This is a genomic window from Kitasatospora sp. NPDC057692, from assembly GCF_042799475.1.
In the GTDB taxonomy this organism is placed as follows: Bacteria; Actinomycetota; Actinomycetes; order Streptomycetales; family Streptomycetaceae; genus Kitasatospora.
In genome coordinates this window covers 1-57,127 of the sequence record NZ_JBHVIV010000030.1, presented here as the reverse complement: position 1 = coordinate 57,127, position 57,127 = coordinate 1, and the positions used below count along the sequence as shown (strand labels likewise).

49 protein-coding genes, 3 pseudogenes and 1 riboswitch (1 of these 53 cut by a window edge) are annotated in these 57,127 nt (G+C 71.6%); of the genes and pseudogenes, 33 read left to right on the top strand and 19 right to left on the bottom strand.

All coding sequences use genetic code 11. The annotated features are described in order from the left end of the window. The 4 genes from ACFVFS_RS18955 to ACFVFS_RS18940 all read left to right on the top strand — a co-directional run. Positions 1-344, top strand: partial view of an ABC transporter transmembrane domain-containing protein gene (locus ACFVFS_RS18955; protein WP_380625508.1) — the end only. Its footprint begins 1,441 nt before the window's first position; the window shows 344 of its 1,785 coding nt (coding positions 1,442-1,785); its start codon lies beyond the left edge, outside the window; the stop codon is at positions 342-344. Beyond that, positions 341-2,101, top strand: a complete 1,761-nt coding sequence (locus ACFVFS_RS18950; protein WP_380625506.1) for an ABC transporter ATP-binding protein — start codon at positions 341-343, stop codon at positions 2,099-2,101. The genes ACFVFS_RS18955 and ACFVFS_RS18950 overlap by 4 nt, the downstream gene beginning before the upstream one ends. 296 nt (positions 2,102-2,397) lie before the next feature. Continuing rightward, on the top strand, positions 2,398-2,967 hold the full coding sequence (locus ACFVFS_RS18945) for an SMI1/KNR4 family protein (protein WP_380625504.1): 570 nt from the start codon (positions 2,398-2,400) through the stop codon (positions 2,965-2,967). Positions 2,968-4,247: 1,280 nt separating this feature from the next. Next, positions 4,248-6,053, top strand: a complete 1,806-nt coding sequence (locus ACFVFS_RS18940; protein WP_380625502.1) for an alpha/beta fold hydrolase — start codon at positions 4,248-4,250, stop codon at positions 6,051-6,053. Between the two features lie 604 nt (positions 6,054-6,657). On the opposite strand, the pseudogene ACFVFS_RS18935 reads toward ACFVFS_RS18940, so the two are convergent. Together ACFVFS_RS18935 and ACFVFS_RS18930 are read right to left on the bottom strand one after the other, a co-directional pair. Next, positions 6,658-6,765 (bottom strand): annotated as a pseudogene (locus tag ACFVFS_RS18935) (GNAT family N-acetyltransferase); the annotation flags it as partial. An 81-nt stretch (positions 6,766-6,846) separates the two neighbouring features. After that, complete coding sequence (locus tag ACFVFS_RS18930) at positions 6,847-9,006, bottom strand: IPT/TIG domain-containing protein (RefSeq protein WP_380625500.1); 2,160 nt, start codon at positions 9,004-9,006, stop codon at positions 6,847-6,849. Between the two features lie 694 nt (positions 9,007-9,700). Between ACFVFS_RS18930 and ACFVFS_RS18925 the strand changes: the two genes are divergently transcribed. After that, a complete protein-coding gene (locus ACFVFS_RS18925) occupies positions 9,701-10,378 on the top strand; it encodes an FkbM family methyltransferase (protein WP_380625498.1) in 678 nt (225 codons plus the stop codon). A 25-nt stretch (positions 10,379-10,403) separates the two neighbouring features. Here ACFVFS_RS18925 and ACFVFS_RS18920 read toward each other — a convergent pair whose 3' ends face one another. Beyond that, on the bottom strand, positions 10,404-11,150 hold the full coding sequence (locus ACFVFS_RS18920) for a hypothetical protein (RefSeq protein WP_380625496.1): 747 nt from the start codon (positions 11,148-11,150) through the stop codon (positions 10,404-10,406). A 155-nt stretch (positions 11,151-11,305) separates the two neighbouring features. Here ACFVFS_RS18920 and ACFVFS_RS18915 point away from each other — a divergent pair, with 155 nt between their 5' ends. Then, positions 11,306-12,127, top strand: coding sequence for an SDR family NAD(P)-dependent oxidoreductase (locus ACFVFS_RS18915; protein WP_380625494.1), 822 nt, complete (start codon positions 11,306-11,308; stop codon positions 12,125-12,127). A gap of 129 nt (positions 12,128-12,256) precedes the next feature. Here the strand turns inward: ACFVFS_RS18915 and ACFVFS_RS18910 are convergent, their stop codons facing one another. After that, positions 12,257-13,306 carry a Rieske 2Fe-2S domain-containing protein gene (locus ACFVFS_RS18910; RefSeq protein WP_380625492.1) on the bottom strand — a complete coding sequence of 350 codons (1,050 nt, stop codon included), beginning with the start codon at positions 13,304-13,306 and terminating at the stop codon, positions 12,257-12,259. A gap of 556 nt (positions 13,307-13,862) precedes the next feature. Then, positions 13,863-14,068: riboswitch (cobalamin riboswitch) on the top strand. Between the two features lie 196 nt (positions 14,069-14,264). Here ACFVFS_RS18910 and ACFVFS_RS18905 point away from each other — a divergent pair. Genes ACFVFS_RS18905 through ACFVFS_RS18890 form a run of 4 tightly spaced genes read left to right on the top strand, consistent with a single transcriptional unit; the run spans position 14,265 to position 17,762 of the window. Then, positions 14,265-15,134 (top strand): ABC transporter substrate-binding protein, encoded by an 870-nt coding sequence (locus tag ACFVFS_RS18905; protein ID WP_380625490.1) that lies wholly within the window; start codon positions 14,265-14,267, stop codon positions 15,132-15,134. Continuing rightward, entirely contained in the window at positions 15,131-16,210 is a 1,080-nt protein-coding gene (locus ACFVFS_RS18900; RefSeq protein ID WP_380625488.1) for a FecCD family ABC transporter permease, read from the top strand. Before ACFVFS_RS18905 ends, ACFVFS_RS18900 begins: the two co-directional genes overlap by 4 nt. 41 nt (positions 16,211-16,251) lie before the next feature. Continuing rightward, positions 16,252-17,025 carry an ABC transporter ATP-binding protein gene (locus tag ACFVFS_RS18895; RefSeq protein ID WP_380625486.1) on the top strand — a complete coding sequence of 258 codons (774 nt, stop codon included), beginning with the start codon at positions 16,252-16,254 and terminating at the stop codon, positions 17,023-17,025. Beyond that, positions 17,022-17,762 carry a ferredoxin gene (locus ACFVFS_RS18890; protein ID WP_380625484.1) on the top strand — a complete coding sequence of 247 codons (741 nt, stop codon included), beginning with the start codon at positions 17,022-17,024 and terminating at the stop codon, positions 17,760-17,762. Before ACFVFS_RS18895 ends, ACFVFS_RS18890 begins: the two co-directional genes overlap by 4 nt. 637 nt (positions 17,763-18,399) lie before the next feature. Here the strand turns inward: ACFVFS_RS18890 and ACFVFS_RS18885 are convergent. Beyond that, the gene (locus ACFVFS_RS18885; protein WP_380625482.1) at positions 18,400-19,383 is read right to left on the bottom strand and encodes a GNAT family N-acetyltransferase; all 984 of its coding nucleotides are present in this window, start codon (positions 19,381-19,383) and stop codon (positions 18,400-18,402) included. 6 nt (positions 19,384-19,389) lie between these two features. Between ACFVFS_RS18885 and ACFVFS_RS18880 the strand changes: the two genes are divergently transcribed. The 8 genes from ACFVFS_RS18880 to ACFVFS_RS18845 all read left to right on the top strand — a co-directional run bounded on the left by ACFVFS_RS18880 (position 19,390) and on the right by ACFVFS_RS18845 (position 27,976). Further along, entirely contained in the window at positions 19,390-19,605 is a 216-nt protein-coding gene (locus ACFVFS_RS18880) for a hypothetical protein (protein ID WP_380625480.1), read from the top strand. A 367-nt stretch (positions 19,606-19,972) separates the two neighbouring features. Continuing rightward, entirely contained in the window at positions 19,973-20,401 is a 429-nt protein-coding gene (locus tag ACFVFS_RS18875) for a hypothetical protein (protein ID WP_380625478.1), read from the top strand. 368 nt (positions 20,402-20,769) lie between these two features. After that, positions 20,770-22,755 (top strand): LodA/GoxA family CTQ-dependent oxidase, encoded by a 1,986-nt coding sequence (locus ACFVFS_RS18870; protein WP_380625477.1) that lies wholly within the window; start codon positions 20,770-20,772, stop codon positions 22,753-22,755. Beyond that, on the top strand, positions 22,752-23,900 hold the full coding sequence (locus ACFVFS_RS18865) for an NAD(P)/FAD-dependent oxidoreductase (protein WP_380625475.1): 1,149 nt from the start codon (positions 22,752-22,754) through the stop codon (positions 23,898-23,900). The genes ACFVFS_RS18870 and ACFVFS_RS18865 overlap by 4 nt, the downstream gene beginning before the upstream one ends. Before the next feature lie 13 nt (positions 23,901-23,913). Continuing rightward, complete coding sequence (locus ACFVFS_RS18860) at positions 23,914-24,666, top strand: hypothetical protein (RefSeq protein ID WP_380625473.1); 753 nt, start codon at positions 23,914-23,916, stop codon at positions 24,664-24,666. Between the two features lie 872 nt (positions 24,667-25,538). Further along, positions 25,539-26,915, top strand: coding sequence for an NUDIX domain-containing protein (locus tag ACFVFS_RS18855; protein ID WP_380625472.1), 1,377 nt, complete (start codon positions 25,539-25,541; stop codon positions 26,913-26,915). Between the two features lie 126 nt (positions 26,916-27,041). Further along, a complete protein-coding gene (locus tag ACFVFS_RS18850) occupies positions 27,042-27,626 on the top strand; it encodes a class I SAM-dependent methyltransferase (RefSeq protein ID WP_380625470.1) in 585 nt (194 codons plus the stop codon). Beyond that, positions 27,623-27,976, top strand: coding sequence for a hypothetical protein (locus tag ACFVFS_RS18845; RefSeq protein WP_380625468.1), 354 nt, complete (start codon positions 27,623-27,625; stop codon positions 27,974-27,976). The genes ACFVFS_RS18850 and ACFVFS_RS18845 overlap by 4 nt, the downstream gene beginning before the upstream one ends. A gap of 204 nt (positions 27,977-28,180) precedes the next feature. Here the strand turns inward: ACFVFS_RS18845 and ACFVFS_RS18840 are convergent, their stop codons facing one another. Both ACFVFS_RS18840 and ACFVFS_RS18835 read right to left on the bottom strand, forming a co-directional pair. Further along, positions 28,181-29,503, bottom strand: coding sequence for a glycoside hydrolase family 18 protein (locus ACFVFS_RS18840; protein ID WP_380625467.1), 1,323 nt, complete (start codon positions 29,501-29,503; stop codon positions 28,181-28,183). A 133-nt stretch (positions 29,504-29,636) separates the two neighbouring features. Continuing rightward, on the bottom strand, positions 29,637-29,972 hold the full coding sequence (locus ACFVFS_RS18835; RefSeq protein ID WP_380625549.1) for a hypothetical protein: 336 nt from the start codon (positions 29,970-29,972) through the stop codon (positions 29,637-29,639). Between the two features lie 559 nt (positions 29,973-30,531). Between ACFVFS_RS18835 and ACFVFS_RS18830 the strand changes: the two are divergent. Both ACFVFS_RS18830 and ACFVFS_RS18825 read left to right on the top strand, forming a co-directional pair. Then, positions 30,532-30,939 (top strand): annotated as a pseudogene (locus ACFVFS_RS18830) (FAD-dependent monooxygenase); the annotation flags it as partial. A 201-nt stretch (positions 30,940-31,140) separates the two neighbouring features. Then, positions 31,141-31,428: a DAPG hydrolase family protein gene (locus ACFVFS_RS18825; RefSeq protein ID WP_380625465.1), complete on the top strand. Its 288-nt coding sequence runs from the start codon at positions 31,141-31,143 to the stop codon at positions 31,426-31,428. Positions 31,429-32,388: 960 nt separating this feature from the next. Here the strand turns inward: ACFVFS_RS18825 and ACFVFS_RS18820 are convergent. Then, a complete protein-coding gene (locus tag ACFVFS_RS18820) occupies positions 32,389-33,474 on the bottom strand; it encodes an alpha/beta fold hydrolase (RefSeq protein ID WP_380625463.1) in 1,086 nt (361 codons plus the stop codon). A gap of 489 nt (positions 33,475-33,963) precedes the next feature. On the opposite strand from ACFVFS_RS18820, the gene ACFVFS_RS18815 reads away from it, so the two are divergent. Further along, entirely contained in the window at positions 33,964-34,413 is a 450-nt protein-coding gene (locus ACFVFS_RS18815; protein ID WP_380625461.1) for a winged helix-turn-helix transcriptional regulator, read from the top strand. A 488-nt stretch (positions 34,414-34,901) separates the two neighbouring features. Here ACFVFS_RS18815 and ACFVFS_RS18810 read toward each other — a convergent pair whose 3' ends face one another. After that, positions 34,902-35,987, bottom strand: coding sequence for an NAD(P)H-dependent flavin oxidoreductase (locus tag ACFVFS_RS18810; RefSeq protein ID WP_380625460.1), 1,086 nt, complete (start codon positions 35,985-35,987; stop codon positions 34,902-34,904). A gap of 463 nt (positions 35,988-36,450) precedes the next feature. Beyond that, complete coding sequence (locus ACFVFS_RS18805) at positions 36,451-37,182, bottom strand: M4 family metallopeptidase (RefSeq protein ID WP_380625458.1); 732 nt, start codon at positions 37,180-37,182, stop codon at positions 36,451-36,453. 152 nt (positions 37,183-37,334) lie between these two features. On the opposite strand from ACFVFS_RS18805, the gene ACFVFS_RS18800 reads away from it, so the two are divergent. After that, positions 37,335-37,508, top strand: a complete 174-nt coding sequence (locus ACFVFS_RS18800; RefSeq protein ID WP_380625456.1) for a hypothetical protein — start codon at positions 37,335-37,337, stop codon at positions 37,506-37,508. Beyond that, positions 37,509-38,021 (top strand): hypothetical protein, encoded by a 513-nt coding sequence (locus ACFVFS_RS18795; RefSeq protein WP_380625454.1) that lies wholly within the window; start codon positions 37,509-37,511, stop codon positions 38,019-38,021. It begins immediately after the preceding gene. A 332-nt stretch (positions 38,022-38,353) separates the two neighbouring features. On the opposite strand, the gene ACFVFS_RS18790 is transcribed toward ACFVFS_RS18795, so the two are convergent. After that, a complete protein-coding gene (locus ACFVFS_RS18790) occupies positions 38,354-39,001 on the bottom strand; it encodes a hypothetical protein (RefSeq protein ID WP_380625452.1) in 648 nt (215 codons plus the stop codon). After that, positions 38,998-39,348, bottom strand: a complete 351-nt coding sequence (locus ACFVFS_RS18785; RefSeq protein WP_380625450.1) for a hypothetical protein — start codon at positions 39,346-39,348, stop codon at positions 38,998-39,000. The genes ACFVFS_RS18790 and ACFVFS_RS18785 overlap by 4 nt, the downstream gene beginning before the upstream one ends. A gap of 75 nt (positions 39,349-39,423) precedes the next feature. Between ACFVFS_RS18785 and ACFVFS_RS18780 the strand changes: the two genes are divergently transcribed. Further along, positions 39,424-42,735 carry a CHAT domain-containing protein gene (locus ACFVFS_RS18780; RefSeq protein WP_380625448.1) on the top strand — a complete coding sequence of 1,104 codons (3,312 nt, stop codon included), beginning with the start codon at positions 39,424-39,426 and terminating at the stop codon, positions 42,733-42,735. A 74-nt stretch (positions 42,736-42,809) separates the two neighbouring features. On the opposite strand, the pseudogene ACFVFS_RS18775 reads toward ACFVFS_RS18780, so the two are convergent. Further along, positions 42,810-43,412, bottom strand: a pseudogene (locus tag ACFVFS_RS18775) (IS3 family transposase); the annotation flags it as partial. After that, on the bottom strand, positions 43,409-43,720 hold the full coding sequence (locus ACFVFS_RS18770) for a transposase (protein WP_380625446.1): 312 nt from the start codon (positions 43,718-43,720) through the stop codon (positions 43,409-43,411). The gene ACFVFS_RS18770 and the pseudogene ACFVFS_RS18775, both read right to left, overlap by 4 nt. A gap of 97 nt (positions 43,721-43,817) precedes the next feature. Between ACFVFS_RS18770 and ACFVFS_RS18765 the strand changes: the two genes are divergently transcribed. Then, positions 43,818-44,366: a glycosyltransferase family 2 protein gene (locus ACFVFS_RS18765; protein ID WP_380625444.1), complete on the top strand. Its 549-nt coding sequence runs from the start codon at positions 43,818-43,820 to the stop codon at positions 44,364-44,366. A 155-nt stretch (positions 44,367-44,521) separates the two neighbouring features. On the opposite strand, the gene ACFVFS_RS18760 is transcribed toward ACFVFS_RS18765, so the two are convergent. Beyond that, positions 44,522-44,713: a hypothetical protein gene (locus ACFVFS_RS18760; protein ID WP_380625442.1), complete on the bottom strand. Its 192-nt coding sequence runs from the start codon at positions 44,711-44,713 to the stop codon at positions 44,522-44,524. 151 nt (positions 44,714-44,864) lie between these two features. Next, positions 44,865-45,047, bottom strand: coding sequence for a hypothetical protein (locus tag ACFVFS_RS18755; protein WP_380625440.1), 183 nt, complete (start codon positions 45,045-45,047; stop codon positions 44,865-44,867). 498 nt (positions 45,048-45,545) lie between these two features. Between ACFVFS_RS18755 and ACFVFS_RS18750 the strand changes: the two genes are divergently transcribed. From ACFVFS_RS18750 to ACFVFS_RS18730, 5 genes are read left to right on the top strand one after another with little or no spacing between them, the layout of a single operon-like run. After that, entirely contained in the window at positions 45,546-46,523 is a 978-nt protein-coding gene (locus ACFVFS_RS18750) for an aKG-HExxH-type peptide beta-hydroxylase (protein ID WP_380625438.1), read from the top strand. Then, positions 46,520-47,689, top strand: a complete 1,170-nt coding sequence (locus tag ACFVFS_RS18745; RefSeq protein WP_380625436.1) for a YcaO-like family protein — start codon at positions 46,520-46,522, stop codon at positions 47,687-47,689. Before ACFVFS_RS18750 ends, ACFVFS_RS18745 begins: the two co-directional genes overlap by 4 nt. Positions 47,690-47,709: 20 nt before the next feature. Continuing rightward, positions 47,710-48,471 (top strand): class I SAM-dependent DNA methyltransferase, encoded by a 762-nt coding sequence (locus tag ACFVFS_RS18740; RefSeq protein ID WP_380625434.1) that lies wholly within the window; start codon positions 47,710-47,712, stop codon positions 48,469-48,471. A 15-nt stretch (positions 48,472-48,486) separates the two neighbouring features. Next, positions 48,487-48,888, top strand: coding sequence for a hypothetical protein (locus ACFVFS_RS18735; protein ID WP_380625432.1), 402 nt, complete (start codon positions 48,487-48,489; stop codon positions 48,886-48,888). Continuing rightward, positions 48,885-49,718 (top strand): hypothetical protein, encoded by an 834-nt coding sequence (locus tag ACFVFS_RS18730; protein ID WP_380625430.1) that lies wholly within the window; start codon positions 48,885-48,887, stop codon positions 49,716-49,718. Before ACFVFS_RS18735 ends, ACFVFS_RS18730 begins: the two co-directional genes overlap by 4 nt. Here the strand turns inward: ACFVFS_RS18730 and ACFVFS_RS18725 are convergent. Beyond that, positions 49,604-49,993 carry an alpha/beta hydrolase fold domain-containing protein gene (locus ACFVFS_RS18725; RefSeq protein ID WP_380625544.1) on the bottom strand — a complete coding sequence of 130 codons (390 nt, stop codon included), beginning with the start codon at positions 49,991-49,993 and terminating at the stop codon, positions 49,604-49,606. The two genes, ACFVFS_RS18730 and ACFVFS_RS18725, sit on opposite strands and share 115 nt — an antisense overlap. Before the next feature lie 523 nt (positions 49,994-50,516). Here ACFVFS_RS18725 and ACFVFS_RS18720 point away from each other — a divergent pair. The 3 genes from ACFVFS_RS18720 to ACFVFS_RS18710 all read left to right on the top strand — a co-directional run bounded on the left by ACFVFS_RS18720 (position 50,517) and on the right by ACFVFS_RS18710 (position 55,183). Further along, positions 50,517-52,364: a histidine decarboxylase gene (locus ACFVFS_RS18720; protein WP_380625428.1), complete on the top strand. Its 1,848-nt coding sequence runs from the start codon at positions 50,517-50,519 to the stop codon at positions 52,362-52,364. A gap of 122 nt (positions 52,365-52,486) precedes the next feature. Then, positions 52,487-54,562 carry an alpha/beta fold hydrolase gene (locus tag ACFVFS_RS18715; RefSeq protein WP_380625541.1) on the top strand — a complete coding sequence of 692 codons (2,076 nt, stop codon included), beginning with the start codon at positions 52,487-52,489 and terminating at the stop codon, positions 54,560-54,562. A 153-nt stretch (positions 54,563-54,715) separates the two neighbouring features. Continuing rightward, positions 54,716-55,183, top strand: a complete 468-nt coding sequence (locus ACFVFS_RS18710) for a hypothetical protein (RefSeq protein WP_380625427.1) — start codon at positions 54,716-54,718, stop codon at positions 55,181-55,183. Between the two features lie 55 nt (positions 55,184-55,238). Here ACFVFS_RS18710 and ACFVFS_RS18705 read toward each other — a convergent pair whose 3' ends face one another. Both ACFVFS_RS18705 and ACFVFS_RS18700 read right to left on the bottom strand, forming a co-directional pair. Next, positions 55,239-56,192, bottom strand: a complete 954-nt coding sequence (locus ACFVFS_RS18705; RefSeq protein WP_380625425.1) for a hypothetical protein — start codon at positions 56,190-56,192, stop codon at positions 55,239-55,241. Positions 56,193-56,890: 698 nt separating this feature from the next. Next, positions 56,891-57,127, bottom strand: a 237-nt coding sequence (locus ACFVFS_RS18700; protein WP_380625423.1) for a pirin-like C-terminal cupin domain-containing protein, incomplete at its 5' end; no start/stop codon positions are given.

Genomic DNA, 57,127 nt, shown 5'->3' with positions numbered 1-57,127 from the left:
AGCGCCAGCGGCTGCAGCTGTCCCGGGCCCTGCTCGCGGACCCGGCGGTGCTCCTGCTCGTGGAGCCGACGTCCGCGCTGGACGCGCACACCGAGGCGACGGTTGCCGCCCGGGTGGCAGCGCACCGGCACGGGCGGACCACCCTCGTCGTCAGCACGTCGCCGCTCGTGCTCGGCCAGGCCGACGAGGTCGCCTACCTCGTGAACGGGAAGGTGCGGGCGACCGGCACGCACCGCGAGCTCCTCGCCGACCAGCCGGGATACGCGGCACTGGTGTTCCGCGGCGGCACCGAGACCCCTGCCGAAGCCGCCGTGGCGCAGCCCCTGGAAGGACAGTCCCGATGAGCCGCTCCGACGAGACGCCCCGCCTGCCGATCGCCGATGCCAGGACGGTCCGCCGGGCCGGCCTTCAGCTGTTGAAGGACGACTCGGGCGCCGTCTTCTGGATGCTGCTGCTGACCTGCCTCGCCGCGCTCGCCGGCGCGGCCGGCCCCTGGCTCCTCGGCCGCATCGTGACCAGGGTCGAGTCCGGTGACCTGTCCGTCTCCGGGGTCGACGGACTGGCCGCGGCGGTCCTGGGCTTCGCGGCGGCCCGGCTGGTGCTGACGCGCTATGCGCGGGGCCTCTCCCACCGCTTCGGCGAGCGCGCGCTCGCCCGGCTCCGCGAGGAGGTCGTCGACCGCACCCTCTCACTGCCGGGGCGCATCGCGGACGAGGTGGGCACCGGCGACCTGGTCACCCGCGCCACCCTGGACGTCTCGACCGTCGCGGCCACGCTGCGGAACGCGGCTCCGGACATGTTCATCGCCGGCGTCCAGGTCGTGGTCGTCTTCGCCGCGGTCTTCCTCCTCGACCCGTTGCTCGGGCTCTGCTCGCTGGTGGGACTGCCGCTCGTGTGGGGCGTGAGCCGCTGGTACCTCGCGCGCTCCCGCGAGGCCTACCTCGCCGAGGGAGCGGCGGCCGGCGACGTCTCCGAGATCCTCAACTCCACCGCACACGGCGCCCGGACCGTCGAGGCCTACGGACTGCGCACCCGGCGGAACAGCGCCCTCGACGAAGCCATCGACACCACCTACCACGCCGCCATGCGCACCCTCTCCCTGCGGACGGTGCTGTTCCCGGTCACCGAGTTCGCGCACATCCTGCCCATGGCGCTCATCCTGCTTGTGGGCGGGCTCGGCTACCTCGACGGGGCGATCCCGCTGGGCGTCGTGGTGACGGGCAGCCTCTACATGTGGCAGCTGGTCGACCCGCTCAACCAGATGCTCTTCTGGGTGGAACAACTGCAGCGCAGCGGCGCCTCGTTCGCCCGCATCAAGGGGGTCGGACTGGTGTCGCACACGGCTGACGCTCCGGTGCCGGCCCCGGCGGACGACCTCATCGAGGTCAAGGGCACGGGGTACTCCTACGTCCCCGGGCACGAGGTCCTCAAGGACGTGGACCTGCTGGTCCGTCCCGGTGAACGACTGGCGGTGGTCGGCCGGTCGGGAGCCGGCAAGTCCACCCTCGGCAAGTTGCTGTCGGGCGTGGACGCCCCGGACACCGGCCACGTCCTGGTCGGCGGCGTTCCCGTCACCGACCTGGCCGCGGCGGGCGAACTGGGCAACCGCATCGTCCTCATCACACAGCAGCACCACGTGTTCATGGGCACCCTCCGCGACAACATGACCATGGCCGCGCCCGAAGCCGACGACGAGGCCGTCCTGGCGGCGCTGAGGTCGGTGGAGGCGGACTGGGTGGCCGAACTGCCGCAGGGCCTGGACACCCCGCTGGGCTCGGGCGGGCTCGAACTGGCGGCGGCCCAGGCACAGCAGCTCACCCTGGCCAGGGTGCACCTGGCGGACCCGCACACCCTGATCCTGGACGAGGCCACGTCGCTGCTCGACCCCACGACCGCCCGGCAGGCGGAGCGGGCCGTGGCCGCCGTCCGGTCGGACCGCACCGTCATCGCCATCGCCCACCGGCTGCAGACCGCTCACGACGCCGACCGCGTCGCCGTCATGGAGTCCGGCCGCATCGTCGAACTGGGCACCCACGAGGAGTTGATCGGCGCGGGCGGGCCGTACGCGGACCTGTGGCGGTCGTGGAACGGCGACAGCTGAGCATTGGGCAGGCCGTACGCCCCCGGGGAGTCCGCTCCCCGGGGGCGTACTCGTTTGGTCCGCCAGTGGCGTCTGCGGCACATGACGGAGCAGGACGACCGTGGCTTGTCCGTGAAAGTCGCGGGCGGGCACTTCGCTGAGGGGCCGACCCTGCGCTTCGGGGCGGAAGACGATCATGGGGGTGAGTGGAACACGCGCTCGAAGTACCATCCCTGCATGGTTCTCCGGCCGATACTTCTCAACCTCCGCAGTGGCGTAGTCGGACGGAGACATCCCTGCAGAGAGGGCAGAGGGCGATGAGTGTGGCTGAGAGTTGGTCGCGTGTGATGAGTCTTCTTCGGGAGCACGCGCCGGCCGATCACGCGGATCTGCCGGGGCCCGCTACGGAGCAGATGCTCGCGGCAGCCGAAGAGCGGATGGGGATCTCCCTGCATGTGGACCTGCGGACGTGGCTGTTGCAGAACAATCCGGATCTGCCGGAGGAGGACGTCGACGACGACGTGATGTGCTGCGGCTTCGACGGGTTCCCCGACGAGGGAAGCTTCTTTCTGGGCATCCGGGCGATGGAGAGGCTTTACGCGAACCGCTCGACGCCCTGTGGATTCGACCCTCCGGACCAGCCGGACTACCCGTTCTGGCGTAACGAGTGGATCCCGTTCCTGTCCGACCAGGACGGCTGGAGAGGAAAGTTCATCGATGTGCGGGACGGGCGTGTCGGCAACTGGTTCGTGGGTGGGATCACGGTCACGGGCGAGTACGAGTCGATGGCCCAGTACTTCGACTCCGTGGCAGAGACGCTGACGAGGATCGCTGATGGAAGCTCCCCGGTCTGCCGGTTCACCGAAGGACGACTTGCCTGGTCGTGAGACGGTCCTCGACTGGATGACGGCCATTGCCAAGCCGCCCTCACCTTGGAACGACAATCAGCCTCGTCAGCCTTGACGTTCCGAACCTCGTCTGCGGCATAGGCAGCTTGTTCAAGGAGTGCGAGCACCCCGAGAGCCGGTGGCCGAGGTGCCCGCACGAGTACAAGATCCGCTACCGCCACGCGGCCGGACGGCAGACCGAGGAGTCCGGATTCGCCACCCAGGACAAGGCGAAGTCCCGGCTCGCCGAGGTCTACCCTTCAACTCCGCGAGGGCCGGGGCGGCCGCGCTCAGGTGACGAGGGGAACGCCATGCCCTCGCTCCAGCCCGCGCCTGTCGTGTACACCGGCCGCCACGGGTTCTGGTCGTCTTCCTTCTGCTCGGTGGCATCGCTCACGCCTACCTCTCATGGTGAGCCTGCCCGCCGGTCGCCCGGCGGGCAGGCAGAGATCTCCGCAAGGCGCGTGCCGCAACCGAACTGGTGGGGTACATGATGATCGCTTCCGGCCTCCGGCCGTCGTCGAGCCTCTTCTCGCCTTGCCCCGGGCGCTCCGCCCGGCACCAGCCGTTGACATCGAAGGCACCAAATCCGACACCACCTCCTACCTCCGCGCCGCTGCTGGCGACCCCACCAACCCCGCCGCGAGGCTCCTCTCCGCCCAGGCCACAGTCCTCAAGTCGGATCTGGAAGTCGGGGATCTCATTGTCAACGGCGTCTTCCAGGCCCACCCGGCCGCGCCCACCGCTCCGGTCCGCACCACCTGGCGGGCGTCGGCCTACCCGGCCTCGGCCCGGCCGTGACCGCCAGCCCGACCACCGGGCCGGTCCGGGCACAGCTGTGCGCGGTGCTGGTCCAGGAAGGCCGAGTGTGTCTGATCCGCCGTCGACAAACCTCCACAGGCGGCGCCCAGTTCCTCCGGCTTCCGACCCCGCGGCCTTCGGGCGTCGGACGTCGGGCACCGGCGGGCCGTCACGGATGGCGTCGGCGACCTCGGCAGACACGTCGTTCCGGTGGACGAGCGTGCTGTGCGCGGCGACGCAGTAGGCAGAGCGGACTATGCGGACGCCATTCGTGGAGGGTGCGCTCCAGGAGCACGCGGTCGGTGCACGAGGGCGCCGAGCTCCGGAGTGCGTAGCGCGGGCCAGGCGAGTACGAGTGCAATTCGCATCAAAATCACTAGTTCTGATGAAGATTGATGACCCATCAGCTCATCAGCTATTCCCCATCTGATCTGATCATGACGCCGTTCGGCATCCGTTCACAGAGAAGGTGGTTCCACATGACCAGTGACCCGACTGCGTCGGTCACCGAAGCGACGCTCACCGACATCGCCACCAACGGCATCTGGGGCCCGGGCCACAGCGTCAGCCAGGCTGTCGTCGACGTATCCCAGGCGTTGCTCGCCTCTCTTCAGGGCCAGGAGGGCGTCGAACTCCCGCCGGAGCTCTCGGAGCTGGTGGCCGAGGTGCGGCGGATCGCCACCATCGCACTGCCCCGGATCACCACCAACGACGGTGTCCGGCTGTCGGCGTTCAGCATCAAACTGAAGGACGGCGCCCCGCACCCCGTGGTGATCGTGCCCGCCGGGTGGAACCCGTACGGCTGGCTGCCCTTCCTCCACGCCTACCTCAAGCTGGCGCAGCGCGGCTACCACGTGCTGGCCTACTCCCCGCGCGGCATCGGCATCAAGGGCTGGCTGTCGACCTCCGAGGGCTTCGTCGACGTGGCCGGGCCCAACGACTGGGCCGACGGCTCGTCGGTGATCGACTACGCGCAGGAGGCCCTCGATCCCAGCCGGATCGGCTTCCTCGGCGAGTCCTACGGTTCCGGGATCAGCCAGCTGGTCGCCGCGAACGACCCGGCCAATCGCGTCTCCGCCGTGGTCGCGCTGAGCACCTGGGGGAACCTCGCCACCAGCCTGTACAACAACGGCACCCGGCACCTGGCGGCCGTGCAGGCGCTGATCGACTTCACCGGCGGCCCGCTGGAGGAGAAGTTCGACGAAGACACCCAGCGGCTCCTCAAGAACTTCCTCAACGGCCGGGACCTCGACGAGGTCGTCGAGTGGGGCACCGAGCGCTCCCCGGCGACCCACGTCGACCGGACGAACGCGCGGGGCATCCCGACCTTCGTCTCGAACACCTGGCACGAGACGCTGTTCCCGGTCAACCCGGTGCTCGACCTCTTCGAGCGGCTCACCGTCCCGAAGCGGCTGAACCTGTGGATCGGCGACCACGGCGCCCCCGAGGGCCCCGGTCTGGCCGGGCTGGTGACCGGCCTGCCGTTCCCCGGGCTGGCGGTGCCGACCCGGGAGGCCTACGAGTGGCTGGACCACTTCCTGCTCGGCGCGGACAACGACGTGCCGAACTGGCCGGCCGTGAACAGCCAGAGCATGTTCACCTACCAGACGGTCGCCATCCCCGGCGGCACCAAGCTGATCACCGTCCCCGCGCGCCGCGAGACGTACGCGTCCTGGGAGGAGGTCACCACCGGCAGCGAGGCCTGGTACCTCACCGGCGCCGACGGCACCGGTGACGGCAGGCTCACCGACAAGCCGGCCGTCGGGTGGTCGCGGGACTTCGAGGCCGGGGCCCTTACTTCCTCGGTCGCGGGCGAGCTGCTCAAGACCGGGCAGCAGGAGTGGTTCGGCAACCCCAAGTCCTACGAGCCGGCGAAGTTCGAGCGCGGTCAGCTGCTGGTCTGGTCGACCGAGCCGCTGACCGGATCCGGCGAGGTGGCCCGCCGGATCCGGGGCGCCGCCACCGTGCGGCTCACCGTGCGCAGCAGCGTGGACGCCGCCACCGTGATCGCCTACCTGTACGACGTCGCCCCGGACGGCACCGCCCGGATCATCACCCACGAGCCGTTGACGCTCACCGGCCTGACCCCGAACGTCAACACCACCGCCGGCTGGACCCTCCAGGCCGCCTCCTACGACCTGCCGACCGGCCACCGGCTCGCCCTGGTGGTCAACAGCCGTGACCCGCTGTACTCCTACGCGGGCTCCGACCTCCCCGCCCTCACCACCACCACGGTCAGCTCCGTGAGCGGGAGCGAGGCCAGGCTGGAGCTGCCGCTGGGCTGATATTCCCAGGGCCCGAGGGCTGCGTGGTCTTCCACGGGGACGGTCGAGCAGGGCGTGATGACGACGGCGACGGACGTCACCGTCACCCGCAGCGGGGCCTCGGTGCTGGTCACCGAGGCCCCGGCCGTCACAACCAGGAACGGGGGACTGCCCGCCGGTGGGAAACCCGGCGACTTCATTGGCCTGCGGCTCGAGGCGCCGCAGGCCGACGACGGCGACAGCGTCGACCTGTCCACCACGGTCAGGATCGGGGACACCATCGGTCCCCGCGCAGACCGAGCCGTCACTCGGACCCCGCCCCGGAGTGCCGCCCCCACAGTTTCAGGGACTGGTGCCCGCTGCTGGGCCCCGAGTGGCACATGAAGCTCTGGCAGTACTGCGACGGCGTCTTCGGCAAGCAGGAGTACTGCGTGCAGACCCCTTCTCCCGCCCCCGCGGCCGCCGCTCCGGCCCCCGGCGGGTGACCGCCGTCGCCCCGCCGCACTCGTGCGGCGGGGCGGTCGCACGGGCGTGCCGATGCGGGGAGGTCAGAGGACGCCGACGGTCTTCCAGGCCTTGGTGACGGCGTCCAGCTCGGTTCCGGTGGCGCGCGGCGGCGCTGCTGCTCGCGGCTGAAGGCCCGGTAGCCCAGGCGCTCGTAGGGGGCGCGGGCGCGCCGGTTGCTCTCCTCGACGCCGAGTTCGGCGCGGGTCAGGCCCCGGGCGCCGATCCGCTCTCGGCGGCGCGGGCGGCCGGAAGGGCCGGCCCGCGCCACTGCGCGGGCCGGCCCCCGGGTGGTCCGGGTGGTGCGGGGTCAGCAGCCGATGGTGGTGTCGCCGGTGTCGGCGGCGCAGGTGTCGAAGCCCAGGCCGCCGTTGGCGGTGTCGCCTCCGATGCCGTCCTGGACGTCGATGCTGTCGTTGCCGAGGCCGCCGCTCATCGCGTCGGTGCCGTCGTGGTCGACCAGGACGTCGTTGCCGTTCTGGCCGTCGAGGTCGTCGTCGCCGGGGCCGCCGTAGATGTGGTCGTTGCCGTTGTCGAAGAGGGACAGCACCACGTCGAGGAGGGTCTCGCCCTTGTTGGTGTCGTTGCCGGCCTCGCCGTAGAGGTAGTCGTCGCCGTTGCCGCCGCCCAGGGCGTCGTCGCCGGCACCGCCCCACAGGATGTCGTTGCCGTTGCCGCCGTCGATGGTGTCGTCGCCGCCACCGGCGTAGACGGTGTCGTTGCCGCTGCCCGCGTTGATGGTGTCGTTGCCGCCCAGGCCGCAGATGACGTCGGCGCCGCTGGTGCCGTTGAGCGTGTCGTCGCCGTTGGTGCCGATGATCGTGCACCCCAGCGCGTTGTCGACGGTCGTGCTCTGCGCGGCGCTGTCGTTGCCCGGCACGAGGTCGGGTTCGGTGGCGTCGACCGCGGCGGTGGCGGTGACCGTACCGGTGGTGCTCGGCGACAGGGTCAGGGTGACCGTCGCGCTCGCGCCGGACGCCAGGCTGCCCAGGGTGCAGGAGACGGTGGGGGCGGCGATGCTGCACGAGCCCTGGGACGGGACGGCGGAGGCGATCCCGGCCGGGGCCCCGGACAGGGTGATGGCGGCCGTGGTGCCCGTGGCGTCGTGGGGTCCGTTGTTGCTCACGGTCACGATGTCGGTGAAGGTGCCGCCGAGCGGGGTCGGATCGGCCGAATCGGCCACCGTGACCGCCAGATCGGCACCGGGATCGACGTAGGTGTACCGGTCGGCGGCGGACACGGGGCTGGTGCCGGCCGGGGTGGTGACGGTGACGTCGACGGTGCCGGGCGCGTGGGCGGGGACGGTCGCGGTGACGGTGCGGTCGTTGACGACGGTGACGGCCGTGGCCGGGGTGCCGCCGAACTTCACAGCGCCGGCACCGGCCAGTCCGGTGCCGGTGATCGTGACGGTTCCGCCGCCGGAGGGCGGACCCTGGTCCGGGCTGACCGCGGTCACGGCGACCGGCACGGGGGTCACGGCGATCCCGAACGGGGCACTGCCGACCGGGATGGTGCCGGTGACGGTGTTGGTGGACGCGTCGACCACCGAGACGGTGTTGGAACCGTCGTTGACGACGTAGACGTTGCTGTTGGCCCCGTCGGCCGCCACACCGACCGGCGCGCTTCCGACGGGGATGGTGCCGGTGACGGTGTTGGTGGCGGTGTCGATCACCGAGACGGTGCCGGCGTTGGCGTTCGTCACGTAGACGTGGGCGCCGTCGGGGTTGATCGCGATCCCCTCCGGCCCGCCGACACCGCTGATGATGGTGCTGATGCTGTTGGTGGCGGTGTCGATGACCGAGACGCTGTTGCTGTTGAAGTTGCCCGCGTAGGCGTGGGCGCCGTCCGGGGTGACGGCCACCGCGGCGGGCGTGGCGGCGCCGGGGTTCTGGACGGTCGCGATGACGGTGCTGGTGGCGGTGTCGACGACCGAGACCGAGCTGCCGACGAAGTTGGCCACGAAGGCCTTGGCGCCGTCGGGGGCGAAGGCGATGCTGAAGGGCTGGCTGCCGGTGGCGAAGCCGGCGACGACGGTGCTGGTGGCGGCGTCGATCACGGTGATCCCGCCGACGCCCGTGGCGATGTTGTTGCCCACGTAGACCAGGGAGCCGTCCGGCGAGACCGCCACCGGACCCGGGATCACGCCGACCGGGATGGTCGCGACGACCGTGTTGGTGGCGGTGTCGATCACCGAGACGTTGTTGCTCCCGTTGTTGGCGACGTAGACCCGGGAGGCGTCGGGGGACTCGGCCACCCCTTCCGGGAATCGGCCCACGGGAATGGTGGCGGTCACCGTGTTGGTGGCGGTGTCGATGACCGAGACCGAATTGCCGCGCAGGTTGGTGACGTAGGCCATCCGGCCCCCGGCACTCGCCTGGGCGGGCGCGGCGGCCAGCGTGACCACGCCGAAGAGCACCAGGACGGCGGAGCACAGCACGGCGATCAGCGAACGGCGCCGGGAGCGGCGCATCGGAAGCGGAGACCGGGTTCTGCGACGAACGCGGGAAGACGACATTGCCCTCTCCTTCCGGTCCGCGCCACATCGGCGGGAACCGGCAGGCCCCGGAGAACCGACAGCGGCGCGGTCGCACAGAGGCGGGGCCGTCACCAGCGGCAGCACCGCCGCCGGGCCGTGCCCGCCCCGCCCGCCGCCGCGGCCCGGACCACGGCAGCGGGCCCCGGACCACGGCGGCAGGCGACTTGCACGCTCCCGGTACCGGGAGCGGCCAAGTCCCTGAAATGCTCTCAGGCGGTCTGCCATCACCACAGCCAATGTTCAATTCGGACCGAATGTGGCGATTGGCGACTTCTTCCTACCGGATACTGATCCCCGACAGGGAACGCTGTTCACCTGTCCCGGCTGCGCCGCGTCCCGACACCTGCCCGGACCCACGCATCGCCCGTGCGCACGGCGTCCGCGCGCCCGGGCGACCCGCCTCGGGCCCGTCGTCGACGTCCTCGATCCCGAAGAGGACGGATCGCCGAACACCGGAACCTCATCCGGCCCGTCCAGGAGCGATCCGAAGGCCCGGACGACATGTTCCGACTTGCCTCTCCAGGGCATAAGTTGATCCAACTTAGCGCTCTGGCAAGGGAGTCGGGGCGGTGACATAATCCCCCGCACAGGGATGCGACCGCGACCGCGGAGGGACTCGACCGAATCCATGACGACGGAATCCGTCAGCGACCGCACCTCACCCGCCGTCAACTCCGACGGACTCCATCTGCGGCCCCGGAGCTACGACCAGCGCATCTGGGTGGAGAGCCGGCAGTACCTGGCGATGGACCCCCGGCCGTCCGACGTCCTCCTCGATGTGGGCGCCAACATCGGAACCGTCACCCACCGCTTCCTGACCGCCGGGATCTCCCGCGCGATCGCCTTCGAACCCGAGGCGCAGAACCACCGGCTGCTCCGTCTCAACACCGACCGGTTCGGCGACCGCGCCGTGCTGCGGCCCGAGGCGATCGCCGCCACCGCCGGACCGCGACGGCTCTGGACGCACAACGGGCGCAACCACGGCCTGCATTCACTGGTCGCCCACCCGCGCCGCCGGTCCGTGGTGGTGCCGGCCGTGCCGCTCGGCGAGGTCCTCGACGAGTACCGGCCGACCCTGCTGAAGATCGACATCGAGGGAGGCGAGTACGAGCTGCTCCCCGATCTCCGCCGGCTCCCGCCACAGGTACGGTCGGTGGCCATCGAACTGCACCTCTGGCAGGACGGCTGGCGCCGGGAGCACGGCCCGGACCTCGTCGCCGCGATCCGCGCCCAGGGCTTCCGGGACGTCCGGCCGCCCCGCATCGGCCCCGGGAACCCGTGCTCCTCGGCGATCTGGACCCGATGACCGGACCCAGCCGCGCATCGCCGCTTCAGGAAGTCGACAGATTGCGGCAGACCTCGACCCTGACGTCCCTCATGTCGAGCCCGGTCACCCTCCCCTCCACCGCGACGAATCCCTTGTCCCCGGACCTGATCAGACCGGCCAGATGCGATTTCGGCCTGGCCTCGCTCAGGGCGTCGACGGCCATCGCCGTCCCGAATGCGAGAATTCCGCAGAGCACGAAACAGGGTGCCTGCTGTGACGTCCTGGTGACGAAGAGAAAGCCGTGGTCCTGGATCAGTTCACCGGCTGCGGAGAGCCTCGTCTCGAAGGTCATGCCGGCCCAGCGGGCCCGCCTGGCCTCCGGGTACTCGATGCCGAATTCCGGGAATCCCGCGCCGAGCACACCGGCGGAATACCGATTGACGCTCGGCCCGCCGATCGAGAACGTCGGCACCCGGGGGTCCTGGGACCCCGGGGCCACCAGTTCAATGACCACCTTGTGGTTCGCCTTCCGGAGCAGGTCGATCAGTTGTCCGATGGCCCGCCCCTCGGCCAACGGCAGGAACAGGACGTTCTTCGGGTTGGTGTGGGTGTGCTGCTGACCGTCGTTGTCGAAGCTGAACTCGGCCACCTCCACGCTGGAGGTGACGATCTGGACCCGGTTGTACGGTGCGAGCAGCCTCCGCAGGAAGCCGTAGCGCAGCAGCAGCTGCGCGCGGGGCATGAATCTCGCCGCAAGAAAACCAATCACAGCAGGAACGGAACCGATCAGAACCTGCAGAAGAATCTCCATGCCACCCCCGGGAAAGACTCAAACACGCACTGCGCGCCGCAGGATAACTCCCCCACCGCAGGGATGGCGATACCCTCGGTGCCGTATCCCGGACAACTTCACCGAAGTGAATCCCGACAGGAAGATCGCAGCAGATCTCGGCAGAAGGAGGAGATGTGACCATTCCACGACAAGGCCGGAAGGTCGCTCTGGTCACCGGGGCGAACACGGGAATCGGCCGCACGGTCGCCCTCGGCGTCGCAGCCGCCGGGTGGCAGGTCGTCGGCCACTGGTTCGAAGCACCCGCGGAGGCCACGAGCCTCCAGCAGAAGATCGGCGACGACTGCCGGCTCGTCCACGCGGACCTGCGCGAGGAATCCGGCCTGCAGGCCGTCTACGCCGCCGTCGACGAACTCGACGGGCCGCTCGACCTGGTCGTCAACAACGCCGGCTTCACCGGCTGGACCCCCGACGTGCTCGCCGTCGGAACCGCCGAGTGGGACTCCGTCTTCGCCGTCAACGTCCGTGCCACCTTCTTCAGTTGCATCGAGGCCTACCGGCGGATGAAGGACCACCGGCGCGGCAGCATCGTCAACGTCTCCAGCAACACCGCCGCCCTCGCCATCCCCCAACTCGCCGCCTACGGCACCAGCAAGGCCGCCGTCAACGCGCTCACCCGCCAGCTCGCCGTGGAATTCGCCCCGCACGGCGTCCGGGTCAACGCCGTCGCCCCCGGTCCCACCGTCGTCGAACGCACCCTGCGGGACGACCCGGACTACGCGACGACCTGGGGCCGCATGGTCCCGCTCGGCCGCGCCGCCGACCCCGACGACGTCCTCGGCCCCCTGCTCTTCCTCGCCTCCGACGCCGCCCGCTACGTCACCGGCCACGTCCTCTACGCCGACGGCGGCTGGAGCCAGGCCGGCACCACCCCGCCTCCCGAACACCTCCGCCCCGGCACCGCCCCCGACCGGTCCGCCCACCCGGCCGAGCCCTGACCACCCGGCCGGGGGCGATCGGTCCCACCCCTGGCCCGCCCCAGAGGCGCCGCCGCGGACCGGGATGCCTGCGAACGCGCTGGTCCTGCGGCACCGCACGGCTGCAGGCCAATGTGCCTGCTGGGCCGGTCAGTTCGCGCCGGGCGGGTAGAACTGGCGGGCCCAGTGCCGGTAGATGCCGACGGACTGGTCGCCGGCGGCGAGCCGGGGCCGGGGCTCGTAGCGCTTGTGGTTCCAGATCGGGACGTCCTGGAGGATGACCCTGGCCGTCATCCGCAGCGTGGAGCGGGCGACGGCCCTGGTCAGTGCCGCGCGGGCGGCCGGGAGATCCAGACCCGGTACCCGGCCCGGGTCGGTGACCTCGCAGGCCGCCGCGACCCGCAGCACCGTGCGCCAGGGGCCGGTCGGGGTGGGCAGGCCCCAGAGGTGGACGGCCAGGCCGAAGCGCGGCAGTTCGAGCTGGGTGAGCGTCCACCCGAGCCCCGCCATCAGCGTCGACTTCTCCCAGGAGAGCCCGCCGAAGACCGGGATCCGGCCCGCGGTGGAGCGCAGGTTCGTCCGCAGGTACGGCCCTTCCGGGGCCGGCGGTGTCACCTGGCGCACCATCAGCCGGTGGAGCGTGCCGAGGTGCCGGTAGTCGGCGACGTTCTCCATCACCTCCTGCGGGTGGGTGTCCACCTCGACCGCCCAGTGCGCCGTGGGCCGCACCTCCGGGCCGGGCAGGGCGGGCAGCTCCCAGCTCGGCGGGGCGTCGTCGTGGCCGTGCCAGACGTGGAGGAAGCCGTTGCGTTCGAGGACCGGGAGGTGTTCCAGCCGGGTGCGCAGCGGCACGCCGTCAGGGTCGCTGACGCAGGCGCCGTCGGCCCCGAACGCGAAGCGGTGGAACGGGCAGACCAGCGTGTCGCCCTCGACCGTGCCGCCGAAGCCGAGGTGAGCACCCATGTGAGGGCAGTAGGGGCGGGTGGCGCGGACCTCGCCGCGGCGGGTGCGGTAGAGGACGACGTCCTCGGTCGCGAATCGCCGGGTCAGCACGGCGCCCGGGCGCAGTTCGCGGGAAAGGGCGAGGCAGAACCAGCCGCTGGGCGTCGGAAGCGCGGGCCCGTCACCGACGGGCGCTGCGCGCGGTGGGCGGGCGGGCCGTGGGGCGATGGCCTGGGGAACGTCGTCCGAGGTTGTCATAGGGCACACGGTAGGTAGACAAACGTTCACCGCCGAGCCATGTCGAACGCGACACCTGCCACGATCACCCGCGCCGCCGACGGTCCGGCCTCGACGGAACCTCGGCTCCAGCGCCCCTTCACGCGGGCACCGGGCCGGGAGGACCGGGCTGATCGCCACGGTGATCAGGCCCGGTTCGCAGGTGACGCGGCGGCGCCGCACCTTCTCCGGGTGGTGTCAGCCCGGTAGCCGGCCTCCATCGGGTTCCGGACCGGCTTCAGACCCCTGGCCTCGCCGGTTCCGATCTGGGCGACGGACTGGAAGGACGCCCAGGTCCTCTGTCCGCAGTCGGCCGGACTGCCGCCCCAGCGCACGGTCCGACCGGACCTGCCGGGCGGTGTGGGCACGCCGCGGCGGCCGGTGGCGGCCGGTCGTCTGCACCGGATGGCGCCTGCTCGGCCCGGGCCGGTGGGCCGCCCGCTTGCAGGGGCCGGACGGTGCGAAGAGGTGGGCCCTGTACTCGCCCGGTACCAACGATCCGCCCAGGTGCCGACCAACACCGACCTGAACACGCCTGATACCTTGCAATCGCCATGGTGTTCGGGAAACCGGTCTGAGTCCGGTGCGGCCCTCGCCACTGTTGCCGCGGAGTGCCGCGGCCCTCGCTGACCGGCTTCCCCAGCGGTCAGGGCCACTGGGCCGGCTCGAAGAGCCGCCCGGGAAGGTCGGCTGCGGTGCGTCGATGCGGAAGCCAGGAGACCGGCCACGGCGCGACATGTTCCACGAGGGTTTTGGAGAACACGTGCCCAGCGCTTTGCCGTACCCGTTTCGATCCACACGTTCCGCGCGTCCCGCAGGTCCGGTACGTGCCGGGCGGGCGTTCGCGGCCGTCCTGTTCACCGGCGCGCTCGGCGCTTGCACGGGCGCCCCCGCGCCCGTCGCGCCCACCGCGAAGGCCGGAAGTGCCGAGCCGCTCGGTGTGGCCAACTGCGGGACCACCGTGACGGTCGGCGCGCCGCCCGAGCGGATGGTGACGCTCAACCAGGGTGCCACCGAGGTGGCCCTGGCCCTCGGCCTGGAGTCCCGGATGGCCGGCACGGCCTATCTCGACAACGCCGTCCCGGAGAAGTGGAAGGCGGCCTACGACTCCGTCCCGGTGCTCTCCAAGGAGTACCCGACGAAGGAGAAGCTCCTCACGGCCCGTCCCGACTTCCTCTACGCCTCCTACTCCAGCGCGTACTCCGAGAAGGTCGCGGGCACCCGGGAGGAACTGCGTGGCCAGGGCATCGCGTCCTACCTGTCCCCATTCGGCTGCTCGGACAAGAGTCAGGTACCGCCGACCACGTGGCAGGCGATGTGGGGCGAACTGAACGACGTCGCCAAGGTGTTCGGCGTACCGGAACGGGCCGCCGCGATTCAGCGGCAGCAGGAGGACCAACTGGCGGGGTTCACGGCGACGGCAACGGGCAAGGACCTGAAGGTCCTGTGGTTCGACTCGGACACCAAGGCGCCGTACGTCGGCGCCGGCCACGGCGGGCCTCAGCTCGTGCTCGACGCCGTGGGTGCCCGCAACGTCTTCGCGGACCTCCCCGGCGCCTGGCAGAACGTGAGCTGGGAGAAGGTCGTCGCCGCGGACCCGGACGCCATCGTGCTGGCCGACGCCGACTGGGACACCGCCCAGTCCAAGATCGACTACCTGCAGGGCGACCCGGTGCTGAGCAGGCTCACCGCCGTGCAGCGCAAGGCCTTCGTGGTGGTGCCGTTCTCGGAGTCGACCCCCGGTGTGCTGCTCGCCGACGGCGCCGCCCGGGTGTCGGCGGAACTGGGCCGACTGCGCCAGGGTTCATGACCGCCGCACCGCGCCCCGCCGTGCGGCCCGCTGGTCCGGGCCGCACGGCGGGGGCTCTGGCCGTCGCCGGGGCCCTGCTCCTGACCACCGTGCTCCTCGGTCTGGCCGTGGGCTCGCAGCACGAGCCGGTCCGGACGGTGGTCGAGGTCGTGGTGCGCCGTCTCGGGCTGGGCGACCCGCAGGTGACGCTGCTGGACGACCAGATCGTCTGGCAGTTGCGGCTGCCCCGGGTGCTGGGAGCGGCTGCCACCGGCGCCGGCCTCGCGGTCTGCGGCGCCGTGCTGCAGACCCTGACCGGCAACGACCTGGCCGACCCCTTCCTGCTCGGGATCTCGGACGGGGCCGCCGCCGGCGCCGTCACCGTGATCGTCCTCGGCGTCGGCGTGTCCGGCGCCGTGGGCACCGCCGCGGTGGCGACGGCGGCCTTCGCCGGCGCCCTGCTCGCCGCCGTCGTCGTGCTGGCCCTGGCCGCCGCCCGCACCCGGACGCTGCCGACCACCCGGACCGTGCTGGCGGGCATCGCCGTGGGCCAGATGTGCGGGGCCTACACCTCCTTCGCCGTACTGGTCCTCGGGGACCGCAACGCGGCGCGCGGTGTCATGGAGTGGACGCTCGGCTCGGTCGCCGGCGTGCGGTGGCCCACCGCCGTCCTCCTGACCGCAGTCGCACTGATCGGGGTCACGGTCCTGGCCTCCTCGGCCCGCGACCTGGACGCCTTCGCCTTCGGCGAGACCGCAGCCCGCTCCCTCGGTGTCCACGTCGAGCGCACCCGCTGGGTCCTCGTCGCCACCGCCGCACTGGTGACCGCCTGCCTGGTCGCCCACACCGGCGTCATCGGGTTCCTCGGCCTGGTCGTACCGCATCTGGTCCGCCTCGCCTGCGGCCCGCGCCACGCCGTCCTGCTGCCCGTGTCGGCGCTGATGGGCGCGACCCTCCTGGTGGGCAGCGACATCGCGGCCCGCTCGGTCCTCCCCGACCGGGAGATCCCGGTCGGCGTCGTCACGGCCGGGCTCGGAGCACCGTTCTTCGCCTGGCTGCTGTGGCGCCAGGGGCGGGCCGACGGGAGCGGACAGTGACGGCGACGCGCCCCGTCGAGCTCCGTGCCGAGGGACTTCGGGTGCGCATCGGCGGAGCCACCCTGCTGGACGCGGTCTCGCTCGCGTTCGCCCCGGGCCGGGTCACGGGCCTGCTCGGGCCCAACGGCGCCGGGAAGACCACCCTGCTGCGCACGGTCGCCGGACTGACCCGGCCCAGCGCCGGGCGGGTCCTCCTGGACGGAGAGGATCTCCACACGCTCACGGCCCGCCGACGAGCACGCCAGGTGGCCTTCATGGAGCAACAGGCGGACACCCGGCTTTCGCTGTCGGTCCGTCAGGTCATCGACCTCGGCCGCACCCCGCACCGCGGCCGCTGGCCCGTTCCGGCGAGCACCGCCGCCGACGCCCACGAGCGGTCCGTGTTCGCCGAAGCCGTCGCGGCGGCCGACGTCGGACACCTGCTCGGCCGGTCCTGGCCGACGCTGTCGGGCGGCGAGCGCCAACGCGTCCAGCTCGCACGGGCGCTGGTGCAGGAGCCCGGCGTGCTGCTGCTCGACGAGCCCACCAACCACCTCGACCTGCGCCACCAGCTCGGCTTCCTCGACACCGTACGCCGACCGGGCATCACCACGGTGGCCGCACTGCACGACCTCGAACTCGCCGCCGCCTACTGCGACGACATCGCCGTCCTGCTCCACGGCCGACTGGTCGCCCACGGGCCCGCCTCCCAGGTGCTCACCTCGCCCATGATCGCTCAGGTCTACGGCGTCGACGCCACCGTGGAACGCCACCCCCGGCACGACCGACCGCACATCCGGTGGAACGGACTGCTCCACGAAAGGACGACGCCATGACCTTTCCCACCCCGGAAGCCCCCGCCCGCCGCAGCGCCGTGCTCCTGGTCGGCATGTCGGTCGCGGAGGCCGTCCGCCGTGACGAACTCCTCCGGACAACGGCCTCGCACCGGGCCTCGATCGCGTTCCTTCAGCAGGCGGACCCCTCCCTGTCGGCCGAGCTGACCAGGCTGGCCGACGCGGGCACCGGGACCGTGGTCGTGATCGGCGTCCGCCTCACGGCCTCCGGCCCCGCCCACTCCTGGCTGCGGCGGATCGCCGCGCACTGGTGGCGCGAGCGCGCCGGCCACCGGCCCGAACTCCTCGTCGCGACCCGCCTCGCCGACTCGCCCGACGCGGTCGCCACGGTGGCCGGGGTGACGAAGGCCATCACCGGCGCGGAGCCCGGTCTCACGTCGGCGGCCTGGGAGGACGTCCCCGGCCACCGGCACCAGGTGCTGGTGTGCCGCGGCCCGCGCTGCGCGGCCAAGGGCGCGGAGGAGGGACTGCGCGCCCTGGTACACATGCTGGCCGAGCAGGGCCTCAGCGACGACGACGTGCTCGTGACCCAGACGGGGTGCCAGTTCCCCTGCAACCAGGCCCCCGTCGTCAGCGTGCAGCCCGACGACGTCTGGTACGGCGGGATCGATCCGGCTGCCGCAGGCCGCATCGTCACCGAGCACGTCATCGGCGGACGGCCGGTGGAGTCCCACCGGCTTCCCCGCCACCGGAGGGAGAAGACGGACCACCACGGCTGATCACGGTCACCGGCACGGGAACGGGGGGGGGCGGGAGCGGGAGCGGGGTGAACCCCGTTCCAGGCCCGCGGCGACCCACCTACGGCTCGGTGAAGCACGCACAGAGACCGCCGTCCGGTCCTGTACCACGTGCGACAGCTCTCACGGCGGTCAACGCAGTCCCAGCCGCTCCGGCTCGGCCGGCGAGGCCACGCGGCGTCACTCCCCGGGCGCGTCGGAGCCTCCGGATGACGCGGCGCCGGCCTGCAGTGCCGCGCCGGGTGCCGCCGAGCAGACCGGAGGGCCCGCGACCCGGATCCATCCGATCCTCCAAGTCCGCGAGCAGGTCGGCGGGAAGCTCCACCGGCAGCTGGTCCACCTCGCTCAGCAGCCTGTGCCCTCGGCGCAGCTCCGGCTTCATCCGGGCGACCGGGGTCTGCAGGCCTCCGAGCCGGCGCCGGTTGGCCTCCAGCCCGTCGTACTGCTCCGGGGACAGGACGACGACCTGCACACCGTCCGCCCTCGCCGTCCGGGGCTTCCCGGCCTTCGGCATGGTGATGGCCCTTCCGGCATAGCGGACCGCGGTTCCGGTCGGCCGTGCGGTGGCCTCCGGCGTCTCGAAGGCTGTGGCCTGACCGGACAGCCCCATGGCCGGTGATCAAGCGAGCGGCTTGCGGTAACGGATGTACTCGTTCTGCCGCCGGAACCCCACACTCTCGTAAAGGTCGTAGGGCCGGTGCGGGTTTGCCGTGCCCGTGACCAGCCGGGCGGTCGTTGCACCCTGCTCGCGAAGGCTCCGCAGCCCGTCCAGCAGGAGGACCCGGCCGATTCCGAGGCGTCGCTGGTCCGTCCGGACACTCAGCTCTTCCACCTCGCCCACGGTGCGGTCGTGACGGCGGATGGAGCAGAGGACGACACCGACCATGTCCTGCCCCTTCCAGGCAGCCCTCCAGCATGCGGGGTCGGCGGTGTCGACGAAGTCCTGGAAAGGCCACCTCCGAGCGAAGCCTGTGTCCGCGTACGAATCGACGACCGTCCTCCAGGCTGCACGGTAGTGGCTCGTTCCGATCGGCCCTGTCCGTATCCCGGCCTGACGTTCGGCGCCCACCTCGGGCACCTGCTGCAGATCGCCCAGCTCCAGCTCGACCAGGCTGAAGACACGTCGGTAGCCGGCTGCGCGCAGCAGCGCCGTGGCGTCCTGCTCGGAGGCCGCGGCGTTCGCGCCGATCACTGCCGTCCGCGCCGTTCCATGCTGTCTGACGAGCCGGCGGATCCGCTCTTCGGCCCAGCTCAGCATGGCTGAGCCGATGCCCTGGCCGCGGTGCTCGGGCACGAGGTAGCCGCGGTGCAGGTACAGCCACGTACCGTCCCGCTCCTGCCACCACCGGATCGTCGAGTAGCCGATGACGCTCCCGTCGAGCACCACCAGGATCTGGTTCTCGGACGGCTCCTCCAACTTGGCGGAGGCTTCGGCGATCTCGGCCGCGGTCGGGAGCCCTTCCGCAACCGAATGGACATCGACTTGGTCCCGTTCAACACATCCCAACCGCACCGCAGCCATGGCGCCGTGGTCTTCGTCGCCGCGATACGGCCGGAACCCGAAGCCGACCGGAAGGTCCTGTCCTGCCGTGCCATCCGACATGACCGGATGTTCTCGAACTTCGAGGCGGGTCCGCCACCCTCTTCACGCTGCGGTAGTCTGCGGCCGTCCAGCGAGCAGACCGCGTTCGAAGCGGGCTCCGGCGCGGCAGCGATCACGAAGCCGGGCGCCGTGGCCGCCTTCGACGTGCCGGACAACACGACCGGAGACATGACGAAGGGCCAGTGGTGCGCGGTCAACTCGCAGATCGCCCATACTCATTGAGAAGCACGATGTCCTGCGGGGAACCTCGATCGACCCGGGACCCTCTCCGGCGCGGCCGGAACCGCAGCCGCCCGCCCTGTCCCCCGACGCCCCGGGCACTGGCGATCGGCCTCGACGGCCGACCCGGAGCCCCCGCCGCCTGGCCGCAGACCGGGTAGCGGGACGGGGAACGACACGGACGGAGTCCGTACGGGCGCACCGGGCTCATCTGTCCGAGTGCTGCCGGGCATACCGCCGAGGCCGTCCTGGGAACGAGGGAGGGCACCTGAGCGGACGTCCCCGGGCAACGGGCTCGGAGCCGGATGCCGCTGTCCTGCCGGCGGATCACCGGGCACCACCCGTGCCGCCGGACGAAAGGAAGGCCCCCATGCGGAGCCGCGTCTTCTCCCTCCTGTCCGCCGTCCCGGTGGCGGCGGCACTCACCCTGCTGGGCGCAGCCGTCCCGGCGCAGGCGTCCTCCCCCGAGCCCGCCGAGGCGGCCCCGGCCGCCGCCGCACCGTCCCCGGCCAAGGCCACCGGCACCTTCATGCTCAGCTACCAGGGCTGTTCGTGGTGGGGCTGCGACTACGTGCCCTACTTCAGCGTGGACAACCCCGAGGGGTGTCACGCCCTCCCGCCGGCTCCCGCGGGTGAGCTCATCACCAACTGGACGGAGTGGTACAACGGCACCGACCAACAGGCGTACCTGTACAAGAACGGCACCTGCGAAGGTCAGCCCGACGCCGTCCTGGACCAGAAGTCCACCATCGAGTTCCAGGACGCCCCGTACCACTCGGTCCTGTTCCGCCAGGGCTGACCGCCCACCAGTGGGTGGGCGCGGCGACGGTCCTGCCGCCACCGCGCCCACCCGTCGCCTCCTTCGAGGGCGGCGCCCGGCTTGATCAAGGTGTCGGCCCGGGGTGACGGAGCCGACCGGCTTCGGTCGCACAGCCACACATTCGGTCGTACACGATGGGACGCCCGACCGGTTCCACCCGCACCATGGATGAAGAGCGCCCCTGCGGCAAGGTTCCGCCCGTCCGTGACGAGGACGAGGACGAGGACGAGGGCGCATCCATCCACTCCGAGCCCGGTCGCTGCTGGGTCCGGTCCGCGCACACGGGCGCCCGCGTCCGTCGTTCCGCGTTCCAACCGGCGACCGGGCGCACCAGAGAGGTACCGAGTGTGACCACGATTGCCTATGCGAAGATCCATCCCGCGATCGGTATCGCGCGGGTGGGCAACAGCGAGGAGTTCTTCTACGGGCCGGAGACGCCGGACGAGGATCCCCAGGCCCCGGGCTTCTACAAGGAGGGCACCGGCAAGATCAAGCGGCAGGCGGCGCGCTTCCGGGTCTACGGCTACGACAAGGACGGCAACCTCGTCAAGGAGATCCTGCACGGGCAGGACAAGGCCGGCATCGACTGGACGGTCCAGCTGGCCAACCAGAAGGCGGCCTGGTACAAGTTCTCCCTCGCGTTGGACATCCCCGAGGCCCAGAACCTGGCACAGGACCAGTACGGCCGGCGCAATGCCACCTACAAGGGCAAGGACAGGGACAAGCTGCGGATCGACCCTGGACCCCGGACGATCTCAGGTGTGAAGAAGAGCGGCCAGAAGTTCGACACCGGGAAGATCGACGGCACACCCGTCGACCTGGGCGAGCTGAGGACCGACGAGCAGGGCCGCCTGGTCGTCCTGGGCGGCCGGGGCAGCTCGGCCTCCTTCACCAAGCCCCCGTCCGAGCTCACCACCTTCGGCAACAACGAGGGCTGGTACGACGACATCTCCGACGGACCGGTGACCGCCACCGTCACGATCGACGGCAACGCGGTCGAGGTGAAGCCGGCCTGGGTGGTGGTCGGGCCGCCCAACTACGCACCGGACGTGAAGGGCATCGTGACCCTCTACGACCTGCTGTACGACCTCTTCGCCCAAGGCGGGTACCCGACCGTCCCCCTCCCCTCCACCGTCGTCTTCGACGAACACATCAAGCCCCTGCTCCAGCGGTTCACCGGTCACCAGTGGGTCAACCAGGGCTTCGCCGGGGAGTTCGGCTGGCAGGGTCCCAACGACTTCACCTCGCCTCGGCTGCTCGCCGTCCTCGGCAGCAAGAAGGAGCAGTACCGGGAACTGCGGCAGCGCGTGTACTACCAGATGCGCAGCTACGACCGGGACGGTCTGTCCCCGCTGCCCTGGCCCTGGCTCTACGGAGACGCGATGGCCGTCCCCGCACAGTCCCCCCGCCAGTACGGCGTCCTGACCAGGACCCAGGAACAGATGCTGGAGCAGTGGGTGCAGGGGAACTTCGACGACAAGACCAAGCACACCACCTACAAGTCCCTGGAGGCCGCGCCCCCCTCGCAGCAGCCCGGGCTGCTGGACCGGGCCGCCCTGGACTACTGCCTCGCCGACGCCTTCCACCCCGGCTGCGAGGTCACCTGGCCGATCCGCCACGACACCCTGTACACGGAGCCGTTCCGCATCCGCCATCGCGCGGCCGGCGAGACCGAACGCGACTACGGCGACCACCTCACACCGCAGCTCGCGCTGTCCGCCAACGGCCCCCTGCGCGGCCAGGGCCCCGGCGGCCTCACCCGCTGGATGGGCGTCCCCTGGCAGACCGACACCGCCAGCTGCCGCTCCGGCTACGAGCTGCGCGCCAACATCGGCCCCCGCTACAGCCCCTACCTGCCCTCCTTCTGGCCGGCCCGGGTGCCCAACCACGTGCTGAAGAAGACCGACTTCGACACGGTCAACCAGAAGCCCAACAGCACCGTCACCGACGACCAGCGCGCCGAGGCCTTCGAGAGACGCGCCGTGTGGCTGCGATTCCTGTCCCCGGACAAGAAGAAGGGTCTGAAGGACATGGTCGCCGGCTGGTCCAAGTTCGGCGTCGTCGAGACCAACGCCTACACGGTCGACGACAAGTTCCCGGCCAAGATCCTGGTGGAGTCCACTCCCGACCCCTCGCTCCCCACGGTCGACGACCACCAGAACCGCGTCAACATCCACGTGCGCGAGTCCGGCCATCCCCAGCTCTCCGAGACCCAGCGCACCGCGGTCGACGAGCGGGCCGCCAACGAGACCGCCCGGTCCACCGGGTTCCGGCCCGAGGAGATCTCGGCCGGCTACATCGCCAAGGTCGACCCCTTCCGGGACGCCGGATGACCACGGCGGCGCCCACCGGCGACCACTGCGCGCGACAGCACGAGAGGTACGACGCCGTCGTCGCGGGCGGCGGCCCGGCGGGTGCCGCCGCCGCCCTCACCCTGGCCCGGGCAGGCCGCACGGTGCTGCTCGCCGACGCCGGAAGCGGCCCCCCGAAGACCGGCGAATCCCTCGTCCCCGCCGCCCGGTTGCTCCTCCAGGACCTCGGCGTCGACATCCGGTCCCTCGACGCGGACCACCGCCCGTGCCACGCCACGCTCTCCGCCTGGGGCTCACCCCACCTGCACCGCACGGACCTCCTCACCGACCCGTACGGACACGGCTGGCACCTCGACCGGCCCGTCTTCGACCGCCTGCTGCGCACTCACGCCGAGGCCGACGGGGTGAGGGTCACCGAACGGACCACGGTGAGCCACCCCGTACCGCTGCCGGGCAGCGGATGGCAGGTGACGCTCCGAGCCGACGGCACGGAGCGCACCGTGCGGTGCCGCTGGCTGGTCGACGCCACCGGCCGCCGGGCCTCGCTCGCCGCCCGCTGCGGGGCCCGCCACCGCCGCTACGACAAGCTGGTCGCCGTCCACTTGAGGCTGGCCCACGACGCCTCCGACATCGAGCAGGCCTCGCTGGTCGAGTCCTCCCCCGACGGATGGTGGTACACCGCGCCGCACTCCCCCGCCCACCGCCTGGTCACCTACTTCACCGACACGGACCTCTCGCCTCCCGGCCTCCGGACCACCCGGACGTTCCTCGACCGGCTCGCGACCACCCGGCACACGGCCGAACGCTCCCGCGGCCGCCAGGCCCTCGCCGGAGCGTCCCCGCGCCGGTGCGCCGCCCACACCGCGCGGCTGGAACCGCCGGCGGGCAAGGGCTGGATCGCGGCCGGCGACGCGGCGATCGCGCTCGACCCACTCTCCTCGCAGGGCGTCCTCACCGCCCTCTACTCGGGCCTGTGCGCCGGCCAGGCGGTCGACGCCCTGCTGCGCGGTGAAGCCGACGCGCTCGACACCTACACCGCACGGCTCGGCGAGACCTTCGAGGCCTACGCGTACGGCCACCGCGAGATCCACGTCCACGAGGACCGCTGGTCCGACCGCCCGTTCTGGCAGCGCCGCCGATCACCGCTGACGCTCAACGCACCGTAGAGGGAAGGGCACCATGAACGATCCCCTGAACACCGACCCCCTGAGCGCCGACCACCGGTTCATCCTGCTCGGGCGGATCACGTTCTTCGCCTACCACCTGTCCATGTTCCACGTCCCCGCGCACGCCTTCCAGATGGTGCTCAAGGTGGAACTCGACGAGGCGGCGCGAACCGCGTACCTGGAGGACCTCAAGAAACCGGTGCCCCCGGGCAAGAGGCGCTACCACGCGCTCCACTCAAACCCGCAGGCTCCGTTCCCGCTCAGCAAGATCAAGTCGGGCGCCCTGACCGCCTTCACCGGCGAGCTCGAACACGTGCTGGCCGACACGACAACCGGGGAGCGCGCGTTCGAGAAACTGGCGGACGTCACGGTGAAGGTCCTCACCTCCGGAGTGCTGTACTTCGAGCCGATCGGCACCTCCGACTACCCGGTCCACTTCACCGGGCTGCTCTTCGGCACCCCCACCGAGACCTTCCTGGGGCACCGACTCGCCAAGCCCGACCACTGGGACGAGGTCCGCGAGGTGACCGCCGTCACCCCGCAGCCGTCCCAGAGCACCCTCGACGGCGTCCCCCGGGTCACCGTCCCGTCCCTCCGCGACACCCTGGAGGCGGGAGTCGACCTGAAGAAGCAGCAGAGCCCCTTCACCAAGAAGACCACCTACCAGGCCGAACTCACGCCCCACAACGGCGGATCGGGCTCGGCCCTGTCCTTCACCACGGCTGAACAGCGCTGGTGGAACAGCACCAGCCTCAACAAGAAGTAGCAGAGCCCGGCGGCGGCTTCCCGATCTCGGCCTGCCCGAGTACTCCCGCGAACTGTGCCACCGCCACGCCGACCTCTACCCGCCCCGAATCCCACTCGTGGCGATGACCGCCATCCGCGGTCTGGAGCCGATCGTCAACCTCGCCCGCCTCCACGTCCGTGCCGGCCGACACCGGCCCGGCCACCGGCTCCTCCTCGGCCTCCACCGCACCGTCACCAGCGCTACACCACCGTCCTCGACGGCGTCGCCGCCCCCGCCCGCCGCACCGAGACCGCCGAACAGCGCTGCGAGGGCGACCCGTGGGAGGACGCGGTCACCGCGGCGCTCACCGCGCCGTGCCGCCCCCGGCGACCAACGGGCGGCCGACCGGGGCACGTCCGCCGCCCGAAACCTGTTCGCCCACCTGACCAGCCGAACGGGTGAATCCGGCGACGGCTGTGCACTGCGCGTCCTCCTCACCCACGAGGGCGCCCGACACCCTCCCCACTCGGCCCGGCGCGCGGCCCTCGAACGGGCTCTCGCCGCCTGCGCACTGGGCTCCGCCACCCTGCCGGACGGCCTGTGCGCGCGACTGGAGGATGCGCTCCAGCACGCGCGCGGGATGCTCGAAACGTCCCTGTTCGACCCGGGCTCGCCCGGAGGAAATCCACTTGAGTGCCACGTTCGAACAGCACCATCATCAACCACCTCAGCTCTCGCAAACCCGTCCAACTCCTCTGTACGAGAGCGAACTTGCCGTGCCCTTTCACCGACGGAAGGCTCCACGCGCTCGAACACCGCCCACGTCCGGAGGACATCGTGGACAACCCCACCGGCATCACCTCTTCCGACCGGCCCGCCATGCCCGCGCGCAACCCCGGGGAGCGTGTCCAGTGATCGACTTCGACGTACTCACGAACCTCGCCGCACGCGAGGGCATCGAACGCATCGGCGTCGGCGTGGTGGTCCGGGACGCCTCCGGACGGATCCTGATGATCCGCAGGTCCCCGCACGACATCCTGCCGGGCCTGTGGGAGTACCCCGACGGCGGCCTGGAGGACGGTGAGCCGGTACCCGCCGGCGCGGCCCGCGAGCTTGCCGGTGAGGCCGGCCTCACCGGCCTGCCGCTGGAGTACGCGCGACCCCTCGACTTCACCGACCAGCACGGGCGGCGCGTGCGCCAGTTCGTCTTCACCACCGTCGCGCCGGACGGCACCGAGATCGCCCCCTCCCCGGACCACGACGGCCACCAGTGGGCGGACCCGGACGCCCTGCCGCCGACCGGCGACGGCCAGCGCGCCGTGATTGAGTGGCTGACACGGCGTCTGGGCATCCCAGGCTGGCGGCCCGTCGGCGGCTACCTCACCACCGTCGCCCGGCCCAGCTCCTACGGCTGCCTCCTGGTCACCGACCCGCAGGACCGCGTCCTCGGGATGCGCTCGACCATCAACCCGAACGTGTGGAACTTCCCCGGCGGCAACGTCGAGCACGGCGAGACGCCCTTCACCACCGCCCTGCGCGAGGCCCGGGAGGAACTGGGCCTCGACCTCGCCGCCGAGAACCCCGCGGTGATCGCCCGGCGGCGTCTGGTGGCCGTCATCCACGAGCAGGCCGGTACCGAGTACCCCGTACCGGTGTGCGGCTACGTCTTCGACGGCGGCGTCCTGACGCCCGAGCAGCAGGCCCGGATCCGGCTCGACCCGGCCGAGCACACCGAGTGGCGGTTCGAGAGCGCGCACGACTGGCGGCGACTCATGGAACCCGGCCGCTACCAGCGGCTGCGGCAGGTACTGCGCGCCCACCGCTCCGGCGTCCCCCTCTACCTGGAGCGCCCCGCCCCGGCCGGCGACGACTTCGAGGGCGTCCTCGTCTTCGTCGGCGATGCCGCGGGCCGGTTGCTGATGCACCGGCGCGAAGACCGGCCGGGCATGCCGTGGCCCGGCTTCTGGACTCCGGTCGGCGGTTGGCGCGAGGCCGACGAGAGCGCCGAGGAGACGGCGGTGCGCGAGGTCCGCGAGGAGGCCGGCATCGAGATCACCGGGCTGCGGACCCTCCCCGACCCACACGACGACCTCGGCCTGCCGCTCACCCGCGTCCTGCACGCCGCCTGGGACGGCGCCGAGAGTGACCTGCGGCTCGGTGACGAGGGGCTGGCCGTGCGCATGGTCCCCCTCGACGACGTGCTCGGCCTGAAGGTTCCGCCCTACATGCGGCACTACCTGCCGCTGCTCGCCGACGCGGCCGGCCAACCGTCCGGGAGGGCCGTGTGACTCCACTCGACGGCACCCGCCGCCTGGCCGGGGCGGAGCCGCCTGCCCTGGTCGTCGGCGTGCACCTCGTCCTGCTCGACGAGGAAGCCGCCCGCCCGCCGAGCGCCCCGACCGAGAGGAGCGGCCGTGTCCGCCGCCGACCACTGGAACGACCACTACCAGCAGGGCAAGGGCTTCCGGCCCGTCACCGAAACGGAGGTCGCGCTGCTCGCCAAGCGCCTCGGCCCGGGTACCGGCCACCGGGCGCTCGACCTGGGCTGCGGCACCGGCGAGTACACGGCCGCCCTCCACCGCCTGGGCTTCGCCACCACAGGCGTCGACTTCTCCGAGGTCGCCGTCAACACCGCCCAGGACCGGCACCACGACCGTGACGGCCTCGACTTCCGGCTCCTCGACACGGACCGCGGCGGCCTGACCCTGCTCCCCGCCGGCGAGTTCGACCTCATCACCTGCCGACTGTTCCTCCCGTTCGTCGACCTCGTACCGACCGTCGCCTGCACGCGCCGCCTCCTCACCCCCGGCGGCCGCCTCCTCGTCACCACCCCGCTCGCCGAACGCCAACGCGCCGGCCGGGAGTCGATCGGCCTGCGCCCGGCCGCCCTCGACCTCCTGCGCTCCTTCGGCTGGGCCACCACGGCCGAGTACCCGCTCGACAGCCTGCTCTGCCTCCTGCTGACCACCCACCCCGCCCCGGAGAGGACCAGTCGATGACCCCCACCACCGCCCGGCCCGCCCTTCCCGAAGACGCCGACGAACTGCTGCGCCTGCGCGTCGCCGTCCTGGACGGCGGCCCGCTCACCGACGAGTGGCGCACCACCTTCCGCGACGACATGCGCGAGCGCCTGGGAAGCGACCCGAACCTGCTCGCCTACGTCGTCCCCACCGACGCCGACCTCATCTACGTCCTCCACCAGGGCCGCCTCGCCGAACAGGGCACCCACGCCCAGCTGATGGCCGACCCCGACGGCCGCTACCGCGCCTCCTACCTCCTACAAGCCGCCCAGTACGCCACCGCCCTCCCCCACCAACGCGACGGCGAACCGACGACCGAACCCGCCTGACGGCACCCCGACCCGGGGTGCCCGCCCCGGCGACCACCTGGAGCACAGGCTGTCCGCCCCCCAGCGGCTGCACGCCGCCGTACACGAGGTGCGCACCGCCTACGACCAGCTCAACGGGCAACGACTCGGCCGGACTGCGCATCTCGGCCGCCGCACCTGGCGGCGGCCGGGTCGCCCCGCCCGCCGCCGGATCACAACCGCAGGTCAGCGCCGCAGACCGCGGTCCAGCGCGGCGATCAGCGAGCCCTGGGCGTCGTCCCCGTCCAGGGACCAGACCATCACGCCGCCGAGCCCGTTCCGCCGGGTGTAGCGGGCCTTCTGGGTGGCGGTGGCCGGGTTGTCGTACGTCCAGAACTCGGTGCCGTCGTACTTCCAGGCCGCGCCGTACTGGCGGTCGGTGTGCACGGCGCCCGGCAGGTCCTTGATGGCCTTGTAGGGCAGCTGGCCGCCGCCGCGCGGGGACATGCCGGTGGCGGGCTGGTAGAGGCCGCTCTTCGCCCCGGCGGGCACTCCCGTCCAGCCGTAGCCCCAGGACGGCACCCCGAGCACCGCCTTGCGGGCCGGCAGGCCGCCGGCCAGGTAGTGACGCACCACCCGGTCCGCGCTGTAGCTGTTGCCGGTGCCGGAGGGGTCGGCCGGGTCGGTGTAGAGGTTCGCCTGGTGGTTGGTCGGGCCCTGCGGCTCCCAGGAGCCGTGCATGGTGTAGGTCATCAGGTTCAGGTAGTCCACGTGGCGGGCGACCTTCTTCAACTCCAGCCGGTCCGCGATGTCGGTGTTGGCGGCGACGGCGGCCGTCAGCAGGTGGCGCCCGCGCCCGCCGTTGCCCAGCGCGTCCAGCTGCCGCCGGAACTCGGCCAGCAGCAGGGTGAAGTTGCGACCGTCCTCGGGGCGCACCGAGTTGTCCGGCAGACCGTCGCCGCCCGGGTGCTCCCAGTCGAGGTCGATGCCGTCGAAGACGCCCGCGCCGCTGCCCGGGCCGCCCTCCGGCGAGCCCAACTGCGGCAGGTTTCCCTTGATGTAGAGGTCGACGCAGGAGGCCACGAACTTCTTGCGGGCGGCGTCGGTGGCGGCCACGTCCGAGAAGTACTTGGACCAGCCCCAGCCGCCGATCGAGATGACGGCCTTCAGGTGGGGGTTCTTCGCCTTGAGCTTCCGCAGCTGGTTGAAGCTGCCCTTCAGCGGCTGGTCCTCGGTGTCGGCGATGCCGTCCACCGAGTCGGCCGCGGCGATCGGGCGCTGGTAGTCGGCCCAGGCGTCGGCCTGGTCGGCCAGGTTGTCCTCGAAGCAGGTGCCCTCGGGGGAGATGTTGCCGAAGGCGTAGTTGATCACGGTCAGCTTCGCCGCCTGGCCCGAGTCCTGGACCTTCTTGGCGGAGAAGCCGCTGTAGGCACTCCACGCGGTGAAGTAGGCCACCCGGTGGCCGGGCAGCCGGCGGCTGTCGTCGTCATCGGCGTGAGCGGCCGCGGGGACCGCGACGAGCGAGGCGAGCAGAGCCGTCGCCAGGAACGCGGAGGTGCGTCTGAACATGCTGGTGGCCTTGTCTGAGTGGGGTCAGATGGTCTGTACCAATCGCGAGAAGAGATCTAGCCCATGGCGAGAGTGCACACAAGAGGGCCGGACCGCACGAAGTGGTCCGTCGCTTCGGGGAGATGGTGGGTCGTCAGCTGATGAAGCCGCGCAGCACGTACTCCAGAGTGCCGTCGTTGCGGTAGCAGTCCGCCTCACCGGGAACGTCGATGCGGACCATCGCACCGAACTCGACAAAGCCCGCGGTGACCTGAGGCCCCACCCCTTCGGCGATTCCGCTGTCGGCCGCAGGGAGGCGTCGAGTACGCCGCTCACCACCACACAGGTTGAGGAACCCAGGAGGGCATCGCGTGTTCAGGAAGGCCCTGCTCCTCACCTTCGCGGGCGCCGCAGTCGCCGTTGTCCTGGCACCCGGTGCGCCGAGGGTGAGCGTGAACAGGACGACGACCGCGAGCGTGGTGACGGCCACGCCGCCCTCCCTGACCTGGGGTCCGTGCCCGAGGGAGGCCGCGTCCTCCCGGCTCGAGTGCACGACGCTCGACGTACCGCTGGACTACCGCGATCCCGAGGGCCGCCAGATCGAGATCGCCGTCTCCAGGATGGCGAGCAAGGACCCGGTCAAGCGCCGCGGCGCACTCTTCACCAACCCGGGTGGCCCCGGTAGCGCTGCCCGACCCCCTGCCGGCGGCACGGGCAGCGGGATCGTCCCGGCGGCGCCGCCTTCGTTCCTCGACCCACGAGGTCCTGGCCGGTGTGAGGTCGGTGACTACGTCACTGTGGTTGGAGCGCCAGTCGTCCAGGCGTCCTCGGCGATCGGGGACGGAGGAGACGTCCCCGATCGCCTGGGCGGAGGCCGGCTACCTGCGTCCGGTGGGTGGGGGCGGACAGCCTCTCACGTACCGACCCTGTCGGCGGCCGTCGCCGCGATGGCATGGGTTCCCGCTGGAGGAGGGCGCCGACCAGCAGGATGAGCCCTGCGTTGACGAGCTGCAGCAGATCGAGCACCGGTCCGGAGAACCTACCAGCCCGACCTCGAAGCCCTGCTGTCACAGGTGGCCGGAGCCCACGAGAACGTCTCCGTCCACCGCGACTGGGAGGCGGTCGGCCTCGAACAGCGCGAGGACCGGGTGGAGAGGACCTTCCGCGGCGGGACGCAGGACGGACAGCGGTGGGAGCCGAACGGCGCCACCACGACGGTCCGCGCCCGCTATGTCATCGGTGCCGACGGAGCCAACTCCCTTCGTCCGCAAGGCGACCGGCATCACCTGGGACGACTTCGGATTCTCCGAGACGCTCTCCATCGTGGACGTCAGGCTCCACGAACCGGACCGGGAGATCGCGATGCCCAGCTCCGGTCAGATGTGCGACCCCGAGCGTCCGGTGACCCTCTTTCCGCTGGCTGGCCCGCGACCACGCCCGGTGGGAGTTCATGCTGATGCCAGGAGAGGACCCCGCCGAACTCGTCAGCGAGGCCGGCTGCTGGAGCAAGCTCGAACGCTGGGGCGTCACCCCCGAGAACGCGACGCTGATCCGCCGGACCCTCCACACCTTCCACTCCCTGGTCGCCCACGACTTCGTCAGCGGGGCAGGCACGCAGCGAGGGCCGGCTCACCGGCGCGGGCTGCGGCCGCATCGGCATGGGCTTCGACGCCGAACGCGACGAGGACGGGCGGGTCCTGGGCCAACCGGCTCATGCACCTGTGCCGCGACACGCCTGGGGCAGCGCTCTGCGCAGCAACTTCTACTTCGGCGCGGGCCTCGTCGGCAAGCTGACGCCACAGCAGATGGCCGAGACCTTCACGGACGAGTTCGGCCGCGAAGTGCTGCGGCACTGCTACAACGAGTTCACCTTCCTGTCGCGCTTCCTGCCTTCCCTCCACACAGGCGAGCACCGTGACACCGTCCCGGTCCCCGAACCCTGGTGACCCCGCCCCCGGGACTCTGCACCTGGTCCACCGCTCGCCGAGGGCGCCCTTGAGCACCGGCACCGCGAAGGGGCCTCGAAGCCACAGGAGCCGGCTTCGACGCCCCTTGTCGACTGTCGCCGCAGAACGGGGCGCACTCCGTGCTGGTGCCGGACGCGGAGATCGCCCGGGCAGGGAAGGCTCTGTGGGACCACCGCAAGGCGGCCGTCGACACGGGCTCCACGGCCACGCCGGCCGCGCTCATCGCCCCGGAGCAGCACGTCGCCGACCTCGACCTGCCGACTCGCCCCGCCACGGCGGGGCACAGCGGTCAAGGTGATCGGCGCATGACCGAGGAAGGAGCGGAGCCGATCCGCCGCCGCCCGGGCCGTGCGGGTGCGCCGGGCCGTCCCGTCCGCCGCTCTGGACGCGCCGGCCGAGGAAGGCCTCACCCGGCTCACCGGTCTCGGGCTTTCGTGGCGACTGGGGCTTGCGCGCAGGCCGCGGATCATGCGCACCCCGGTCTGCGGGCCGCACTACTTCATCCGCCACTCGGAGCAGGACCTGGCCGAACGCCGCCTGCCCGAGCGGTGGACCCTCGACTCCGCGACCGACGCCCACCCGGTGCTGATCCGGGTCTGGGCACCGCGCATACCCAACGTGGTCGCCTTCAACACCACCGGCCTGCGCGCCGTCCGGACTCACCGACTTCGTCCCCGACCGGGTCAGCACCGTCGGGACGGCCGTGAAGACGTACCTGCTCTGCAAGATCACAGGGCAGCAGCAGGGGCTCCTACGTTCTCTGCAAAGGACAGGGAGAAGAGCGTTCGCCGCACCACAAGGGAGCCGGCCGCCTCAGCTGCCGAAGTCGGGTGGAGGGTGAGCTGGGATGTGGTTGCGGTCGGGTCCGGGAGCCATGTGGCGGGGCGCCGGTTGTCGGCGGTGTCGCCCGGCCCAGCCGCCGTGATTGCCGACCTGGTGTCAGGTCCTGGGCGGGCGGGTCGGCTGGGGCCACAGGCTCGGGGTCTTGGTGGCAAGCCAGCGGGCGAGCGCGGTGTTGACGGCGGTGGGCTGTTCGAGCTGGGCCCAGTGACCAGCCTCGACGGATTCCTCGGTGAGGTCGGTGCAGTACCGCCGCATGGGCTCCGCGAGCCGGGATACGGACGTGTCGGCGACCTGGTCGTAGAACGCTTCGAGGTACAGGACCGGCATGTCCAGCCGTCCGCCGTTCAGCGAGGTGTCGCTGTAGGCGCGGTTGGCTTCGTCGTTGAGGTAGTAGGCGATCGAGGCCGCGAATCCCGTTCGGGTCAGCGAGGACGTGAGGTCCGCGAGCAGTTCCTCGTCCAGGACTCCGGTGTCGGGCGGGAGGTCCGGAACCGCGTCCGCGCCTGCGAACCACCCCCCATTGCGGGTGATCTCCGAGGTCACCCCGGGCTTCCCGTGAACGGCCGGAACGCCCCCACGGAAGAAGGCCTTCACGGCGTTGGCCGGCCGTGCGTCGAGGACCTGCGCGGCCCGCTCCGCCTCGGACGCGTAGTAGTGCATGTAGTCGAACTGGGCGTACGGGTGGGTGTCCGGCGGATAGATCGAGCGGTTGACGTGTTCGAGAAGAGCCGGCACCCCTCGTTCGAGCGTGCGGTAGGGGATACAGATGCTGGCCACGGCCGCGCAGCGCTCGGGATGGTGAGCGGCGAGGCCCCAGACGGTTGCGCTGCCCCAGTCGTGTCCGATCCAGACGGCCTGTTCGCGGCCGAGGTGGTCGAGCAGGGCCACCATGTCGCCCACGAGGTGCTCCTGGGCGTACGCGTCTCGCCGCTGGTGCACGGTCGAGCTTCCGTAGCCGCGCATGTCGGGCGCGATGACGCGGAACCCGAGCGCGGCGAAGGCGGCCAGTTGGTGCTTCCAGGTGCGGCCGTTGGCCGGCCAGCCGTGGACGAAGACGAGCATGGGACCGTCCTCCGGGCCGGCTGCGTGGTAGGTGATCGAGTCACCGTCGCCGGCGGCCGTGCCCGAGGTCAGGGGGACGCCGGCACGTGTGAAGGTGGTCCAGGTGCTGGGGTGGTTCACTTGGGTATCTCCAGGATGGTGGCGTTGGCCAGGCCGTCGGTCTCGCACATCGCCTGCAGGGCATGGCGGGTGCCGCGCTGGCGCATGGCATGGACGTGGTCATCAGCCGGGTGCCGTTGGCGCCGCCGTTGACGTCGGCCTTCGCCGGATCGGCAACCGGGCCTCCTGCGGCCGGGCGAGTCGCACGCGCGCGAAGGCCTCGTCGAGGGGGGGTCAGTCAGGTGTGCTCAGGGTCTCCGGCCGGGAAAGTACGACGGCCGCGGCACTGAACAGCAGAGCCATTCCGGTGACGAGCAGAGCCGTGCAGGCCGGAGGTGAAGCCGTTCGCGGCGGCGATGCTCACGGCTCCGCCCGGCCACTGTGCGGCATGGATACCGAGCGGCAGCCCGTCTATGCCCACCACCTCCACCAGCAAGTTGGAAAACAAGACTCACCATAGGAGGGTAGGTTGGAAAAGCCAACCCTAGATCCTTGATGAACTACATGACCATGACCACAGCCGCAACCCCCCGCCCCTGCTCGATCGCCGACGCGCTCGCAGTGGTCGGGGAGAAGTACTCGCTTCTGGTCCTGCGCGAGGTTTTCTTCGGTGTGCACCGCTTCGACGGCCTCGCCCGCAACATCGGGGCGCCACGCGGCATCCTCACCACTCGGCTGCGCCGCCTCGTGGACGCCGGAATCCTGGAGAAGGTCCAGTACAGCGACCGCCCGACCCGGTACGAGTACCGCCCGACCCCGGCCGGCGAGGAACTGCGCCCCGTGCTGCTGCGCTGGGGCGACCGCCACCTCAACGCCGTGCCGCCGACCGTCTTCGAGCACTCGTGCGGCGCGACGCTCGACCCGGCCGTCGTCTGCCGCGCCTGCGGCACGGAGGTGGAGAGCCGCTCCCTCACCCCGCGCTTCACAGCCCCCGGCTGGACCGCGGCCGGGCCGGAATGATCCAAGAGCCGGGACTGGTCGGACAGGCGTCGAACCGGCGTGCACGACTTCGCGGCGCCACCGCCCATACCGCGGCCGATGCGGCGTCCAGTAGTGCCCGGCCGCCAGGTCAGGTTCGGAGCCGGCGCCACGGACCATCCGGCAGTCGACCGCGACGGTGACGATGTGCCGGCCGGTCGCCAGGCCGCACACCCGGACGTCATCCCCGCCGGTGACGGCCACAGGGCAGCCGTCCGGCAACGTCGTCGCCGCCGACACCCCGTACACCGCGGCCCCACCCGTGCCGCCGGACTCGGCGCCACATCGAGTAGCGCGGTGACCCGTTCCGGGTCTGCGGTCACCAGGAACTCCGGGTCCGCCAACCGCTCGTCGACTGTGGTGGCTTCCGTGGCGGTCTGCGTGGTGGCCGACGTCGAAGACAGCACGGGGTCCGCCCGGTGTGAGGAGAGAGGGCGGCCGTGCGGGGCCGCACGGGAGGGAACGTGCCGTTACACGCGGGGCCGGATTGCCTCGACGAGGGCGGCGAGGTATTCCTGGGCCGTGCGCGGTCGGGTGAGCGGTGCGGCCTGCCCGGCCCAGAGGTTGAGGTAGTCGGGGAGCCCCCGTTCGACGGCCGCGCGGCGGATGGGCTCGGTGAGTGCGCCCTGGACCGGATACGGCGGAAGGTCGCCCTCGTACCCGGCCATCTCCCGCACGAACCGGTTGGCAATGGTCCGGGCCTGGCGGCCGGAGACGGTGCTGGTCAGCACGGTGACACGGGCTTGCGGGCTGTGCAGCGCCCGCTTGTGGACGGCGCTCGCGCCGGACTCGTCGGTGGCGAGGAATCCGGTGCCGATCTGGACGGCGTCGGCGCCGAGTACCAGTGCGGCAGCGATCCCGCGGCCGTCGGCGATCCCGCCGGCGGCGACGACCGGCACCGAGACGGCGTCGACGACCTGCGGGACGAGGGAGAACGTCCCGACCAGGGACTCCCCCGTCGGCCGCAGGAACGCCCCTCGGTGGCCCCCGGCGTCCGCCCCGGAGGCCACGACGGCATCGACCCCCGCCTCGTCGAGCGCGACCGCCTCGTCGACGGTCGTCGCCGTCCCGAGGGTGACGATGCCGCGACGCCGGGCCTCGGCCAGGACGTCCCCGGGCGGGATGCCCATGACGAAGCTGAAGACCGGCGGCCGGGCCTCCAGCAGCGCGTCCACCTGCTGATCGAAGTCCTCGCCGAACGACGCGGGGAACTGCGGGTCGGGCAGGCCGAGTCGGTCGAGGTACGGACGGAGCCTCCCGATGTGAGTGGCGAACTCGGACTCGGTCATGGTCGGTTCGCGTTCGCCGGGCTGCGGTATCCAGAGGTTCACCGCGAACGGGCGCGCGGTGCGGGCCTTGATCTCCGCCACGGTGGCCGCAATGTCCGAAGGGGCGAGGACGTGGGCGCCGTAGGAGCCCAGGCCGCCGCCGTTGGACACGGCGGCGGCCAACCGGACGGTGGAGTAGCCGCCACCGAACGGCCCTTGCACGATCGGGTGGTCGATGCCGAGGAGCTCGGTGATGCGGGTACGGGTCGACACTCGGCCGACGGACATGTCCACTCCTTCGTTCGGGCCCCTCGCAACGGCAGGCACGCCATCCGGGGGCCTGGGAGCCAACCGACCGGAGTATCGAGTTGGAAAATCGAACTTACCAGAGACCTGGAGGGTTGGGAAAGCAAACCATTATCCGACGGTGGCTGCATGACGAGCGGCCATCCCGACCTCCGGACCGTCCCACCCCGCATGCACCTTGGTGCCGCATCAGCCAACGTTCGCCCTCTCGTGACGAGCCAGCCGGATGCTGCGGACGGCGGCTCCGGACGGTCAGAATGATCACGTGGCTGAACGCGCGCAGGTCCGGGCGATCGATGACGACGAGGGCAGACGGCTGTTGCGGATCGTTCGCCTCCAGCTCGGTCCCGGTGCCGTAGAGGTCCTCGGCGACAGTCGCGGTCAGCTTGGCGAAATCGGCGAAGGTGGCCTGCGCGCTGAGTTTGCCGCCGGTGGCGGCGTCGTATCAGATCCGGCCGGCCCTCTCCCAGGCGTTGCCGCCGATGGCGGTGGCGGTGAGGTGGAAGGCGCGGTTGGGGATGCCCGAGTTGATGTGGACTCCGCCGTTGTCCCGCTGGACGGACATCTCCTTGCAGTCCTCCATGTGGGCTGGCTGGGGGTCCTTGCCGAGGCTGTAGTCCTCGTGGGCCGTACCGGGTTCGGCGAGCGAGCGCAGGGCCTTGACCCTGATGCCCGGGGCGATCATCCCGAGGCCGAGGAGCCAGTCGGCCTGGTCGGCGCTCTGGCCGAGCGCGTGCCGCTTGACGAAGGAGGCGAAGACCTCGGCGATGGACTCGGAGAGCGCCCCGGGCTCGAAGGCGTACAGGTGCTGCGGGTTCATGATCTGCCGGGTCATTCCGGCGGCGACGACGTCGAGGATCTCCTGCGGGCACACCTTGAACCGCTCGCCGTCGCCGTCGCCAAGGACGAACCGCTCGCCGCCCCAGAACGCGTTGGGGAACTTCTCGCGGTAGTGGACGGTCGCCCGCAGCGGGCCGCCCTCGCCATCGAGGGAGTTCCTGCCGTACACGTCCCGGAAGAAGTCGAAGGTGCTGCCCAGCGCGTCGTAGACGCTATTGACCAGTTCGTCCGTGCTCGGGCCATCGCCCTCGGAGCGCACCAGGGTGCCCGGCAGGGTGTCCTTGTTCCCGGCGTCGTAGACCTCACGGCGGGGCGTGGGAGTGTCTTCGGTTTCCATGCGATCCAGTGTGGGCGCCGCCCGCCCAGGTCGGCGCCTTCCCGGTCGCGCGTCCCGGTTCCGGCTGCGCACATCATTGGACATGACGATCAGTCGGTTATGGCATGGTCTGGCGTGGCCCCGACCGATCGGGTGATCATATTCATGACATCATGTCATATTATACTGCCGAGAGGGTGCTGAAGATGCCGGTCGACTGGCCCGCCGAGACGTTCGTGTTGCGCCTGCTCCGGGTCCCCGGCCTGGTGGCCGGTGCCGCGCCGGGGAGCCCGGCGGGCACCCCCGTGCTGCTCGGGCCGGAGACCGGCGGCGAGGGCGAGCGCTGAGTGGCCGAGCGGTTCCGGGTGGCGCAGCACCGGATCCGGCACGTCGCCACCGGCCTCTACCTGACCGCCGAGGGAACGGGTACCGGTGCGGCGGTCACCCTTCGGCCCAGGTTCCCCGACACCGGCGGCGACTCCTCGTACTGGCGGCAGGCCTGGCGGGCCTTCGTCCAGCGCGACACCGACCGGCTGACGGCCGTCAACGACCTCTCCGACCGCCTCCTCGGCCTGGCCGAGCCGGCCGCCGGCCGCCCGAATGTGCCGCTGGTCCTGGAGAAGGGCGCCGGCGCCGAGGGCCGGTCCTGCACGGCCTGGGCGCCCACGCCCGTCGCGCCGCCGAAGCCCGTGCCCGCTCCGGCGCCGAAGGCCACGGACCTTCCGGAGGGGACGGGGCAGGTCCGGGTGCCGGCCCGCCGCTTCGAGCGGTACGGGCGGATCATCGAGGAGACGTCACTTATTCCTGATGTGTCGTATTCCCCGCCAGCGAGGCTGAGCTGCTGGATCGTCAGGAGTTGAGCACCCCGTCGCCTCGCGCCGCTCCTAACTCATCGGCTCGTGAGCCGAGGACCCCCGCACCGTGCTCTGTTGGACCGGCACTATGTGCAAGCGCTGGTCGGCTCAACCTTGACGCTCGAGGTCGCGCCCCGCCTGTCTGCGCTGCCCCGGACTTGGAAGCCATCGAGGTCCTCCGGGTGGAACGGCCCGGGACGGGCACCCCGGCGACGGTACTTGTGTGCCATCACGTGGCACCAACTGATGACTCGCCATCTTTCGGATACGCCTGCACGGCCCTGCGACGCGGATTTCCAGGGGTGGACTTCGGCTCGGCCAGGACCCGCCGCAGATCGTCAGGCGCAGTCCGTGACCGTGGTCATGGAGATCAGCTGGGCAACGGGGATGGCCATCGGCTCGGACTGCCCCTGGACCGTCAGATGCAGCACTCCGCCGTCCTCGGAAAGCAGCGTCCCGCAGGCGGTGCCCGTGCTGTAGGTCACCCGCAGCGTACCTGTCTGTACGCTCGGGGCCCACCAGGTGAGGGCTGTGCCGATGAACAGGCAGGTCAGAGCACAGGCCACGGTCCGCCGCGCGAGGGTGAGACGGTGGGCGACCTTGATCGCGGTCGCCAGGTTGAAGGCGTCGAGCGACCCGTACCGACTGTGGATGTCGGCCAGGGTGACCCGCAGCGGCCGGGACCCGGCCTGGGCGGCGAGCGCATGCCAAAGACCCGTCACCGCGAGTGCGAGTCCGCCGCTGATGAACGCGGTGACGGCAATCCGCCAGTTCGTCGGCAGGTCAGCGGCGGTGGTGCGGCCCTTCAGCACCACCGCCGTGCCGATCAGGGTGACGAAGGCGGCCAAGCCGTTGCGCCACACCTCCGCGCTGGCCCGCACGCTGGGGAGGGACTCGCGCACCATGGCCTGGAAGCGGTCCCGCTCCGCCAGGTCCGTGCTGCTCGGTGCCACAGTCGGCGCCTGGGGCAGGCGGTTGAGCCTCACGGGGCGGCGACCTCTAGCCGGAAGCTGACACCGCATCCGGTCACGCCCTCGGGCGCGCCCTGATGCTCGACGCCGCAGGCGCAGGTCACGTCCAGGCTTACCGCGTTGACCGCACTGTCTCCCTGGCTGCGGTTGGGCCCGGACAGCCCGTAGAGGGCGACGGTGGTCTGCCGGTCGACAAGGCTGTGGTCGCAGCGAGGACAGGGTCCCTTCACCACGAGGCACGGCGCGGCACCGGACTCCAGCAGTTCCACCTTGAGGTCGTCACTGCCGAGCAGTGCATACGCACGCACGGTCCACTGGACATCGGTCGTGGCCGAGTAACTGATGCCATTCTCAACAGACATGGCCACACTCTACTGATCAGCCTCCTACCATGATGTGCGTTCGGACAATCAACTGCGCTGGGGGGGCACAGGTCGATGGAGGTCAACGGCGAGACAGGCGGACGCGACCTGGTGGAGGAAGGCGTACGGCTGGAGCGACTCGGCCGCAGCGCCGAGGCCGAGGCGCTCTTTACCGAGGCCGCGGAGCAGGGCAATGTCGCGGGTCTGTACAACTGCGGTCTGCTGGCCGAACGCAGGGGGGACCTCGGTCGCGCCCGGTTGTGCTTCGCCCTGGCCCACGACGGCGGACACCCCTGGGCGGCCAACAACCTCGGGGTGCTGCTGTTCAACGCGGGTGACCCGGAGGCGCTCACCTGGCTCCGGCTCGCCGAGGCCATGGGGCATCCGCAGGCCGCCGGCAATGTGCGGCTGCTGCTCGCCAACAGGGCGGCAGCGGTGAAGGGTAGCCCCGAGTCCACTACCCTGGCGCTCTGCCGGGATGCCGAGGGCGCCTACCGGTTCTTCCAGGCGACCGGCAGCGACGCGGCGATGGTCAGGGCGATCAGCCTGGCCAGGCAGGCGGTGCAGGCCGTGCCCGAGGACGACGCGGGCAGCGTCACGATGCTGTCCGACCTGCGCGACCTGCTCAGCGAACAGTACGGCCGCCACGGCCGCCGTCACGACCTCCAGGAGGCGATTGCCACCGCCGAGGCCACGGTGCACCGCAGCCTGCCGACGGATCCACGCCGACCGGAGGCGGTCGGGACCCTCCTCCACCTGCTGCGCAAGCAGTTCACCCTCGACTCTCGTCCCGAGGCGCTGTTGGAGGCGGTGACGCGGTACGGGCGCCCTTCCCTCGAACAGCCCGTCGGCGACAACTCGGCCAAGCTGGTCCTGGCAAGCAACCTCTGCGGGGCCCTGTTCGAACTCGCCCAGCGGGACATTGCCGGAGCCGACCTGGACGAGATCGTCGCAGTCGCCGAGAAAACGGTCGCCCTTGCCGGAGCAGGAGATGCCGGCGCACTCAACAACCTGGCGGCAGCGCTGCTGCTGCGCGGGTACCGTAGCAGTTCGGTCGCTGATGTGAGCGCGGCGATCGAGGCACTCAGCTCGGCTTCGGCGGACAGCGACTCCCCGCACCTCGGAATCGCCGTCACCACCCTGGCCCGGGCGCTCGATCTCCGGGCGACCTTGACGGACCGGGAGGAGGACCGCCGGACGGCACGGCTCTACGCCGAGCACGCGCAGCAGCTCACCAGCGAGACAGCGCGCAGCCACCCGGAGGCGCTGATCGCCGCGGCCCTCGCCGCGGAGGCCCCGGGCGCTGTCGCTGCGGCGCAGCTCGCGCTCGACGCGGCGCCGGGTGACCACAGGGACCGGTCCCGGCTACTGCTCCGCCTGGCCGAAGCGGCCGAGGCGGAGGGTGATCCCGGAGCGGCGGTCACTGCGGCCAGGCAGGCGGTCACCACGGCCCGCGACCCACTGTCCCTCCTGAACGGCCACCGGAAGCTGGGCACCTTGCTGCTGAAGGCTGCCGAGTCCGCGGCGGACGGCGGCCGGCGCAGCGACGCGCACGAGATGGCCTCGGAGGCGGTTGAGTCGTTCGACGCCGCCGTGTCGGCCTGCGGCCCCCGTGGCAGCGCGTACGCCCTCACCCTGGTACAGCGGTTCAGGTCGCTGATGGAACGTCACCGGCTCGGCGGACCGGCAGCGGACCGGGAGGCGGCTCTGGCCGACCTGCGCACGGCATCGGGTGCGCAGCACGCTTCGGCACCGGACCGGCTGCTCGCGGCCCGGATCTGGAGTGGCGTGGCATGGGAGGCCGGCGACCTCCCGGACGCCCTGGCCGGAGCCGTCGCCGCGGTGAACCTGCTGCAGGAGTTCGGCTGGATGGGACTCGACCGGGACGACCAGGAGCGGGGCCTGCACAGTGCTGCGGCGATGCCCCGCGACGCCGCAGCACTGGCGATAGCGACGGGCCAGCTGGAACTTGCCGTCGAACTGCTGGAGCGCGGCCGGTCCGTGCTGTGGCGTTCCGCCCAGCAGGTGCGTGGTGACCTCACCGTCCTGGCCGCGCAGGCGCCCGGCCTCGCCGAGGAGCTCGAACAGATCCGTTCCGAGCTGGCCGCGAGGTCGGGCCTCGACCGCGAGGCCCGACTGCGCCTGGCGACACAGTGGTCGCTCAAGGTGGCCGAGGCGCAGGCCCACCCGTCGGTGGAGGGCTTCCTGGAGCCGCCCCGCTTCCAGGACCTCGCCGAGGCTTCCGCCAAGGGCCCTGTGGTCATCGTCAACATCAGTACCCTCCGCTGCGACGCGATCGTGCTGCGGCCGAAGGGCGGCCCCGAGCTGGTGCCGTTGTCGAGTTTCACCTCGCAGGAGATGGACCGGATAGCCAACACCTACGCGCTGCGCCTGGAGGAGGCGACCGCCCCCACCGCCAACGGCCTGACCAGGGACCTGGCCCGGCACGCCACGCACGACACCCTCGAATGGCTGTGGGAGCACATCGCCTCCCCCGTCCTTGCCCACCTGGAGCTACCGGCCCCGCAGGGGGCGCTGCCCCGGATCTGGTGGTGCCCCACGGCCTCGCTGAGCAATCTGCCGCTGCACGCGGCCGGCCGCTACCCGCGGAGCACGTCGTCCGTCCAGGTCGAGCCGATGGGCCTGCCGTACTTGACGGTGTCCTCCTATACCTCCACGCTGGCCTCGCTGGTCGAAGCCAGGAAACGGCCGGTCCGGGCCTCGTCCGGCCTGCTGGCCGTCGCGGTGACCGACACCGGCAGGGGCCACCCGGTACTGCCGTTCGCCAACGACGAGGTGGTGGCCATCGCGCAGGCCGTCGACATCGGACAGGTGATCCTGATGATGGGCGACGGAACTGACGAGCTGGACGAGGTACATCCGCCCGGTACCGAGCGGATGACCGTTTTGATCGGCGAGGGTGCCACCAGCAACGTCGTGCGCAAGCAGTTGAGCCGCCATGGCTGGGCGCACTTCGCTTGCCACGGGGGCTTCGACCTGAGCGCGCCCTCCACGGTCGGCCTGTCCCTGCGGGACGACGAGCTGACTGTGCTGGATATTGCGGAACTCCGGCTGGAGCAGGCGGAATTGGCCTTCCTTTCCGCCTGCCACACCCGCAGGGGCGGCGCACTGCTCCCGGACGAGGCCATTCATCCCGCCGGCGCCTTCCGCACGGCCGGCTTCCGGCATGTGGTGGCCACCCTCGGCAGGATCAACGACGAGGCCGCATCCCTGGTGGTCGCCCGGATGTACCAGCTGCTCAGCGGCAGCAACGGGCTGGACGCGACCGGCACGGCCACCGCCCTGCACCATGCGGTGGCCGGCCTCCGCGCCCAGCACCTGACCGACCCGACGGTGTGGGTCCCCTTTGTGCACGACGGCCCGTAGCCGCCGCCCCGGCGTCCGACGGGTCGGCCGTGACAGCGGTCTTGCCCGTTAGGTGGTCCGGCCAATCGCTCTGTGTAGCGAATGGACACGTATTGCGACCCGCGGTCGCTGTGGTGAATGAGGCCGGTGTCCTTCTTGATCTTCTGCCGCCACAGGGCCATCTCCAGCGCGTCCAGCGGCAGGTCGGTGCGCATGTGGGTGGCGGCCTGCCGGCCCACGATCCTGCGGGAGTAGGCGTCCAGGACGAACGCGACGTAGACCCAGCCCGACCAGGTCAGGATGTAGGTCAGGTCGGCCGGCCACAGCTGATTCGGCCGCTGGGCGGTGAACCGCCGGTTGACCAGGTCCGGCGGACGCGGCGCGGCCGGCTCGGGGACGGTGGTGCGGCGGCGCTGTCCGCGGATGACGCCCTCGATGCCGAGCTCGCGCATGAGGCGCTCGACGGTGCACCGCGCGACCGCATGGCCGGCACGGTGCAGGGCGCGGGTGACGCGGCGGGCACCGTAGGTGCGACCGGAGTCCTCCCACACGGCCGTGACCAGCGGGATCAGCTCTTCGTCGCGGAGCCGGCGGGCCGACTTCGGCCGCTGCTTGCGCGCGAAGTACGTCGACGGCGACAGGCCCGGCACCCGGCAGACGGGATCGACCCCGAAGCCGTCTCGCAGGTGGTCGATCACCTGCTCGGCCTCGTCCGGGGACGGTCGATCTCCTGGGCAAAAAACACGCTGGCGGCCTTGAGGATCTCGTTCGCTCGCCTCAACTCGGCGACTTCTCTACGGAGTTCCTTCAGCTCGTCGCGCTCGGCGGTGGCGAGGCGGTCGTCCCGCTCTCCGGCGTCGGCCTCGGCCTGGCGGACCCAGGACCGCAGGGCCTCCGGGTGGATGCCGAGGTCGCGCGCCACGTGAGCGACAGGCCGGCCGGTGGACCGGACCTCGCGCACGGCGCGGTCACGGAGCTCATTCGGGTACTTACGTGGTGCTGGCACTGCTCGTGGTTCTCCTTACGCCTGGATCGTAACAAACCCAGACATCAGGGACTCCACGAAAGCCAGAGCAGCTCACGGCGTCGGCCATGCGCTGTCGGTGGTGATCCCGGCCCGCAACACCGCCTACGCCTTGCCGGCGATGCTGGACGCGCTCGCCGCCCAGCGGCACGCGGCCGACGTGGAGGTGATCCTGGTCGACGACGCTTCCACGGACGCGACGTTCGACATCGCCCGCCGGCACCCGGCGGTCACCACTGCGGTGCGCCTCGCCGAACGGCGCGGCTCGGCCACGGCCCGCAACGTCGGTGCCCGCCTCGCCCAGTTCCCGACCGTGCTGTTCATCGACGCCGACATGGTGCTGCCCTCGCACGTGTTCGCCGACGTCATCACCCGTGCCGCTGCCGACACCGTGCTCACCGGGTTCCGGCACAACGTCCCCTACCAGGCATCGCCCTGCGGCAACCCGTTCCTACCCGAAGGCCCACCGCACCTCACGGCCGACCACCGCGTGATCTGGAAGCCCCCGGTGGGCGCGGTCCTGCCGTACTCGGGCATCACGCTCACCGACGAGCTGGACGGACGCCCGCTGGACGCCACCGACGAGCGCCAGCGTCCGAGTGCCGCGGTAGGCAGCCGCCCCGGCTGACGGCCCAGGCGCTGCCCGCCGCCGGGGCGGATCCGGCGTCTACCTATGAGGTCGCGCTGCCGCCTGGGCCCCCGGTTCAGTACTGGCACACAGGGCACTCAACGAGTGTTCCCATCCGGCGCGGGGAGGGGCCGAACGAGAGGAGCGTGGGTGGGTCAGCCGCAGCTCCCGCTCTGGAACGAGGTCAACAGCGGTTCGTCGAAGCTGCTCGCGGTGTCACTCATGATGCCCGGGTTACCGTTGCCCCCGCTGAGGATGGCGACGTTCGTGTCGGCGACGGTACTGCGGGTCGTGGCGGACAGTCCGGCCGCGAACACGGCGGCGGCGAGCACGGTGCGGATACACATCGAGGTCTCCTGATGTCATGAGAACGGGTCGCCCGGTGAGGCTCGGCACGACAGCGGCGATGCCCGGCCACCGCCGGACGGCAGTGCCCGGGACGCGCTCCGGGCCGGTGGGGTCGTGTCGACGCCACCGGCCACCATGCGAACGCCCGGGTCACGGCACCACCTGCTGGCCGAGCCCTCGATAGGTGTCGAACGCTTCGGCGAGTACGCCAAGGACCCCGAAGCCATCGAACGCTCGTGTGCCCGCCGCCTTCGCGGCCCTTCCCTCCTTCTCATCCTCCGCCCCACCCGCGCCGACCCGCGCAAACTCGCCGTCTGGCTCGACACCGTCCAAGCCGCCGCCGGGGCTCCCCCGCCGACGCCCCACCAACCGCCACGTCCCGGACAATCCCGGCGCCTGGACCCCAGTCGGCACAGCGGCGGTCCCTGATCCCGCGCCCGGCGCTTCTCCCGGCCGGGCGGAGCATGCCGGGTCACTCGTTCGGAGCAGTCCGGCGATCCCGGAATCCCGATGAGAACGGCGGCCCGGGCGACGCCGTCGCGCACCGAACCGACCCGACCGACAGGTCGTACACGGCCGATCGGCCTAGCGTGGTCCGCGAGCGCCTATGCCGACCAGGGCGTGGGTGCCCGACCGAGAAGGAGTGCGTGATGGAAGAAACACGTGAGCCGGAAGAGGTCGAGGTCGAGGTCGTCGACGACGAGGAACTGCCCGACTTCGCGCTGATGGTCGACGTTCCGAACTGACGGGACGAGGCCACGACCGGGGCGGATCGCCGTATCCGCCCCGGTCCCCGAAAGCAGGAGCATCGAGGAGGGCTGGGAGGCGGCAGTGCGTGTGGAACCGGACGCCGAGTGGGCGGTCAGGGACGAGGAGCGGCTGGACGGCATGGTGGCCGGCTGCTTGACCGCGGCGGGGTGCGCGGAATCGTCGTGGCGGAGGCAGGACCTTCGCTACCCCGGCCTGCACGCAACAGCCCACCGGCTCCAGCGGGCCCGGGGGAATACTTCCGGCGACGGTGAGCGGGAACGGAACACGCAACTGGTGGACGGCGTCGCCGAACGGGCCCGGTCTAGCGCCGAACGGGCGCGGGCCACGGCCGCGGACACCGGCTGGGCCGTGGACCTCGCGCCGCCGACGGAGGAGCACCTGACGGCGAGCGTCCGGCGGGCCCTGCGCCAAGTCCCGCCCCGCACCGGCCCCGCCGCAGCCGGACCCGCTGCCGAGGTGGGCGACTGGAACACCGGTCTGCGCACGGCCTTCGCCGCCTGCCACCGGACGCTGGAGCGGGCCTGGCCGCAGATGCTGGCCGAACTCGGTGTCACCCTGCGCCAGATCGCCCTCCTGGACGGCGACGGCATCGACGGATTCACCGACTTCACCGTGCACGGCACCGCCTTCGTCCACCACCGCAGGCTCACCGACGACCCCGGGAGCGGACTTGCGGGGCCGGTGCGGCTCGCCGAGGCGCTGGTACACGAGGGCACCCACAACCGGTGCAACGCGGCCGCCGCGGGCACCCCCTTCCTGCGGCCGTCCGACCCGGACGTCCTGCTGCCCACCCCGCTGCGCGCCGACCCGAGGCCGCTGACCGGCCTGTTCCAGCAGGTGGTGGTGCTGGCCCGGCTCGTACTGCTCTACCGGAACCTCCCGCAGGAGCCGGCGGTGCGGGCCCGTCAGGCGGTCCTGCTCGACCAGGGCCGCGACGGCGCGTCCTCCCTGCGCCGGCACGCCGACGCGCTGACCCCGGCGGGCGGGGAACTGCTGCGGCAGGCCGAGGCGGTCTTCACCGACGGGCCGGCGCGATGAGCCCCGCCGTGGCCTGGCCGGTCCAGGTCCGTGCGCTCTTCCCCGAAGCGCCGGAGTTCCTGATCGGCCGCACCGCCGCGCGCAGCCCCGCCTTCACGGCCAACGACGCGGCCGGCGGACAGCCGGTGCTCATCGGATCGGCCGCCGGGACCGAGCGCCACGACGTCACCCGGCGCGCCGAGGGCGAACTGCTGGAGCGGATGCACAACGTCCTCGCCGGGCACCACGCAACGCGGCGGGCCGTCATCGGCTCGTACGCCGCCCTGCACCGCGCGGGCCGGCCCACCCTGGACCCGTGGACCTGGCCGGACCTCCAACAGGTCCCGGGCGCGCGGGAGATGGAACTGGCGTGGGTGGAGGGGACCTCGCTGACCGGCGCCGGTCGGCTGCTCGTACCGGCGTGCGCAGTCTACCTGGCCCACCGTCCGCCCGCCGGCTGCGCGGCGCCGCTGTCCCCCGGCTCGACCGGACTCGCCGCGCACCGGTCCATCGCGGCGGCGCGCAGGCACGCCCTGCTGGAGGTCCTGGAACGGGACCTGTTCCGGCGCGCCTGGTACGCGGGCGGCCCGCGCGTGGCGCCAGGCGATCCGACGCCACTCGGCGAGCCGCTCCGGCGGGTGCTGGACGCGCTGGGCCTGAGGGAACGCTGCGTGGTGCTGCCGGGTCCGGCGGGGACCGCGTGCGTGGTGGCCTGCCTGGCGGACGCCGACGACACCCGGCAGAGCTTCGGCGCCCGCGCCACCGACGGCGCCCTCGCCCCGGCCGCGGCGGCCGCCGTCCAGGAGGCGCTGATGGTGCGCTGGAGCATGGACAGCGCCGGCGCCCGCACCGCCTGGACCCGGCTGCGTGCCGACCCGTACCGCCGACCGAGCGGCCCTCTGGAACACGCCCTGCACACGTACCACCGCCAGGACAGCCTCACCCACCTCCTGCACGGCGCCGCCGACGGCACGTGGCGGGCGGCTCCGACCACCGCGCGGGACCTGCCCCTCCTGCTCGCAGGGCACACGGGTCACGACGTCATCGAAGTCCCCACCTTCGTACCTGAGTTGGGTGATGCCACAGTGATCCGGGTGGTGGCCCCCGGCGCACGCCGGATGCCCGTCGACGAACCGCCGCAGCCCGCCACGGCGACCCCATCGCAGCCCCCGCACCCGCTGGGCTGACCCCCGAACGGAGACCGACCGTGTCCGCTCCCGCCACCCGCCCCCCGGCGAGCGCCCCGTACACCCGGCACTTCGCCGACCGCTACGACACCTGGTTCGGCAAGCCCTCGGTGACCGCCGAAACCGTCACCCTCCTCGCCCAACTCGCCGGCCCCGGCACCGCGCTGGAACTCGGTGTGGGCACCGGACGCGTCGCCCTGCCCCTGGCCCGGCGCGGCGTACGGGTCGAAGGCATCGACGCCTCACCCGAGATGGCCGCCCGGCTGGCCTCCAAGCCCGGCGGCGACCGCATCCCGGTCACCATCGCCGACTTCACCCGCCCCCCGCTCACAGGGCGCTCCTACGACCTGGTCTACCTCGTCGCCGGAACCCTCTTCGAACTCGCCACCCAGGACGACCAGCTGCGGTGCTTCCAAGCCGCCGCACAACTGACCGGCGAACACGGCCTGTTCGTCCTGGACGCGTTCGTCCCCGAAGTCCTGGTCACCTCGGACCCCCCAGGCGGCCAAGCCGTCGAGACGGCCAACGGCGACGAGGTCGTACTCCACCGCACGTTCGACCGGGCCGCCCAGCGCTACCACTCCCACTACCGTGTCACCCCCAGCGACGGCGGAGGCCCGGTCGACCTGGACGTAGCCTTCCGCTACGCGGGCACCGGCGAACTCGACCTGATGGCCCGCATCGCCGGCCTGGAGCTGCGCGAACGCCACGGCAGCTGGAGCGGGGACCCGTTCACGGACGGCTGCGCCTACCACGTGTCGGTCTACCGGCACACCCGCTGACCGGCGACGCCCGCCATGCCCACCTGGATCCCGGCCGCCCTGGCCGCCGCCGCGCTGATCACGCTCGCCGTCTTCGTCGCCTGGGGCGCGCGGACCTCACCGCACCGCCTGTTCTCCTGGGGCATGTACTCCGGCTCCTCCAAAGGCTTCCTCTGGATCCAGCACGAAGGCCGCCTCCACCCGCTCGACATCGAACGCCTCCACCTGGCCCCCGGCAGCCACTACCTCAACATCCCCGAACTCCGCCGCCTGCTCCCCCACACCAACCTCGACACCCCGCTCAGCGGCCTGATCATCGGCTCCGACGGCGTCTGGCGACTCCACTACGACCCTGCCACCCGCACCCTTCGCCTCGCCCGACTGCCCGCCGGACAGCAACTGCGCATCCTGGCCGAAGCCCTCCGCGAGACACCGTGACCACCACCCACGCCGCCGCCGCACTGCTCCTGCTGCTCGCCGTCACCTGGCAGGCCGCCCTCACCCTCACCGACTGCCGCACCATCGCCCGCCACTACCCCGACGGCCACGCCTACCGCCTCGGCCACGGCTGGACCCCGCCCACCGAGTTCGCCACCCAACGCCGCCTCGCCCTCACCGTCCTCACCGGCGCCGCCACCCTGCCGGCCGCCCTCGCCCTCCTGCGCACCACCCCCGGCCCCACCGCCACCGCCACCTACGGCGCCAGCTGCGCACTCCTCCTCCTGCTGATCCTCAACGAACGCCGGCGCAGCGGCTGCCGCTTCACCACCGTCTGCATCGCCCTGCTCACCACCGCCCTCGGTCTGCTGGCCCTGCCCGGCCCGGCGGGCGCCGCCGCCGGCCTGTTCGCCTCCTTCTTCGCCGCACAGCTCTACCTCGTCGCCGGCTTCCGAAAGCTGCGCTCACCCCACTTCATCAGCGGCGGCGTCCTGATCGACAACCTCGCCTACAACGCCGTCCAGGCCGCCGCCGGCAACCGCGACTTCCCGCCCTGGCCCCGCCCCACCACCCTCGGCGCCGCCCTCACCCGCCCACTCCTCCGCCACCTGGCCCGCACTGCCGCCCTCGCCACCGCCGCCGCCGAACTCGCCCTCGGCCTCGCCGCCCTCGGCCTCCTCCCCGCCCCCGCCACCCTCACCCTCGCCGCCCTCACTCACGGCGCCTTCCTCCTCATCAGCCCCCGCCGCATCGTCCCCTTCTCCGCCGCCTCCCTCGGCCTGCTCCTCCTCGCCACCACCCACCCACTCCTCCCCCTGTTCACCCCCTGACCCTCCCGGCGCCGAACACCGGCAGCCGCCCCCGGCGACGCGCTTCCGCGCGGGGCACGCCGCATGCACCGTGGGGTCCGGCCGGCGGTCGGACCCCACGGGCAGACCTCGGTTCCAGCCAGGCTGTCTCGTAGACGGCGGGGAAGGGGTGCTCGGAGGGCGAGCCGGTAGCCCGCGCTGACCACGACGGCGCCCAGGTCCCGGCACAGACGGCGGCAGATCCCGTCGTGGGTGTCGAGGTCGCCGACGATGAAGCCGCCGCCGTGGAAGAGCACCACTGTGGACACCACACCGGCACCCCGGCCGGGCGGCCGTCCCGCACCGAAGCGACGCCGAGGGGCGGGCTGGGCGCAACCGCCGGCGCGAGCATGCGGTTGCGCACAGCCCGCATAACCTCCACCGTGGGCACGGCGGCCGGCGCCGGCCCGGCCACCCCGAGCTGCTGCAACAGCGCCGCGATCTGCGGATCGATGGGGCCAAGGGCATTGCGCGATCCTTCGGCTCGCGTGCCCGGGGCACGCCTGCGACTCTGCCGCCCCACCGTCGTCCCGGCTGCCCCGGCCCCAGCCCTCGGGCAGCCCAAGCGGGTGAAGACTCCGGACGGGGCCCGCGAGTGGGGTGTGGTGCTCGGATGAGTTGTCTCCGCCGTTCGTGTGACGGCGTCGCCCTGGGGCGGCGGGAAGCCGGGATGTGTCGAAGACTCGGGGTGCCGGCGATCGGCGTTCCCCGTGGTGTCCCACGGGTCGGAACACGCCCCCGCCGAGACCTCAACCCCCTTCCGACTTCACAGGATCCGTCATGACGAACGTCAGTACCGGCCCGAAGCTCGCCCCGTTCCCGTTCGGCCCCGGACAGCACACGTGGGAGCAGGGGCTCACCGACCAAGGCGTGCCCGACGGCCAGTCCGGCCTGGTGTCGTCCCCCGCCGAGGACCCCGACACCGTCTACCCGACCGGGGACACGCGCCTGGACTACCACCACTTCGAGCTCCAGATCTCCGGCTTCACGGACAAGCAGCGCAACGACGCCCTCGACGAGATGGACAAGTACCTCGCCGAGAAGCAGAAGCGCATGCTCGGCTACCAGTTCACCCGGGACATGAATGGCTACCAGCAGGACCTGGCCCGGTTCCTCTCGTACCACACCAACAACCTCGGGGACCCGTTCAGCACCCAGGGCCACCAGGTCAACAGCCGGGTCGTCGAGCGCGCCGTGCTCGACTACTACGCCGCTCTGTGGCGTGCGGTCTGGCCGCACGATCCCAAGAACCCCGAGTCCTACTGGGGCTACTCGCTCTCCATGGGCTCCACCGAGGGCAACATGTACGGCGTCTGGAACGGGCGCGACTACCTCAGCGGCAAGGCGCTGTTGAGCGAGCACGACCCCAAGGCCTCCGCCGCCCCGCTGCGGTGGGTGCAGGCAGCCCGCCCCCAGGGGGCGCCCGCGGCCTACTACCAGCCGGTGGTGTTCTACTCCGAGGACTCGCACTACTCCTTCGCCAAGGCGGTCCGCATCCTCGACGTCGACACCTTCGCCACACTGGGCGCTCGGGAGTACCCGGGCAAGTGCCCGCTGGCCGGCACGAAGGGCGAGTGGCCCAGCGAGGTGCCCTCGAAGGCCGGGCCCTCGGGAAGTTCTGCCGATGGCCCGGGCGAGATCGACATCGAAGCGCTCGCGACACTGGTCGAGTTCTTCGCCGCCAAGAGGCACCCGATCCTGGTCAGCCTCAACTACGGATCCACCTTCAAGGGCGCGCACGACGACGTCCGGGCGGTGTGCGAGCGGCTGCTCCCGATCTTCGAGAAGTACGGCCTGATCGAGCGCGACGTGCTCTACATGAACGACGCGCAGGGCAATCCCCAACCCGAGAAGCGACGGGGCTTCTGGATCCACGTCGACGGGGCGCTCGGAGCCGGGTACGCGCCGTTCCAGCGCCTGGCGTTCCGGGACGACAAGTTCGGCTGGAAGCCGGCTGTGGACCTGCCGGAGTTCGACTTCGGCCTCAAGGTGAAGAGCGCCAAGTTCGGCGACATCGACATGGTCTGCTCCATCGCGATGAGCGGCCACAAGTGGCCTGGTGCGACGTGGCCGTGCGGCGTCTACATGAACAAGGTGAAGTACCAGATGAAGCCGCCGAGCCAGACCCAGTACATCGGCTCGCCGGACACCACCTTCGCCGGCTCGCGCAACGGCTTCTCGCCGCTGGTGCTCTGGGACCACCTGGCCCGGCACTCCTACAAGGACCAGGTCCAGCGGATCAAGGAGGCCCAGGAGCTCACCGACTACCTGGAGCAGCAGCTCAGGAAGCTGGAGAAGCAGGGGCTGGTGCTGTGGACCGCGCGGACCGCAGGCACCCTGGCCGTGCGCTTCCGCAGGCCGAGCGCGACGACGGTGGCCAAGTGGTCGCTGTCCACGCTCGACGTGAAGTACCCGGACGGGAAGGAACCCCACCCGTACGCGCACGCGTTCGCGATGCCCGGCTCCACCAAGGCGGAGATCGACGAGTTCGTAGCGGACCTGCGCACGGACCCGGAGCTCGCAAAGCCCCCGGTCCTGGAGGACGCGGCCCCGAAACGCATCGCCGGGATCGCCGAGGGCGCCGTCGCGCTCGGGCTGGTCCACGTCACCGGCCGAGGCATGCGGTAACGGAACGCCTGCCCGCAACGGGCTCGCGGATCCGCGGGCCCGCCGGGCGTCGGCCGCCCGGCGAACACCCCCAGTTCCAGGAGAGATGACATGACGTCGGCACCGGACTTCCGTCCCCCCGGCTGCACCCCTTACTCACCGCCCCGACGGACGCGGCCAAGATCAGGGACGTCCTCAAGGAGGGCCTCGTCTGCCACGCCGCGTACATCGACACCACCTCGACGCCGGCCAGGCCCCTGTCCGTCCCGATGGTGTACGGGTTCGAACCGTCCGTGGGCACCACCGAGGTCGGAACGCTCTACCTGCACGGCACGAAGGATGTCCCGAAGTACCCGGACCCGTCCCGGCTGCAGCACCTGGTCGCCCAGGCGGGCGACAGTGGCCTGCCGGTCTGCCTGACCGTCGTCGTGCCGGACAGCCTGATCGTCGGCCGGTCGGCCTTCCACAGCTCGATCGCCTACCGGTCGGTGGTCGTCCACGGCACCGCCCGGCTGCTCAAGCCGGAGCAGCGCGCGGCCGCGCTGAAGCGCATCGTCGAGCACGTCATCCCCGGCCGCTGGGACGACACGCGCCACCCGAACACCGGCGAACTTGACGGGGACGAGAGCAAGGACCAGTTCGGGACGGTGGTCCTCCGGATCGACGCGAACACCTCGAACTCCACCGTCAAGCAGCGGGCCGGAGGCCCGACGCACGAGGACCAGTCGGACCTGGAGCTCGACTACTGGGTACGCGCGTCACCGACGTGTCCGGGGGTGACGCTGCTCGCGTGGCCGCGCCGACAGGGGCGCGGCGGGACCGGGAGGACGAACATGACACGCGCGCGCGGCCGCGCCGCCGCTCTGGCCGGTGCCGCTGCGGTGATCGCCGCCACCACCCTCGCCGCCCCGACCGCAGCGGCCGAAGCAGCCGGGGCCGGCGGTGGGATCACCGGGCAGGCGCCCTGCCCGGAGGCACCCGAGTTCCTCTGCGGGACCCTCACCGTCCCCCTCGACCACAGCGGCGCCACCCCCGGCACCCTCGACCTGCGGGTCGCCGTCACCCGCACCACCGCGGCGCCCAGGGGCGACCTGCTGTTCCTCACCGGCGGCCCCGGCCAGCCCGGCGTCCCGGCGATGAGGCGCACGGCGAGCAGCTTGGAGCCCGTCCTCAAGGACTACCGCCTGGTCATGTTCGACCAGCGCGGCACCGGCAAAGGCGCCCTCCAGTGCCCCGGCCTCCAGGAGGACATGGGCTCCTCCGACCTCGCCGTCCCGCGCCGGCAGTCCGTCACCGACTGCGCCGCCGCCCTCGGCCCCGACGCCCGCTTCTACAGCACCGCCGACACCGTCGCCGACATCGACCTGCTCCGCCGCGCCCTCGGCGCCCGCCGCCTGACCCTGGACGGCGTCTCCTACGGCACCTTCACCGCCCAGCGCTACGCGCTCGCCCACCCCACCCGCGTGGCCCGCCTGGTCCTCGACTCGGTGACGCCCCGACGGGGCATGGACCCCCTCGACCTGGCCGCACTGCCCGCCACCGCCCGGATCCTGCGCACCGCCTGCCGCGCCACCGGCTGCACCACCGACCCGGCCGAAGACCTCGCCGCCACCGTCCGCCGCTACGGCAACGGCGCACAGATCCTCAGCGCGCTCACCGGCTACGAGTTCGCCGACCCCGACTACGGCGGCGTCCCGGACATCCTGCACGAGGCCGCCGCCGGGCGCCCCGAGAAGCTCCAGGACTTCTTCGACCTCGTCCACCGCGAGATCGACACCGCCACGGCCGAGGAAATCAGCCAGGGCCTGCACTCCGCCACCGTGTGCGCCGACTCTCACTTCCCCTGGGGCACCACCGACACCCCCGTCGAAGGGCGTGCGGCGGCGCTGGAGCGCACCCGCAAGCGGCTGACGGCCGAGCAGACCTGGCCCTACGACCCGAAGACCGCGACCGGGCTCGGCAGCCTCCTGGTCTGCCTCGACTGGCCGCGCCAACCCGTCCCGCCGACGCCCCCGGACCACCTCGGGCTGCCCCACGTCCCGGTCCTGCTGCTCGGCGGCGACCGCGACCTCGCCACACCCTACGAACTCATGGACGAATACACCGAGTTCGCGCACCACCCGCGGAAAGTGATCGTCCCCGGAGCCGCCCACTCGGTGCAGAACCGGGCCGAGAACCCCGCCGGACGCGAGGCCGTCCACGCCTTCCTGCTGCAATAGCGCAGGCCCGCGACGGCGCCGCCGGTACGCCGGGCACCCTCGCGGTGGCGGGCAGGCGGGCCCGGTGGTGCACTGGAAAGGCGCACGAGGCGGGCGGGCGCGCGTCCGGGGAGCACGCGCGTCCGGGGAGCACTCGCAGGAAGGAGCACGCCGGTGGAGCCGTTGATCGCGCTGGTCGTCGGGTTCACCGCGGCCCGTCTCGCCGGGCTCCTTGGAGCGGACGCCCTCGCCGGCTGGCAGCCCGCTCTGCGGGCCGGACTGGTGGCCATGTTCCTGCTCACCTCGATCGCGCACTTCGCCCCCGCCCTGCGACCCGACCTCGTCGACATGGTCCCGCCGTGGATGCCGCGCGCCGGCCTGCTCGTGACGATCACCGGCCTGCTCGAAGCCGCCGGCGCGATCGGCCTGCTGCTCCCCGCCACCGCACGCTGGGCCGCCGGCGGACTCATCACCCTCATGATCGCCATGTTCCCCGCCAACGTCTCCGCCGCCAGAAGGCACACCACCCAGGGCGACCCCCTCGGCCCGCGCACCCTCCTCCAGATCCTCTACATCGCCGCGGCCGCCGCCACCCTCGTCCGCACCCCGCGACACCCCGCGCACCCCACCCACAGCGCATGACACGCTGACCGCCGCTGCGTGCTGCCGTGACGGGCGGCGTGTCCGGCCCGCCGGATCAGCCGTCCGTGAAACGGGTGTGACGCAGGACCAGGAGCGCGGCCGTGACGGCGCCGACGACCAGCGCGAGGAGCGCGACGCCGGTCAGTGCGTCGGGAGCGGTGACCGGCTGGGCACGGCGCGCCTGCCAGGTCAGGACGAGCACCAGGCCCAGATAGGACAGCGCGGCGATCCACATCAGCGCCGTCCGCTGGCCGGGAGTCGCCCGGCGCGGTCGCCGGGCGAGGAGAAGGCCGATCAGCGGCAGTACCTGGAGCGCGTGCAGACCGGCGAAGTGCGGAATCCGCAGATCGCCGCCGACCGTGCTCCAGTCCGTGACCGGCAGTCCCGGCCCGCCGTCGGCGAGCCCGACGGTGTGCGCACCGATGACGGGCATGCCGTGGCCCCCGGCGGCGGCCTCGCGCTGCAGGCGGGTGGGCAGGGTCATCAGGAACGCGACGGCCATACCGAGACAGCACACCGCCGTCCCCAGGCGCAGCCCCCACGCGAACACGGGCGGTTCCACCCGCTGGGACAGGAGCAGGACGACGGTCACCAGGTTCATCACCCAGGCGGCCACGATGAACACGGCCATCGTGATCCACACGCCCGTCGAGGTCACGGTGGTGAAGTTGAAGTGGCTGGTCGTCCCGGCCGCGGCCACGGCGGCGATCAGGGCCATCTCCACGCTCAGCGCCACGGCGGTCACCCGGGAGACGGTGCGCACGAGGCGTTCGCGGCCGTGGACGAAGGTCAGCAGCCACATCAGGGTGAGGGAGTAGAGACAGATCGACAGCGCGAACCGGGCCGGCTTCGCCCAGGCCGGTTGTCCGGTGATCGACTGCCGGTCCACGGCCAGACCCACCAGAGCGGCCGCCAGCACCAGGACCATCAGGGCCGCGGTGGCGACCAGCGGCCGGTTCACCGCCCACATCCGCCGCACCGGCTCTCCGGCCCCGCCTACCCGCGTCATACCGATCCCTCTCGCGCGACCGCTCCAGCGCACGGCACGGCAACCACCATGCCCTGCCCCCGGCAACCGGATACGCCGCCGGGCCGCGCGGGGCGGCCCCGTCATCCCATCCCAGTAGTGCGGACACCCCTCATGAGCCCGTCCCGACCACGACGCGGCGGGTCCGGGTACCGAGCCGGTCCGGCATCCGCTCATGGACCGCAGGCTCCACGTCCGCTGGACCTCACCGCCGTCAACAACCTCACTGCGACCGACCGTCGTCCATCGGGCCGGCTCGGCGCCCTCGGGGACGCCGGATTGGTGACCTCACCCGGGCCGGCGCCGTTCTGATCGCAGCGGCACTCATCGCTCTGGGAATCGGGCTCATCCAGCACTTCTGACCGCCCGCATCAGACCCCGAGCCCTGAGCAGTCCCCTTGGGCTCGTCGGGACGGAGCCGACCGCTACGTGCAGCCCACCTCTCCGAAATCGCCGAGCCAAAGCTGACGCCAAGTCAGAAAAGTCAGCAATGGGTCAGCATCGATACGGGCAGACCTTGCGACAGGTGCCCACACCTGAGAATCGACCGGCCCCACAAGTTACCTTTCCGAGGAGGCAGGCACGAGGAGTGAAACTCGCTCACCAGGAACCTCCAGATGTCCCCAAGGCCCTGTCAATAGCGGCAGACTCAGAGGCAGCCAGCGAGGTATTGTCCCAGGTCAGCGCACTCGTCCGCGCGCCTTGAGCGGGATGTCGGGAAGCTCCGGCGCCCTCAGCCGGGCGCCGTCGTAGCCGTGCACTTCGCCGAAGCGAATTCCCTTTTCCCAGTCGTTTCGTGCCTGTACGATCTCGGCACCGGATCGGCCGATGAAGTTCCACCACATGACGAGCTTCTCGGCGAAGGGTTCGCCGCCGAGGAGGAGGAAGGAGGCGTCGGTGGGGGCGTGGAGGGGGAG

Bases quoted from the DNA above. Each gene is read 5' to 3' on its own strand.
- ACFVFS_RS18950 (WP_380625506.1), top strand. From the start codon at position 341: ATGAGCCGCTCCGACGAGACGCCCCGCCTGCCGATCGCCGATGCCAGG.
- ACFVFS_RS18945 (WP_380625504.1), top strand. From the start codon at position 2,398: ATGAGTGTGGCTGAGAGTTGGTCGCGTGTGATGAGTCTTCTTCGGGAG.
- ACFVFS_RS18940 (WP_380625502.1), top strand. From the start codon at position 4,248: ATGACCAGTGACCCGACTGCGTCGGTCACCGAAGCGACGCTCACCGAC.
- ACFVFS_RS18930 (WP_380625500.1), bottom strand. From the start codon at position 9,006: ATGCGCCGCTCCCGGCGCCGTTCGCTGATCGCCGTGCTGTGCTCCGCC.
- ACFVFS_RS18925 (WP_380625498.1), top strand. From the start codon at position 9,701: ATGACGACGGAATCCGTCAGCGACCGCACCTCACCCGCCGTCAACTCC.
- ACFVFS_RS18920 (WP_380625496.1), bottom strand. From the start codon at position 11,150: ATGGAGATTCTTCTGCAGGTTCTGATCGGTTCCGTTCCTGCTGTGATT.
- ACFVFS_RS18910 (WP_380625492.1), bottom strand. From the start codon at position 13,306: ATGACAACCTCGGACGACGTTCCCCAGGCCATCGCCCCACGGCCCGCC.
- ACFVFS_RS18900 (WP_380625488.1), top strand. From the start codon at position 15,131: ATGACCGCCGCACCGCGCCCCGCCGTGCGGCCCGCTGGTCCGGGCCGC.
- ACFVFS_RS18890 (WP_380625484.1), top strand. From the start codon at position 17,022: ATGACCTTTCCCACCCCGGAAGCCCCCGCCCGCCGCAGCGCCGTGCTC.
- ACFVFS_RS18885 (WP_380625482.1), bottom strand. From the start codon at position 19,383: ATGTCGGATGGCACGGCAGGACAGGACCTTCCGGTCGGCTTCGGGTTC.
- ACFVFS_RS18880 (WP_380625480.1), top strand. From the start codon at position 19,390: ATGTTCTCGAACTTCGAGGCGGGTCCGCCACCCTCTTCACGCTGCGGT.
- ACFVFS_RS18875 (WP_380625478.1), top strand. From the start codon at position 19,973: ATGCGGAGCCGCGTCTTCTCCCTCCTGTCCGCCGTCCCGGTGGCGGCG.
- ACFVFS_RS18865 (WP_380625475.1), top strand. From the start codon at position 22,752: ATGACCACGGCGGCGCCCACCGGCGACCACTGCGCGCGACAGCACGAG.
- ACFVFS_RS18860 (WP_380625473.1), top strand. From the start codon at position 23,914: ATGAACGATCCCCTGAACACCGACCCCCTGAGCGCCGACCACCGGTTC.
- ACFVFS_RS18845 (WP_380625468.1), top strand. From the start codon at position 27,623: ATGACCCCCACCACCGCCCGGCCCGCCCTTCCCGAAGACGCCGACGAA.
- ACFVFS_RS18840 (WP_380625467.1), bottom strand. From the start codon at position 29,503: ATGTTCAGACGCACCTCCGCGTTCCTGGCGACGGCTCTGCTCGCCTCG.
- ACFVFS_RS18825 (WP_380625465.1), top strand. From the start codon at position 31,141: ATGGGCTTCGACGCCGAACGCGACGAGGACGGGCGGGTCCTGGGCCAA.
- ACFVFS_RS18815 (WP_380625461.1), top strand. From the start codon at position 33,964: ATGACCACAGCCGCAACCCCCCGCCCCTGCTCGATCGCCGACGCGCTC.
- ACFVFS_RS18810 (WP_380625460.1), bottom strand. From the start codon at position 35,987: ATGTCCGTCGGCCGAGTGTCGACCCGTACCCGCATCACCGAGCTCCTC.
- ACFVFS_RS18805 (WP_380625458.1), bottom strand. From the start codon at position 37,182: ATGGAAACCGAAGACACTCCCACGCCCCGCCGTGAGGTCTACGACGCC.
- ACFVFS_RS18800 (WP_380625456.1), top strand. From the start codon at position 37,335: ATGTCATATTATACTGCCGAGAGGGTGCTGAAGATGCCGGTCGACTGG.
- ACFVFS_RS18785 (WP_380625450.1), bottom strand. From the start codon at position 39,348: ATGTCTGTTGAGAATGGCATCAGTTACTCGGCCACGACCGATGTCCAG.
- ACFVFS_RS18780 (WP_380625448.1), top strand. From the start codon at position 39,424: ATGGAGGTCAACGGCGAGACAGGCGGACGCGACCTGGTGGAGGAAGGC.
- ACFVFS_RS18760 (WP_380625442.1), bottom strand. From the start codon at position 44,713: ATGTGTATCCGCACCGTGCTCGCCGCCGCCGTGTTCGCGGCCGGACTG.
- ACFVFS_RS18745 (WP_380625436.1), top strand. From the start codon at position 46,520: ATGAGCCCCGCCGTGGCCTGGCCGGTCCAGGTCCGTGCGCTCTTCCCC.
- ACFVFS_RS18735 (WP_380625432.1), top strand. From the start codon at position 48,487: ATGCCCACCTGGATCCCGGCCGCCCTGGCCGCCGCCGCGCTGATCACG.
- ACFVFS_RS18720 (WP_380625428.1), top strand. From the start codon at position 50,517: ATGACGAACGTCAGTACCGGCCCGAAGCTCGCCCCGTTCCCGTTCGGC.
- ACFVFS_RS18705 (WP_380625425.1), bottom strand. From the start codon at position 56,192: ATGACGCGGGTAGGCGGGGCCGGAGAGCCGGTGCGGCGGATGTGGGCG.